This window comes from Pseudomonas sp. NPDC089734, assembly GCF_044748865.1.
Lineage (GTDB): Bacteria > Pseudomonadota > Gammaproteobacteria > Pseudomonadales > Pseudomonadaceae > Aquipseudomonas.
In genome coordinates this window covers 57,672-115,342 of record NZ_JBIVGV010000015.1, presented here as the reverse complement: position 1 = coordinate 115,342, position 57,671 = coordinate 57,672, and the positions used below count along the sequence as shown (strand labels likewise).

Here is a 57,671-nt window from a genome sequence, read left to right as displayed (position 1 = left end):
TTGAATGACGCCATTATCAATACCCAGACGGTCGACCGCTTCCTGATCCGACCACTCATCGAACGTGCCGATACGGTCATCGGCCTTGGCAAAACGCGTGTAGAGCAGGTAATGGGCACCGGCGCTGCGCGCTTCGGTCATGGCCTCATCCAGGCCTATCGGCCCACGGGCGCGACGAACCATGGGGAAGTATTCGACAAAGCCCTTGAAAGCCTCTTCAGCCACCACGTTAGGCCGCGGGTAGGCACGACCCGGCGGGACGAAAGCACCCTGGGCGATGTAGATGTAGGAGTCGGGCTGTACGCGCCAGTTACCAAGGCGTCGGGTTTCGCTGTGGTCGAGCAGCCCCGCGTCGCTGAATTGCTCGCGAACCCCCTCCCCCATATCACTGACCTTCATGCAACCGCTCAACGCCAAAAGCGTCAGCAATAAAACCAGGCTACGCATCATACCCCTCCCAGATACCGGTGACGGAAAACCGGCGAATGGTGGTCGGATGCAGCTTCCGCGCCAAACAGGACGCGAGAGGGTCAATATGGGAGCGAATTCATTGGCGAGAGGCCAGTGCATCCCACACATGTTTATCGTCTGGAATGCTGTCTTCGCGGACAAGTCCGCTCCTACTGGTCCGGTTTTGTGTCCGGCAGGGCATCGCTGTCGCGCTTGCGCTTGTTGCCCATGCGCACGCCAATATCCATCAGGAAGTGGAAAAAGCCTTCCTGATCTTCCAGCACATTGCTCCAGAACGGCGAGTGATAGAGCGCAACGGCGCCATGCACCAGCGCCCAGGCCGCGCAGTAGTGGTAATAGGGAGGGACATCTTCCAGCTTGCCTTCAGTGATCCGCCCCTTGATCAGCAAGGTCAGGTGCTCGAAGTTCGAGGCGCGGATCTTGTGCAGCTCTTCAACCAGTTCGGGAACCTGATTGCCCTTGACGACCTTCTCTTCCAGACGGTCGAAGAGACGATAACGCTGCGGATCACGCATGCGGAATTCAAAGTAGGCACGGGACAGCGCCTCCTTGTCCTTGTCGACATCGGCAGAATGCAGCAGCTCATTCAAGTCACGCTCGTAATCGAGCATCAGCCGCAGATAGATTTCTGCCTTGGACTTGAAGTGCTTGTAGATCGTGCCTTTGCCGATACCCACGGCATCGGCAATCATCTCTACGGTGACACTGTCTTCGCCTTGCTCAAGGAACAGCTTTAGCGCGGTATCGAGAATTTCCTGCTCTCGGCGGCGAAATTCACGGACCTTACGAGGTTCTTTCTGCATAAGAAGGTCTGTAGGGATCGAAATCGAAGCCGCGTATTATGCCCAAACGGTGCCAAATTGCACGATTCATCCGACCATATCGACGGTTTTGGTCGCATTCGGACCGAAACAGGCCTTCTGCCTACTGAAACGCAGGCCGCCCCACGAACTCGATGTAGCCCGTAATCACGACATACAGCGTGAAATAGGCAAAGATCAGCGCCGATGCAATGTATGACCACTTCAGCATCTTCTCGCCCATGATCCTTCCGCCCTGATGCGCCAGCGCGCACAGAACGATGGACCAGACCACGCCAGCCGCAAGGAAACCTGCCAGAAAGGTTGAAGCACTGGACAGATCCGAACCTTGCCGTGCAATCAGCGCACCGCCGACCGCCGCGAACCACAGAATGGCACTGGGCGATGACATGGCCAGGAAGATACCGCGAAAGAACAGCGCCGGAGCCGTCTTGCCCCACTGCCCGTCCCGGCTTTCGATACCGGCATTGACGCCAACCGCGCTCACCACCATCTTGAAGCACAGGTAAGCCAGAATGGCCGTACCGCCGAGCCAGAGCACATAACGAACGGCCTCATACTGCAACAGGACCGCCATCCCCAGCATGGCCAGCACGGCATAGACCAGATCGCCGACACAGGTCCCAAGGCCCAGCCACAACCCTCTGGAAAAACCGCGCTGCATGGACAGCGTGATCATCGCGATATTGGCCAGGCCGATGTCCAGACACAGGGACAGGCTCAGCAGAAAACCATTGGAAAACTCCACTCGAACGACCTCGACAACTCAAGTGCCTTGCAGGGCAAGGGAAACGACAGGAAAAGGGAATGACCGCCTTATCGGCGCATTTCGCGACCAGGCAATGATTTTCACCCACAAGGAAGAACCGCCAGAGACAAATGCCTCTCATCGAGCACTCAATAAGCGGTTTAGTATTCCAAAACTGTTTAAAAAATGAACAGTCGCGACTGGACGCCTCACGATCCTGATCAATACTTAAAGCGTTGGCGTGTCATATCCCCCAAATGATGCGCCAGTAAAGGTACCGAAGGATAGCGTACCTTTGTTTTACTCCTAATGGTCTTAACCCGGTTTCACCCCCCAGAACCCGGGTTTTTTTTGCCTGCGATTTACCCTCTGTCGACGCTTACAGGTTCACCCGCGCCAACGGAAACAGACGGGCAAAGTTCTCAGTGGTCTGCTCGGCAAAGCGCTCGTATGTCTCGCCACGCAACATCGCCAGGAACTCCGCCACTTCACGCACATACTGCGGAAGGTTTGGCTTGCCACGATGAGGGATGGGAGCCAGGTACGGCGAGTCGGTCTCGACCAGCAGGCGATCGGCCGGCACCTGACGCGCCACATCCCGCAGCGCATCGGCGTTGCGGAACGTCACGATCCCGGACAACGAGATATAGAAACCCAGGTCCAGGGCAGCTCTGGCCATTTCCCAGTCCTCGGTAAAACAGTGCAACACACCGGCCTGGGGCAATGCTGCCTCACGCAACAGGTTCAGCGTATCGGCACGCGCCCCTCGGGTATGGACGATAACCGGCTTGCCCGTGGCATTGGCGGCATGCAGGTGCAGACGAAAGGACGCCTGCTGCAGCTCGGCAGCCTCGGGCTCGTAGTGATAGTCGAGACCTGTTTCGCCAATTGCCACCACTCGCGGATGATTCAGCTCCGAAAGCAGCCAGTCCAGAGCCGGCGCCTCACCGGGCTTGAGATCCAGCGGATGAATACCGACCGAACAGTCCACGTCGTCATAACGCTCGGCCAGGGCCTTGACCGCACTGGCGTTGTCGGCACTGACGCCGATGCACAGAAAATGCCCGACGCCCCTGTCCCGAGCCGCAGCAAGCGCCGCATCCAGAGAGCCATCGTGCTGGGTGAGATCGAGACGATCGAGGTGACAATGCGAATCTACAAGCATGGGAAAGAAAACAACTACATCGTATGAGTGGGACGGTCGGACTTGAGAGCACCGACCAGGTAGGTTTCGATCAGGTTGCGGGCGGTATTGTCGCCATCGTTGAATTGCACGCCGACCCCCGCTGCCCGGTTGCCCTGAGCGCCCTTGGGGGTAATCCAGGTCACCTTGCCGGTTACCGGGACCTTCTCCGGCTCATCCATCAGATTGAGCAGCATGAACACTTCATCGCCCAGCTTGTAGCTTTTGCTGGTGGGAATGAACAGACCGCCATTCTTGATGAATGGCATGTACGCCGCATAAAGCACGGATTTGTCCTTGATGGTCAGGGACAGAATACCGTTACGAGGACCCGTACTAGGTGGCAAGCTCATTGCAACTCCTTAATATGTCCGTGCGAGCCTATACAAAGTCTACGCCTGTCCGGGCAACCCTGCCCACTGCACCAGCAAGGCCTCGAGCAACAACACACGATTGAGGTTGGCCTTGGACATGACTTTCTGCCGTTGTGCCAGCACCCAGTCCTGAATGTCCAGCACCTTGGTGCGAGGCGTCTTTTGCGCCATGTACTGCACCACCTTGCGCATGTCGCCCAGACCCAGCCCTTCTTCGTCTTCGGTCAACTGATAACGCAGGATCAGGTGCGCCCAGTCGCAGAACCAGTCGAACAGCAACAGCAACGGAACGTCTTTCCAGCCCTCTGCCAGCTGGGTCGGTGACTGTTGCTGCTTGAGGAGCTTCTTGACGCCTTCCACAACCAGGGCCCGCTGCTCACGGACACCCTGCGCCTGAAGTGCAATCGCCGCCAGCGGAGAACCCGCCGCCAGTGTCAGCAGCTCGAAACGCTCATCCTCCGCGCAATCCGGCAAGGCGTTCTTCAGCCAATCCAGGCTCATCTGTTCGCTGGGCAGCGGACAGGCCTGTTGCACGCAACGGCTCTTGATGGTCGGCAACAAACGGCTGGGCTGGTGGCTGACCAGCAACAGGACCGTATTGCCGGACGGCTCCTCAAGGCTTTTCAGCAAGGCGTTGGCCGCATTGATGTTCATCGCCTCGACCGGCTCGATGAGCACCACCTTGCGCCCGCCCATCTGCGAGGTCTGCACGACAAAGCTCACCAGATCGCGGACCTGATCGACCTTGATCGGCTTGTCCGCCTCCTCCGGCTCCAGCACGTAGTTATCCGGGTGACTGCCGGCCGCCAGCAACAGGCAGGATTTGCACTGCCCGCAGGCATCAAGGCCGGCAGGATGCTGGCAAAGCAGACTGGCCATCAGTCGCTCGGCCAGTGCCCGCTTGCCAATTCCGGCAGGGCCATGCAGCAAGTAGGCATGGGCATGCTGGGAGCGCCCGGCCATTTGCTGCCACAAGGTATCCTGCCACGGGTAGGCCTCAGCCACGGCAGCGCTCCAGCAGATCGGGCAGCCATGCATCCAGAGACGCCTGAACCTGCGCCAATGACTGCGCAGCATCCACCAACCGGTAACGGGCTGGCTCGGCCTTCGCTCGCGCCAGATAAGTGCTGCGCACCGCATCGAAAAACGCGCGTCCTTCCTGCTCGAAACGGTCCAGTCGGCCACGGGCCGCGGCACGCGCCAGCCCCACCTCTACCGGCAAGTCGAATACCAGCGTCAGATCGGGACGCAAGTCGCCCTGGACAAACCGCTCCAGCGTCGCGATACGCTCATGGGACAGGCCACGCCCACCGCCCTGATAGGCATAAGTGGCGTCGGTGAAACGGTCGCACAGAACCACCACCCCACGCGCCAGGGCCGGGCGAATGACCTCGGCCAGGTGCTGTGCCCGCGCCGCGAATACCAGCAGCAGTTCGGTATCGGCACACATGGGCTCATCGCTGGGAGCCAGCAGCAATTCGCGGACCCGTTCGGCCAGGGGCGTACCACCGGGCTCGCGGGTCAGCAGGACCTCTACGCCCTGCGCTCGCAACTGCGCCGCCAGATAATCGCGGTTGGTGCTTTTGCCAGCACCTTCCGGGCCTTCAAGGGTGATAAACAAGCCAGTCACAGGCAGTCCTTAATGATGTTCATTGCGAGGTTGAATCGCTGGGCGGTGTCGCGGCAGGCTCAGGCTCTGTGGAAGTCGGGCCGGATGCAGCCGGCGCCACCGGAACGGGTGCAGGGCTGGACCGATAATCCGCACGTCGCTTGAGCTGATACTCGCGGACGGCAGCATTATGGGCGTCCAGGTCATCGGAAAATACATGACTGCCGTCCCCTTTCGCCACGAAATACAGGCTGCTGCCCGACACGGGATTGAGCGCCGCATGAATGGCTTCACGCCCCGCCAGTGCAATCGGCGTGGGCGGCAAGCCAGCAATGACGTAAGTGTTGTAAGGCGTTGCTTCCTTCAAGTGGGCACGAGTCAGCTTGCCGTTGTAGCGCTCGCCCAGACCATAGATCACGGTCGGATCGGTCTGCAGCAGCATGCCCAGCCCCAGACGACGGACAAACACACCGGCAATCTCACCACGCTCGCGAGGCACACCGGTTTCCTTCTCGACCAGTGATGCCATGATCAACGCCTGATACGGATCGGTATACGGCACATCGGCCGCCCGCTTGCCCCATTCCTCTTCCAGCACATCCTCAAGGCGGTTGTAGGCCTGCTTGAGCAGTTCGGCATCCGTCATGCCACGCACATAGCGATAGGTATCGGGAAAGAAGCGGCCTTCCGGAAAGACATCCGCGTGTCCAAGCCGGGCCATCAGTTCGCTGTCGCTCAGCCCGGCCAACGTCTGTTCTAGCTTGGGCTGTTTGGCCAGTGCAGCGCGAACCTGCCGAAAATTCCAGCCCTCGACCAGCGTCAGGCTGTATTGCACAACTTCCTTGCGCTTCCACACACCAAACAGCGCCTGCACGTCCATGCCGGGCGACATGCGGTATTCGCCGCTGTGCAACGGCTGTTCCGCCAGGTTGAAACGCCAGTAGAGACGCAGCCAGAAGGCGTCCTTGATAACACCGTCAGCCTGCAGACGGTTCAACACCCCGGAAGGCGAAGAGCCGGCAGGTACATCCAGCAGTTGTTCACCGGCGACATTCAAGGGCTGGTTCAGCGCCTCTCTCTGCTTCCACCAGGCAAAGCCCAGCGTCAAACCTGCCAGGACTACAACGATTTCCAGCAATACCACTATTTTTCGGATCACGAATCAGTTATCCAGAAGGGCTCGAGCAATGCCTTGCAGTTTACGGGTGAGCGGACCAACCGGCCAGTTCAGCCTTGAGAAGCCACACACCGGCCACACGCCATAAACGCTATTGCACAGAAACAGCTCATCCGCCTGTTCAAGGTCGGACAAGTGCAGGTCACGGATATCGACAGCAATCCCCAGATTTCGTGCCTGATCCAGCAGTTCGGCACGCATGACGCCCGCCACACCGCAACGGCTCAGGTCGGCGGTCAGCAAGACACCATCACGCACCAGAAACAGGTTGCTGTAGACCCCCTCGATCACACGACCGGAGGTGTCGCACATGAGGCCTTCGGCATGCTCGCCGTCCCGCCACTCGGAACGGGCCAGGACCTGCTCCAGACGGTTCAGATGCTTGATACCGGCCAGCAGAGGCTGCTCGGCCAGGCAGGTGCGGCAAGGAAAAAGACGCACCCCCTGCTCGGCATGAGCGGCGGGATAGGCCGGAGCCGGCGAACCCTGAAGAATGCGACGCGGCTGCGTATCGGGAGCTGGCGCATAGCCACGCAGGCTGTCACCACGGGTCAGAATCAGCTTCATGACCCCTTCGCCCAGTTGCTCGGCGAAACGGGCCATTTCAGCCCGAAGCAATGAACGCTCGACCGGAATGGCCAAACGCTCACAAGATGTTTCAAGTCGCTGCAGATGTCGCTCGAACAGTACCGGCTGCCCTTTTCTGACAGCGATGGTTTCAAACACACCATCACCATAAGCCAGACCTCTGTCCCGAAGGGACAGAGCATCTGCGGGGCAGCCATCAACCCAGTCGAGCATCACTCGGTGAACCGGCGGAACACCAGCGAGCCATTGGTCCCACCAAACCCGAAGGAGTTGGAGATGGCGACATCGATCGGCATCCGGCGCGCCTCATGAGGCACGAAGTCCAGATCACAGCCTTCGCCCGGCTCATCGAGGTTGATGGTCGGCGGAGCAACCTGATCGGTGATCGCCAGCACGCTGAAAATCGCCTCGACAGCCCCTGCCGCACCCAGCAGGTGCCCGGTCATGGACTTGGTCGAACTGACTGCCAGCTTGTAGGCGTGGTCGCCAAAGACCGTCTTGACTGCAGACGCCTCGGCGAGGTCGCCCGCCAGCGTCGAAGTGCCGTGAGCATTGATGTACTGCACCTGCTCGACATTGAGCTTCGCATCACGCAATGCATTGGCGATGCAGCGCGCAGCACCTGCGCCATCTTCGGGCGGCGAAGTCATGTGATAGGCATCGCCGCTCATGCCGAAGCCCACCAGCTCGGCATAGATGGTGGCACCCCGCGCCTTGGCATGCTCGTACTCTTCCAGCACCATGGCACCCGCGCCATCGGAAAGAACGAAGCCGTCGCGCCCCTTGTCCCACGGACGACTGGCCCGTGCAGGATCATCGTTGCGCGTGGACAGGGCCCGTGCAGCGCCGAACCCGCCCATGCCCAGGCCGCAGGCCGCCATTTCGGCACCGCCGGCGATCATGACGTCCGCTTCGCCATAGGCGATATTGCGTGCGGCCATACCGATACAGTGAGTACCCGTGGTACAGGCTGTCGCGATAGAGTAGTTAGGCCCCTGTACGCCCAGATGGATGGACAGGAAACCGGAAATCATGTTGATGATGGAGCCCGGAACAAAGAACGGAGAAATCCGCCCCGGCCCCTGCTCATGCAACAGACGACTGTTGTTTTCGATGTTGGTCAAACCACCGATACCCGAACCCATGGCAACGCCAATGCGCTCGCGGTTGGCATCCGTGACCTCTAGACCGGCATTACGCACAGCCTGGAAACTGGCCGCCAGACCATATTGAATAAAGAGATCGAGCCGACGCGCTTCTTTAGGCGCCAGGTAATCTTCGACATTGAACCCCTTGACCGAACCGCCAAAACGGGTGGTGTAAGCCGAAAGGTCAGTGTGCTCGATAAGGCCAATGCCACTGCGGCCCGCCAGAATGCCCTGCCAGCTACTGGGCACATCATTGCCCAATGGCGAAAGCATCCCCATCCCGGTGACCACGACGCGTCTACGTGACACAGGACTCTCCTTCTCTATTGTTGACGAAACATCACATCGTTTTTAAAGAAAAAACCGCACGCCGGTAAGAGCAGTGCGGTTTTCCCATCACAGCAGCAAAATTACAAAGTCTTAGCCTTGATGGGCGTTGACGTAATCGATAGCTGCTTGAACGGTAGTGATCTTTTCCGCTTCTTCGTCAGGGATTTCGGTCTCGAATTCCTCTTCCAGAGCCATTACCAGCTCAACGGTGTCCAGGGAGTCAGCGCCCAGGTCTTCGACAAAGGAAGCGGCGTTAGTCACTTCTTCTGGCTTGACGCCAAGTTGCTCGGAAACGATTTTCTTGACGCGCTCTTCGATGGTGCTCATACCTAGTTTTAACTCCTAGTGGAAATATTCAGGCATCTGGCCAGTTGGTAAGTGTATAGAAGAGGTTTTGCTCATTTCAAGCTTAACGCTCCTCCACCGAACCCGACCCACCCGACGCCTATTTATAGATTGCAGTTTTACAACGGATTTTAGACAGCTCGCATGACACTTTTTGCAACGAACAGCCACATTCAGCTCATGTACATCCCGCCGTTAACCGGGATTGTAGCCCCGGTAACGTAACCTGCGCCTTCGGACGCAAGAAAAGCGACAACATGTGCGATTTCCTCGGCCTGCCCCAGACGCCCCAGCGGGATCTGAGTGACCAGGGACTGACGCTGAGCCTCTGGCAGCTCACGCGTCATGTCTGTGTCGATAAAACCTGGCGCAACCGAGTTCACGGTCACGGCACGCGAACCGACTTCACGAGCCAGCGCACGGCTGAAGCCTTCCAGCCCTGCCTTCGCGGATGCGTAGTTTACTTGACCGGCGTTACCCATTGCACCGACAACGGAACCGATACTGATAATGCGACCCCAACGCGCCTTGGTCATGCCGCGCAGAACGCCCTTGGACAGGCGGAACAGACTGTTCAGGTTGGTATTGACGACATCGTGCCATTCGTCATCTTTCATGCGCATCATCAGGTTATCGCGGGTGATACCGGCATTGTTGACCAGAATCAGCGGCGCGCCGACGCGCTCCTGGATCGTGGCCAGAACCGAATCGACAGACTCGGCATTGCACACGTCCAGCATCAGGCCGAAGCCTTCGATGCCGTTTTCCTTGAATGCAGCGCTGATGCGCTCGGCACCGGACTCAGAGGTCGCAGTCCCCACGACAACAGCACCATTGCGCCCCAACTCCAGCGCGATGGCTTGACCGATACCACGACTGGCACCTGTCACCAGTGCAACTTTACCTTGCAGGCTCATGCAAGCTTCTCCTAATCAGGCCAGTGCCGCACGCGCGGCGGCAAAGGCGTCTGGGGTATCCAGGTTGTAGGTAGTCACGCCTTCGGCGCAACGCTTGTTAAGACCAGCCAACACCTTGCCCGGCCCACATTCCACCAACTGGGTCGCACCATGGCTCGCCAGGCACTGGATGGACTCCACCCAGCGCACAGGCTTGTACAACTGTTCCAGCAGATCACGCTTGAGCGTCGCCAGATCGTTCACTGCGGAGGCGCTGACATTCTGCACCAGCGGAATGACCGGTGCCTGCCACTCGATCGCCTCGATGGACTCGGCAAAACGCTCGGCCGCCGGACGCATCAGCTCACAGTGGGACGGAACACTGACCGGCAATGGCAATGCACGTTTTGCGCCACGCGCCTTGCACAGTTCCATCGCACGTTTCACCGCCTCGGCGGCACCAGCAATCACGACCTGCCCCGGCGAGTTGAAGTTCACGGCGCTGACCACTTCGCCCTGGGCCGCTTCGGCACAGGCCGCGATGACATCGGCATCTTCCAGACCCAAAATGGCCGCCATGCCACCCTGACCGGCAGGAACAGCTTCCTGCATCAACTGGCCACGGCGCTCGACCAGCTTGACCGCATCGGCCAGACCCAGGCTCTGGGCTGCGACCAGCGCACTGTATTCGCCCAGGCTGTGCCCGGCCACGAACGCAGGTACAGCGCCGCCTTCGGCCAGCCATACATGCCACAGGGCAACGGAAGCCGTCAGAATCGCGGGCTGGGTCTTGTCGGTCTGGTTGAGCAGTTCGGCTGGGCCCTGCTGGGTCAACGCCCAGAGGTCATAGCCGAGGGCATCGGATGCCTGCTCAAAGGTATCGAGGATCAACGGATGCTGTGCGCCCTGATCGGCAAGCATGCCGAGCGATTGCGATCCTTGACCCGGAAAGACGAATGCGAGGGATGCAGACATGTAACAGGCCCCTGAATTGTTGTCGTCGAAAAAATAGGCGCTCGACCATGTCGAACGCAGGAATTCAAATTTGCATGACTGCACGTTTGGATGACTGGCCGGTCAATTGCGTCACATTTTCAGGAACCGCCATCCCGAAGCAGCACTTCAAGCCGCCCGTGCAGACGCTGCGGCAGGTTCTCCCGCACCTCGACCAGGGCACGTTGAATCGCACTCTGGAATCCTTGCGCACTGGCTGAACCATGGCTTTTTACAACAATACCCTGCAAGCCGAGCAGGCTTGCACCGTTATGCCTGGCCGGTGCCAGATCGGTCTGCAGACGTTTCAGCAAAGGCAACGCCAGAGCCCCGACCGTCTTCGCCAGCAGATTCTGCCTGAAGAGTATTTCAATTCGTTCGGCAATCATCGTCGCCAGACCTTCGCTGGACTTGAGCAGGACATTGCCGACAAAACCGTCGCACACCACGACATCCGCTTCGCCACGATACAAGCCATCGCCCTCGACGAAACCGATGTAGTTGATCCCCTTCGCCGCCTGCAGCAAGCCGGCCGCCAGTTTCACCTGCTGATTGCCCTTGATGTCTTCGGTGCCGACATTGAGCAAGGCAACCCTGGGATTCACAACCCCAAGCGCCTCGGCCGTGACCGCCCCCATGACCGCGAACTGATAGAGCGCCTCGGCCGTGCAATCGACATTGGCCCCAAGGTCCAGCAACTGACAATAGCCCTTCCGGGTCGGAATGGCGGCAACCATGGCCGGACGATCGATCCCCGGCAAGGTCTTGAGCACGAACCGCGACAACGCCATCAGCGCACCGGTATTGCCGGCACTGACACACGCCTGCGCCTGCCCGTCCGCCACGAGCCCCAGAGCCACGCGCATCGAGGAATCAGGCTTGCCACGCAAGGCCTGGGATGGGCGCTCATCCATGGTGACCACTTCGCTTGCATGAACGACATGCAGGCGCGAGCGATCCACACCGGAATGGCTGGAGAGCAGTTCTTCAATCAGGGGAGCTTGGCCGACGAGGGCCAGATGAAGCGATGGTGTTGCAGTCAGACACGCAAGGCTTGCCTGAACAATGTTGCGGGGACCGAAGTCCCCGCCCATTGCGTCGATCGCGATGATCGGAGCGGACAAGAAATTACTCGTCAGCGCCCTTGTCGATCACTTTGCGGCCACGATATACGCCTTCTGGCGATACGTGGTGACGCAGGTGAACTTCACCAGTGGTCTTTTCTACGGACAGAGTGCTTGCCTCAAGAGCGTCGTGCGAACGACGCATGTCACGGGCAGAGCGGGATTTTTTGTTCTGCTGACCAGCCATAATTGTTTATCTCCTAAACGTTTGGGTCACGCTTTAACTGCGCCAATACACTGAACGGGTTGGACCGCGTTACCTCGTCCACGCTCGGTTCGGGCTCATCGAGACCCGCCGGTTGCTGGCATTCTTCCGGATGATGAGCAGGCACAATCGGCAAGGCGAGCAAAAGCTCCTCCTCGATCAATGCCAGCAGATCCAATGGATCCTCGCCCAGTTCCAGCACGTCATAACCTTTCGGTAACGACTGGGTATTCGCACCCTCCTTCACCACCGCGTAACTGCATTCGCTATGGATCGGCAGGGTGACCAGCTCAAGACAACGCTGGCAAACCATCTTGACCGGGACATCGATGGAACTGTGGATAACCACAGCCCGGCGCTCGTCACGCTCAAAAACGAATTTAGCCTGCACCGTACCGACATTGTCGGCAAGCGGGTCGCAGAGTCTCTCCAAATCGGCCAGCAGCACTTCGCCCTGAAGGGTGGTGCCGCGATCAGCCAATTTGCGCGGGTCAACGTGAGGTGGAATCGGGTCATTCAACATAGGCGCAGCATTCTAGGGATGCCCCCTTGGCATGTCAAAGGAAATTCAGGCCTGTTCGCAACTCCGGCACATCATTAGAATCGCCGCTCAGCCCTTGGAGAACCTCATGCCACCTCTGCTCCTAGCCTCCAGCTCACCTTATCGTCGCGAATTGCTTGAGCGCCTGCGCCTGCCATTCATCTGCAAATCCCCCGATATCGACGAAAGCCGACATGCCGACGAGAGCGCCACAGCGCTTGTGCAACGTCTCGCTCGCGAAAAGGCGCAGGCGCTTGCCAGCGAATATCCGGACCATCTGATCATCGGTTCGGATCAGGTCGCCGTCCTCAACGGGCAAATCCTGGGCAAACCCCACACCTTCGAGCGCGCCCTGGAGCAACTTTCCGCCGCCAGCGGTACGACCGTCACCTTTCTAACCGGTCTCGCCCTGCTCAACAGCAAAACCGGCCACTGCCAGGTCGACCACGTCCCCTTCAGCGTCCACATGCGAGAACTGGACAAGGCAAGCATCGAACGCTACCTGCACGCCGAGCAGCCTTTTGACTGCGCCGGGAGCTTCAAGGCGGAAGGACTTGGCGTAAGCCTGTTTCGCAGCACCGAAGGCAGCGACGCCACCAGCCTGATCGGCCTGCCGCTGATCCGCCTGACAGACATGCTTATAAAGGAAGGCATCCGCATTCCCTGAGGCCAGAAACAAACAACCCGACCAAAGGTCGGGTTGTTTGCCAAAGGTATCGCTTAACGCAATGTCGGTCCGGTAAAGCCAGCCCACATTGCAATTCGCTCCGCAACACTGGCACCCAGTTTCTTGGAGAAACGATCGAACGGCGATTCCTGAATCGTGTAATCGACGATTTCCTTCTCGCCGATCAACTCGCGAGCCACATAACTCGCACTTCCCAGACCATCGACCAGCCCCAGGGATACCGCCTGCTCACCCGTCCAGATCAGGCCCGAGAACAGCTCGGGATGATCCTTGTCCTTCAGGCGATCACCACGTCCCTGCTTGACGCTGGCAATGAACTGACGATGCGTCGTATCCAGAACACTCTGCCAGAAACGGGTTTCATCAGCCTTCTGCGGCTGGAACGGATCAAGGAATGCCTTGTGTTCACCCGAGGTATAGGTCCGACGGTCCACACCCAGCTTTTCCATGATGCCGACAAACCCGAAGCCGGTTGCCGTCACACCGATGGACCCCACCAGACTGGCCTTGTCGGCGTAGATCTGATCGGCCGCACTGGCAATGTAATAGGCGCCCGAAGCACCGAGATCGGTAATGACCGCATACACCTTGATATTTGGTTTTTCGGCACGCAGACGACGGATCTCGTCATAGACATAACCCGACTGGACAGGACTGCCGCCCGGGCTATTGATGCGCAGAATCACGCCCTTGGTCTTGGCATCATCAAAGGCCGCCCGCAGACTTCCGACAATATTGTCGGCACTGGCGGACTCCTTGTCGGCGATCATGCCCTGCACTTCGATCAACGCGGTATGGCTTGCGCTACGGGACGCTCCCTTCTCGAAATCCATCAAGGGCGTGAACAGCAGCAACATGGTGAACAGGTAAGCGAAGGTCAGAAACTTGAAAAAGATCCCCCAGCGCCGCGCACGCCGCTGCTCCTGAACGCCCGCCAGCAGCGTCTTTTCCAGCAATTTCCAGCTTTTTGCATCGTCCCTGCCTTCAACAGCCTCATCTGCTTTTGGCGAGGCAGGCGCTTTCCATTCGTCAGACATATTTCATTTACTCCAACCCCGAAGACTAAACGCCGCGCTCACCCAACCAGGTACGCAACTCAGGAAAACTCTCGATAGCCAACCGCGGCCGAAACTCACGCAACGAATCCAGAGACTGCGCGCCATACCCGACCGCCACCGAATCCATACCGGCGTTACGCGCCATCAACAGATCGAATGACGAATCGCCGACCATCAGGGAACGCTCAGGCGGCACCTCACAGTGCGCCATGATCTCGTGCAACATCAGCGGATCCGGCTTGCTGGCCGTTTCATCGGCGGCACGCGTGATATCGAAGAAGCCCTGCCAGTCATTGGACTTCAGGACCCGATCAAGACCGCGGCGCGCCTTGCCCGTGGCAACCGCAATGCGATATCCCTCATCGCGAAACGCCTGGATGGACTCCCTCACCCCCGAAAACAAAGGGGATGGCGTCTTGTCCATTTCCATATAACAGTCGGCATAACGCTGACGGAACTCGAGCAGTTCGCTCGGAGAAATCCGCGGATAAAGCGTACGAATCGCTTCCGGCAACCCCAATCCGATAATGCCCTTGATCGCTTCGTCATCCAGGGATTCAAACCCTCCCTGCATGGCCGAAACACGCATGGACTGAACGATGCGGCCGACAGAATCGGCCAGCGTACCGTCCCAGTCGAAAATCAGCAGATCATAGTCACGACGCACTCAAACGCTCCACGGTAGCGGCCCACATCTCATCGACCGGGGCCTGCAACTTCAATTCGCCACCATCCGGCAAAGGCACGGTCAGCATATAGGCATGCAGAAAAAGGCGCTTGCCCCCCAGATCGCGAATCTCGCGACTGAAATCCTCATCGCCGTACTTGTTGTCACCGGCAATCGAATGCCCGGCATGCAGCGTATGCACCCGGATCTGATGAGTACGCCCGGTCACAGGCTTGGCCTCGATCATCGTGGCAAAATCACCGAAGCGGCGCAGAACCTTGAAGAGCGTCAAGGCCTCCTTGCCCTCGTCATTGACCTCGACCATGCGCTCGCCGGAACGCAGGTTGCTCTTGAGCAATGGCGCACTCACCTGTTTGCGGGCCGTCGCCCAGTGACCGCGAACCAGCGCCATATAGCGTTTGTCCACACCATCACCGCGCAAGGCGGCATGCAGATGACGCAGCATGCTGCGTTTCTTGGCGATCATGAGGAGACCGGAGGTGTCCCGGTCCAGACGATGCACAAGCTCCAGCTCCTTGGCATCGGGACGCAACTGACGGAAGGCTTCGATGACACCGAAATTCAGACCACTGCCGCCATGCACGGCAATACCGGCCGGCTTGTTGAGCACGATCAGAGCCTTGTCCTCGTAGACAATGGCGGCCTCAAGGCGCTGCAACAACCCCTGGGCGACCGGCACCGGCTCGTCGCGCTCGGGCACACGCACAGGCGGAATGCGCACGATGTCGCCCGCCTGCAACTTGTACTCGGGCTTGATCCGCCCCTTGTTCACACGCACTTCGCCTTTGCGCAAGATGCGATAGACCAAGGTTTTGGGCACACCCTTGAGGTAAGTGATCAGAAAGTTATCGATGCGTTGACCGGCAAGTTCCGGGGCAACCTCTACCAGCTGAACGCCAGGGGTTGGGGGGGCAATATTCGTCATGCGACAAATCATAACAATTTTTTATGGATTTGAAGCACTTAATGATTGCTGCTATAGTCGCGAACACCGCCAAAAGCGGCCGGACAGCGGACAAACGGTTGACAACCGGCCCTGACCAACGCAATTCACGAGGACGGGAGGCCGTCCTACGAGGCTTTCGGTGACAACGGAGCACGCTGGAAACGTAACGAGCGCAGGTGACATGAGGCCTGAAACACGCCGGATCGCAGAGTAACCACTCGCCTTCAGCGCGAACAATTCACGGCCAGTTCACAAAGTGCAGTCGTTTCAAGACGCGACGAGCGAATGTTTCGGGAACAACGCCTCAAGCCATGATGCGCGACCTTTCCTGTGAAAGATCGCGGTAAATGCCAACCCGCTGCGGATTCTGCGCGCGGCAGCACCCGAATTATCAGGGATACGTGTAGGGCGGAGACGCACAACCATCGGACTGTGTAGTACAAGGCTTGTTTCAGACGCTTCATCTCGTCCGCTACCGATGGTTGATTCCTCCTCCTGAGAAAGCTTTTGCTGAAAAGGGTGCCTTTTGTCACCACAGCAAGCAGGAAACGTCGTCGCGACTCTCCACCCCTTCTGGTCGAGAACATCGCTAGACACTGGAGTGCTCAAGCACTCCTGACGCGCCCTGACACCGACCGTGAGAAGTCGTGTGTGCCGAACGCCGTTTCCGGCAGCCCGGAAACCGACGGTACTACATGAAAAGAATGCTGATTAACGCAACTCAACCCGAAGAGTTGCGTGTTGCCCTGGTAGACGGCCAGCGCCTCTACGACCTGGACATCGAGTCCGGTGCACGCGAGCAGAAAAAGGCCAACATCTATAAAGGCCGGATCACTCGTATCGAACCCAGCCTTGAAGCCGCCTTTGTCGACTTCGGCTCCGAGCGCCATGGCTTCCTGCCCCTCAAGGAAATCTCCCGCGAATACTTCAAGAAGGCCCCCGAAGGCCGCGTGAACATCAAGGACGTCCTGAGCGAAGGCCAGGAAGTCATCGTTCAGGTCGAGAAGGAAGAGCGCGGCAACAAGGGCGCAGCCCTGACCACGTTCATCAGTCTGGCCGGCCGCTATCTGGTCCTGATGCCCAACAACCCTCGTGCCGGTGGCATCTCGCGTCGTATCGAAGGCGAAGAGCGCAACGAACTGCGCGAAGCCCTCAACGGCCTGATCGCCCCTGCCGACATGGGCCTGATCGTTCGCACCGCCGGCCTTGGCCGCAGCAGCGAAGAAATGCAGTGGGACCTCGACTACCTGCTGCAACTCTGGACCGCCATCAAGGAAGCGTCCCAGGATCGCGCCGCTCCTTTCCTGATCTACCAGGAAAGCAACGTCATCATCCGCGCCATCCGCGACTACCTGCGCCAGGACATCGGCGAAGTGCTGATCGACAGCGTCGAAGCCCAGGAAGAAGCCCTGACCTTCATCCGTCAGGTGATGCCGCAGTACGCCAGCAAGATCAAGCTGTATGAAGACAGCGTTCCGCTGTTCAACCGCTTCCAGATCGAAAGCCAGATCGAAACCGCCTTCCAGCGCGTTGTCGAACTGCCTTCCGGCGGCTCCATCGTCATCGATCCGACCGAAGCCCTGGTGTCCATCGACATCAACTCGGCGCGCGCCACCAAAGGCAGCGACATCGAAGAAACCGCCCTGCAGACCAACCTCGAAGCAGCCGAAGAAATCGCCCGTCAGTTGCGCCTGCGCGACATCGGCGGCCTGATCGTCATCGACTTCATCGACATGACGCCTGCCAAGAACCAGCGCGCCGTGGAAGAGAAAGTCCGCGAAAGCCTGGAAGCCGACCGTGCCCGCGTCCAGGTGGGTCGTATCTCCCGCTTCGGCCTGCTGGAAATGTCCCGTCAGCGTCTGCGCCCTTCCCTGGGTGAAAGCAGCGGCATCGTCTGCCCGCGCTGCAACGGCACCGGCATCATCCGTGACGTCGAATCCCTGTCGCTGGCCATCCTGCGCCTGATCGAAGAAGAAGCCCTGAAAGACCGTACCGCCGAAGTACGTGCTCAGGTGCCGATCCCGGTTGCCGCGTTCCTGCTCAACGAAAAACGCAACTCGATCACCAAGATCGAACTGCGTACCCGTGCCCGTATCGTGATCCTGCCGAACGATCACCTGGAAACGCCGCACTTTGAAGTCCAGCGCCTGCGCGACGACAGCCCGGAAGCCCACAACAACCAGTCCAGCTACGAAATCGCTGCTGCCGCTGCCGAAGTGGAAGACGTTGCAACGCAAGCTGCGGCCACCCGCACCCTGGTTCGCCAGGAAGCCGCGGTCAAGACTGCACCGCCTCGCGCCAACGCCCCTGTTCCGACACAGGCTGCCGCTCCTGCCGCCGCAACACCTGCCGCTCATGAGCCAAGCCTGTTCAAGGGTCTGGTGAAATCCCTGGTCAGCCTGTTTGCCACCAAGGAAGAGCCTGCCGCACCGGTCGCCGTTGAAAAACCGGCCAGCGAACGCCCTGCCCGCAACGAAGAGCGTCGCAACGGTCGTCAACAGAGCCGTGGCCGCAACAACCGTCGTGACGAAGAACGCAAACCTCGCGAAGAGCGTGCGCCACGTGAAGAGCGTGCAGAACGTGCTCCACGCGAAGAACGCGCCCCTCGTGAAGAACGCGCCCCACGCGAGCCTCGTGAAACCCGTGACGACTCGACGCCACGCGAAGAGCGCCCGGCTCGTGCACCACGCGAAGAACGTGCACCACGTGAACGCAAACCACGTGAAGAGCGTGTACGCGAACTGCGCGAACCTCTGGATGCCGCTCCGGCCAGCACCCGTGAAGAACGCCCTGAGCGCGCTCCACGTGAAGAACGCCAGCCACGTCCGCCTCGCGAAGAGCGTCAGCCACGTGCCGAACAGGCCGCCGCTGCCGCCAGCGAAGAAGAACTGCTGAACAATGAAGAGCTGAACAGCGAAGACAACCAGGAAGGTAACGAAGGCGAACGCCCTCGCCGCCGCTCCCGTGGTCAGCGTCGTCGCAGCAACCGCCGCGAGCGTCAGCGCGATGCCAACGGTAACGTGATCGAAGGCTCCGAAGAGAACGAAGCCAACGGTTCCGAGGTCGCTGCCGGTCTGGCTGTCACGGCCGCCGTCGCCGAAAGCGTCATCAGCGCTCCGGCCGAAGCACAGGCCAACCGTCAGGCAGAGCGCGCCAATGCCGCTGCCGAAGCGCCAGCTGAAGCAACCGCAGAAGAGACGCCGGTCGCCGTCGTCGAGGCTCCAGCTGTCGAAGCACAGCCGGTTGTCGAAGCACCTGCTGCCGAAGCTCCGGTTGTTGAAGCGCCTGTTGCCGAAACCGCTCCAGCCACCGCTCCGGACGTCGAAGTACAACCTGCTGCGGTAGAAGCACCCGTGCGTGCCGCTCAGGCCGAACTGTTCGAAGCGCCTCAGGCTGAAGTTGCGCCGTTCACGCCAACACCAGAGCCAACGCCTGAAGCACCGGTCGAAGTTCCGGTTCCGGCCGAAGTACCTGCGACCGAATCTGCCGAATTGCCAGTGCCTGCACCGGTCGTCGAGCCTGTGATCGTGAAAGAGGAGCCTGCTCCTTATGTCGCGCCACAAGCCGTCGAACCCGCCCCTGCACCACAGGCAGAGCCAGCAGCAGCCGAAACACCAGCACTGCCGGTCAGCAGCAATGGTCGCGCGCCTAACGACCCTCGTGAAGTTCGCCGCCGCAAGCGCGAAGAAGAAGAGCGTCGTCGCCTGGAAGCCGAGCAGGCTGCTGCCAATGTCGCTCCAGCCACCGAAGCCGCACCTGTCGTGGCCGAAGTCGAAGCGGTTCAGCCTGCCCAGGCGACCGAAGAGAAGGCTGAAGACGTGACAGCACACGAGGAAAAGGACGAGACCAAACCTCTCGTCTGATCCACGCCCATGAAAAAGCCCTACCTGTGTGAGCAGGTAGGGCTTTTTTGTACCTTTCGTTTCAGCTTGCCATCGGCCAGTCTGAAAACGGAGCCTCAGTACAGATTGGGCTCCATTTCCAGCGTCACACCAAAACGCTCGGCAATATCGGCCTGAATTCGACGGGCCAGGCTCAACAGTTCCAGCCCCGTGGCCTGCCCATGGTTGACCAGCACCAGCGCCTGAAGCGCATGCACACCGGCATCACCTTCGCGAAACCCCTTCCAGCCCGCCTGCTCGATCAACCAGCCTGCTGCCAGCTTGACCTGACCATCGGCCTGGGGATACCCCACCAGCCCCGGATACCTGAGCTTGATGGCATCGCTCAACTCGGCCGTGACCAACGGGTTCTTGAAGAAGCTACCGGCATTCCCCAGAACGGCAGGGTCCGGCAGCTTTTCACGACGGATCGCACAAATGGCCCGACTGACATCCACCGGAGTCGGCTGCTTGATACCCATGGCATCGAGGCGCTGGCGAACCGGCCCGTATTCCAGATGCAGGGAAGCACTGCGGCTCAAGGCAAAACGCACCCGCAGGATCAGCCAGCGATGGGCCTGTTGCTTGAAGATACTGTCGCGGTAACCGAACTGGCAGTCTTCAAGAGAAAACTCGCGCAGCTCACCGGTCTGGCGATCCAGAGCCGTCAGGCTGTGGAAAACATCCTTGATCTCGACGCCATAGGCACCGATGTTCTGCATGGGTGCCGCACCGACCGTGCCGGGAATCAGGCTCAGGTTTTCCAGCCCGGAAAACCCCAGCTCCAGACAGGACTGCACGAACGGATGCCAGGGCTCCCCGGCCTCCGCTTCGACAAGCCCCTGCCCGCAATCCTCCTTCAGGATGCGGATACCACGGCTGGCCATGCGCAACACCAGCGCCTGGACATCCTCGGTCAGCAACAGGTTGCTGCCACCGCCAATGACCAGCACGGGCAGGTCGTGCTCTGCACCATAAGCCAGGGCCTGACGCACGTCGTCGTCGCCATGGGCCTCGGCAAACAACTGCGCACGCACGTCCACACCAAAGGTATTGAACGCTTTCAGGGAAACCCCGGACTGCACCTGCAAGGAAACAGACATCAAACCTCCAGCAAGCGTCTTACGCGCTCAAGGTCTTCGGGCGTATCGACACCGGCAGGCGGTGCCTCCAGTGCATCGGCCACATGAATGCGCACACCATTCCAGAGCGCACGCAACTGCTCAAGACTTTCGGTGCTTTCCAGCCAGCACGGCCCCCAGCCGACGAAGTCATGCAGGAAACCGGCACGGTAGGCATAAATGCCGATATGGCGACGGTAAGGCACGCCTTCAGGCAGCACGTCCCGATTCGCGGCCAGCGCATCCCGCGCCCAGGGCAAGGGTGCCCGGCTGAAAGTCAGGGCCAGGCCGTTGATATCGGTCACGACCTTGACCACGTTCGGATTGAACAACGCGGTTACATCATCGATCGGCTCGGCCAGAGTGGAAATACCTGCTTCGGGGTGCCCTGCGAGGTTCGCCGCCACCTGATCGATCACGGCAGGCGGAATCATGGGTTCATCACCCTGCACATTGACGACGATGGCATCGGCAGCCAGCCCCAGTTGCCCGGCCACTTCAGCCAGACGGTCGGTACCCGACTCGTGATCGTTGCGGGTCATCAGCACCTGAGCGCCAAATGCCTGGCAGGCCTCGACAATCCGCCCGTCATCCGTGGCAACCACGACACGCTCGGCGCTGCTTTTACAGGCCTGCTCCCAGACATGCTGGATCATCGGCTTGCCCGCAATGGTTTCCAGCGGCTTGCCGGGAAAACGGCTGGAGCCGAAACGTGCCGGAATGACAACAGTGAAAGCAGTTGTCATTTATCCAGACGCTCCTCGGCAGACAAGGTGCGTGCTTCACTTTCCAGCATGACCGGAATGCCATCACGAATCGGGTAAGCAAGACCGGCGCCCTTGCTGATCAGTTCAGTCTTGTCGGCACTGAGCTTCAAAGGGCCTTTGCAGATCGGGCAAGCGAGGATATCGAGCAGTTTGGTGTCCATGGGGAATCCTGAGGCAATCATGAAGAAAGACGTGTCAGTTGCTCATCGAACCAACTGACGAAAGCTGCGCCCGGCACGGCATCCACCGCCAGATACCACCAGTCGTGCGCCGCGAAAGACCGGCATTTCACGGCATCCTTCTCGGTCATGACCAACGGCAGCGATGGCGTGAATGTAAGCGACTGGGGGCTGTAGACGGCATGGTCGGCGAAAGCGTGAGCCACAGGCCGCCAGTGTAGTCCTTCGAGGGTATTGAAGAAACGTTGCGGGTTGCCGATGCCTGCCACGGCATGCAGCGCCTGACCGGCCGGAAAATGGTCCACCGGCTGACGTTCGCCGTTGCGCAGGTTGATCAGCGCCGAGGGCTTGAGCACAAAGCCATAACCGTCGTCGCGATCGGTCAGGGCGCCGTTGTAGAGCAAGGCATCGACACTGTTCAATCGCTCGACCGGCTCGCGCAACGGCCCGGCAGGCAGGCAGCGACGATTGCCCAGGCCTCGCGCCGCATCGATCAGGACCAGCTCGAGGTCACGGGCCAGACGATAATGTTGCAGGCCATCATCGGACAGAATGAGGTCCAGCGGCTCGGCGGCGAGCAAGGCGCGGACGGCGCGGCTGCGATCCGGGTCGATCATCAGCGGTACGCCGCAACGCTGCACGATCAGCAAAGGCTCATCGCCCGCCTCGTCGGCCGTCTGGTCTGGCAGCACTCGCCACGGCAGGCTCGGCGGTTTCGCGCCATACCCGCGACTGACGACACCCACCCGCAAACCACGGCTGCGACAGTGTTCGATCATCCACAGAATCAGGGGCGTCTTGCCTGTGCCGCCGACAGTAATGTTGCCCACCACCACGACCGGAACCGGCGCTCTGTAGATATCGCCCTCACCGGCCAGAAAGCGCTCACGCTTGCCGTTCACGACACGCCGGTAAAGGCTCTCGAGGGGACGCAGCACCATCAGCGCTGGATGGCCGTTGTACCAGGCCTCGAGCAAACGATCAGAAAGTGCCATCAGTTAGCCTGACCAGCCTCGACAGTGGTCATGCGCAAATGGCTGAACCCCAGCTTGCCCGCAGCATCCATGGCCGTGATGACCGATTGGTGAGGTGTCTTGCCGTCGGCACTGATCGAGAGCGGCAAGCTGGTGTCACCCGCCGATTCGCGTTGCAGTGCCTCGATCAGCGTGGCCAGATCGTTTTTCGGCAACAACTGGTTGTTCAGGGAAAAGATGCCGTCGGCATTGATGGCGATATCCAGGTGCTTGAGGTTGGCCTCGGTATCCGGCGTACCGGTCACGGCCTGCGGCAGGTCCACCCGCAACTGGGTTTCGCGGGTGAAGGTCGTGGTGACGATGAAGAACAGCAGCAGGATAAACACCACGTCGATCAACGACACGAGGTTGATGTCGATGTTCTCCCGTGGCTTGCGACGGCGAAATTTCACTTCTTCTTGCCCCCGGTGCGGACCTGGGCTTTCGAGTCGGCCTGTGCATCGACCAGATCGACATCACGGTCGCCCTGCACCACTTCCACCAGACGAATCGCCTGCTGCTCCATGCCGACTACCAGCTCATCGACACGGCTTTGCAGGAAGCGATGGAAGAAAATGGCCGGAATCGCAACGATCAGGCCCGACGCCGTACAGATCAGCGCCTTGGAAATACCGCCCGCCAGAGCACCGGCATTAGCCGTGGCCCCGGAGCTGTTGAACGAGCCGAAGATATCGATCATGCCCAGCACCGTACCCAGCAGCCCCAGCAGGGGTGCCATGGCCGCAATGGAGCCCAGGGCGCTGAGGTAACGTTCCAGATCGTGGATGACCCGTGCAGCCGCCTCCTCGATGCACTCTTTCATGATCTCCCGACCATGCTTGGAGTTGGCCAGCCCGGCCGCGAGGATTTCGCCCAGTGGCGAATCGGCACGCAGCAGCTTGAGCTTTTCGTTGTCCAGTTTCTTTTCCTGAATCCACTGCCAGACCTGCCCCAGCAGGTGCGGCGGCGTGATACGGCTGGCACGCAACGTCCAGAGACGCTCAATAATGATGCCGGCAGCCGCGATGGAACTCAGAATGATCGGCAACATCATCCAGCCGCCGGATTTGACCAGTTCCCACACAATGACCACTCCCTGAAAAATTGGCGCCACTCTAACATAGGCTCACCGGCTGTCCGAAATCCCGGATCAACATCCATTGGTTCATTCACGCCAGAAACGTCGTCTGGCCTGTTCGACCCGAGGTTCCGCGAACGCTCCCAACTGCACGGTGACAGCCCCCGACTCGGCGCTGTCGTAGTGAGCGATACCCAACCATCGATAACGCGACATGACCAGAGGGTGCGGATGCCCGAACGCATTATTGCGCCCACGGGAAATCAATACGCCCACCGGTGCCACGGCATTCAGGAAACGCCGGGAGGACGATGTCCGGCTGCCATGATGCGGCGCCTGCAACCAGTGGGCCCGCACATCGAAGTCACTGTCCAGCACAGCCTGTTCCGCCTCGACACCGATATCGCCTGTCAGCAGCAGTCGCTCACCATTGGCCTCGACACTCAACAGGCAGGACGACTGATTGCCCTCCCCGGCCTGCTCCCAGCGCCAGGTCGCGAAACGCACACCATCCCATTCCCATGTTTCATCATTGCGGCACCGTTGAGCCTTCAATCGAGGGTCCAGCCTGGCCAGTTCACCACTCAGTATCCGGGAAACCGGCAGCGCCTGATAAACCGCCAGCGCGCCTCCCGCATGATCGGCATCGGCGTGGCTGAGCAGCATCAGGTCCAGGCTGCGCACGCCCGCCCGGCGTATGGCAGGCATCACCACTCGCTGACCGATATCGAATTCACCGAAACGCGGCCCGGCGTCATACAGCAAGGTGTGATGACGCGTACGCAGAAGAATCGCCAGCCCCTGCCCTACATCCAGTTGCAGCACCTCGACCTGCCCGTGGGGCACCGGCTTGAGCGGCGGGAACACGCACAGCAACAGCAGCGGCCAACCCAACAGGCGCATGGGCATGCCATGAGGCAACAGCAACAACACCGCTCCCAGCAGGCTCAACGCCCAGGCCCAGCCCGGCACGCTGCTCGGCAACCAGGCGGGCAGTTCTTCGGCTACCACGCCCAGAACGACGAACAACCCGTCCAGCGCGCCACCGGCCAGCCAGAGCAAGCCTTCACCGACACCCGGCACGGGCAGCAATAACGTCCCCGACAAGGCAAGCGGCAATACAATCACGCTGACCCAGGGCACCGCCAGCAAGTTGACCAGAGGACCACTGAGGCTGACCGGCAGGTTCAGGGCCAGCAGAATCGGCAGAAGGCCAATGGCAATCAACCATTGCGCACGTGTCCAGCCTTGCCATCGCCCCCAGGCACCGAGACGTCCGCCAAAGATCAGGATCAGAATCGCCACCGCTGCAAACGATAGCCAGAAGCCCGGTTGCAGGCTGACCAGCGGCTCGAAGATCAGAACCACATTGAGCGACAGAAGCAGCGGCCAGAACAGCCCCAGATGCCGGAAGCGCAAACGCCAGAGCAACACCATACCGACCATGACACAGGCACGACGCACCGGCACATCGAACCCGGCCAACAGGCCATACCCCAACGCCGCGCCGAATGCCAGCACACAGGCCCAGGGCAGCCAGGGCAAGGCTTTCGGCCATGCGCCCCAACGGGCCAGCCCCGCGACGAACAGGTAAACCACGGCCGCCAGCAGTCCGATGTGCTGCCCGGAAATCACCAACAGATGCACAGTGCCGGTGTCCTGCAAGACTTGCCAATCTGAACTCGACAGACCGGATCCGTCACCCAGCACCAGAGCCGCCAGACCGCCTTCACGCCCTTGCGCGTCCACAGCCAGCAAACGCTGACGAATCCCGTCGCGCCAGGCCGAACGGGCTGGCATCAACAGTTGCCCGTCCACCACCGTCCCGGTCGCCCCGATACGCCGGGCCAGCAGCCAGGCCTGATAATCGAAAGCCTCGGGATTGACCAGACCGGCAGGCCGCTTGAGCTTGACGGCCAGCCGCCAGTGCTCGCCACTGCGTACCTCCGGGCCGCCATACCAGGCCACACGAATCAGTTGCGGCAACTTCGCCCGTCTTGAGCGGGCATCCTGCAACTCGAAGCGCACGACGCCGTCGGCCACACTCGGCAAACCGACGACCTGGCCTTGCAGCCATAACGTCTGGCCATCGAGTCGAGGCAAGAGTCGGTCATTCAACGCCCCTTGTGCCAACACACAGGCCCAGGTGAAGCCGAACAGGAAAAACGCCACTGGATAGCTGCGAAACGGCAGCAGCATCAACGCGACCACTGGCATCAGCAGCAATAGCCAGGCAGGTGGCAATACAGGCAGGAAACGCAGAGCCAACAGACCCAGCGCAAGCGCGATCATCCCTGTGCGCATGGGCATTCCTCAAAGCAGTGAGCCTTTAAGGATTAGCGCAGCAGGCAGAATTCGACGGGATGGAGTGTTACCGGCTTTGTGTCCGCAGGAGCGAATTCATTCGCGAGAGGCCTGTACATTGGCAAACCGTCTTCGCGAATGAATTCGCTCCTACAGGTGTTACTGGCGCATGCCGCGACCGCTGACCAGCAAACGGGCGCAACCGATGTACAGCACCACGGTTGCAACGACCATGAAGGCCAGCGCAATGCTGATGCGGATATCGGACACACCCAGAATGCCGAAGCGGAAGGCATTGACCATGTGCAGGACCGGGTTGGCCAGCGATACGGTCTGCCAGAACGGCGGCAGCAGGGTTATGGAATAAAACACCCCGCCCAGGTAGGTCAGAGGCGTCAGGACGAAAGTCGGGATGATCGAGATATCGTCGAAGTTGCGTGCAAAGACCGCGTTGATAAAGCCCAGCAACGAGAAAATGGTCGCTGTCAGCACCACCACCACGATGGTCACGCCCAGGTGATGCACCTGCAGGTCGGTGAAGAACATCGACAGCAGGGTCACGATCAGGCCGACCATCAGGCCACGCAACACACCGCCCAGGGTGTAACCCACCAGAATGGTGTGCGGGGAAACCGGAGAAACCATCAGCTCTTCGATCGAGTGCTGAAACTTGGCACCGAAGAAGCTCGACACCACGTTGCCGTAGGAGTTGGTGATCACCGACATCATGATCAGGCCCGGCACGATGTATTGCATGTAGGTGAAGCCACCCATGTCACCGATCTGCCGACCGATCAGGTTGCCGAAGATCACGAAGTACAGAACCATGGTGATCGCTGGCGGCAGCAAGGTCTGCGGCCAGATCCGCATGAAGCGCCGGACCTCACGGTAGACGATGGTGTTCAGGGCAATCATGTTGGGACGGAATTCACCGCTCTGGCCGGTCATAGAGCCACCTTCGCCAGATTTTTTTCCACCAGGGACACGAACAGCTCCTCAAGTCGGTTGGATTTGTTACGCAGGCTCAGCACTTCAATGTTCTGCAGGGCCAACTGGCTGAACAAGGCCGTGATACCCACGCTCTTGTCGACCTGGACTTCCAGGGTATGGCTGTCCAGCAGCTTGCAGGGGTAGCCGAGCAATTGCGGCGCGCTCTGGTAGGCATTCTTCAGGTCCAGCACGAACGTCTCGACGGTCAGGGTGCTGAGCAGTTGCTTCATGCCCATGTTCTGGACAATCACGCCGTGGTCGATGATGCCGATGTTGCGGCACAACTGCTCGGCCTCTTCCAGGTAGTGAGTGGTCAGGATGATGGTGATGCCTTTCTTGTTCAGGTCGGTCAGAAAGGTCCACATCGAACGACGCAGCTCGATATCCACACCCGCTGTCGGCTCATCGAGGATCAACAGGCGCGGCTCGTGAATCAGCGCACGGGCGATCATCAGGCGACGCTTCATGCCACCGGACAGCGAACGGGAAGGCACATCGCGCTTGTCCCACAACCCCAGCTGGGTCAGGTACTGCTCGGCGCGCTCCTTGGCGACCTTCATCGGGATGCCGTAGTAACCGGCCTGGGTCACGACGATATCGAAGGTCTTCTCGAACTGGTTGAAGTTGAACTCCTGAGGCACCACGCCAATGGAGCGCTTGAGTGCCGCCGGTTCGCGATCCAGGTCGTGGCCGAAGATATTCACCGTTCCGCCGGTCTTGTTGACCAGGGTCGAGATGATGCCGATGGTTGTGGATTTGCCGGCACCGTTGGGGCCGAGCAAGGCGAAGAAATCACCTTCGGCGACGTCCAGATCAATACCACTCAGGGCCTGGAAACCGTTGCCGTAGGTTTTGGTTAGCTGCCGGATGGACAGAGCGGAACTCATATTGAAAAACACACCAGTCAAAAGAAAAAAAGAAATGACTCTTGGATGAAATAACTGCTTACAAGTCGTTGCAGCGTGGCAATGGTGCTTGGCCACGCCGCACAAGTACAGATACATCCATTGATAGTAAGTATTAACAGCAGCGCAAAGTCTCGGCTGAGCACTTTCCGCGATTCACGTCAGAGGTGTCATGACCGCCTTCTGATAGGCCGGGCGCGTCTTCAGACGCTCATACCAGGCTTGGAGGTGAGGCAACGGAGGACGTTCAATCGGCATCTCGAACCAGCCATAGGCAAAGCAGCCCAGCGGGATATCCCCCATACCGAACCGCTCACCAGACAGATAAGGCTGCCGGGACAGCGCTTCGTCGGCTACGCGTAACAGGCCGTGCAGGGTCTGGATACCTTCGTTGATCTTGCCCCAGTCCTGTTTTTCGGCTGGCGTGCGAACCACACCCCAGAACACCGTGCTGAACGGGGCGGCGATGGTCGACGTGGTCCAGTCCATCCACTTGTCCGCCTGAGCACGGGCTTTCAGGTCGCTCGGGTACAAATCGGTGTCAGGAGCATGGCGTGCTGCCAGATAACGCACGATGGCGTTGGATTCCCAAAGCACGAAATCGCCGTCCTCGATCATGGGAATACGGCCATTGGGGTTCTTGGCCCGGTACTCGGCCCCGTCGACCAGCCCGAATGCACCACCGGCATCCCGGGTTTCGTACGGAACGCCGACTTCTTCGGCAATCCACAGCGCCTTACGCACGTTACTGGAATTCTTGCGGCCCCAGATCTTGAGCATTGCATTCTCCCTGACAGCGTTCTGAAAAAAATTCGCTCACCAGTCTACCCTGAGAACACCGCAACTTCCTTGACCATGAAGGGTCACTAACGATGTCGGCACTGACCTGCCAGGCGAACAGCCCTTGTCAGAGGCCTGTGTCATCACGGGGGAATACTTATGCTGTTGCTGTGGATTGTTGTTCTGGTGGTCGGGATTGCCTGGCTGGCCCATCGACGTACCGAACCGCTGCCTGCATTGGGCATTGTTGCGGTTTATCTCTTGGCGATGGGCATCTTCAGCCACGCTCCGGGCTGGCTGCTGACCGTTTTCTGGGTGCTCTGGCTGGCCGTTCTCCTGCCCCTGGCCTTGCCGGACCTGCGACGCAAGTTTTTCACCGCCCCGATGTTCGCCTGGTTCCAGAAAGTGTTGCCGCCCATGTCCGATACCGAGCGCGACGCCATCGACGCCGGGACGGTCTGGTGGGACGGCGAACTGTTCAGCGGTCGCCCGGACTGGAACAAGCTGCTGGCCTACCCCAAGGCCAGCCTGACCGAAGAAGAGCAGGCCTTTCTCGATGGCCCGACCGAAGAACTGTGCGCCATGGTCAGTGACTGGGAAATCGGCCAGGCCATGGACCTGCCGCCCGAAGCCTGGGCCCATATCAAGGAGCACGGTTTCTTCGCGCTGATCATTCCCAAGGAGTTCGGTGGCAAAGGGTTTTCGGCCTACGCCCACTCCCAGGTCGCGATGAAACTGGCCACCCGCAGCGGCGACCTGGCCTCCACGGTCATGGTGCCCAACTCACTTGGCCCGGCCGAACTGCTGCTGCATTACGGCACCGACGAGCAACGCAATCATTACCTGCCTCGTCTGGCCCGTGGCGACGATATCCCCTGTTTCGCCCTCACCGGCCCGCTGGCGGGCTCCGATGCTGGCGCCATGCCCGACACCGGCATCATCTGCAAGGGCCAGTGGCAGGGTGAAGACGTCATCGGCCTGCGCCTGAACTGGGAAAAGCGCTACATCACCCTCGGCCCGGTGGCGACACTGCTGGGTCTGGCCTTCAAGGCTTATGACCCCGATCACCTGTTGGGCGACGAAGAGGATCTGGGCATCAGCCTGGCCCTGATCCCCACCGATACGCCCGGCGTGGACATCGGTCGTCGCCACTTGCCGCTGGGCGCGGCTTTCATGAACGGCCCCAATTCCGGCAAGGATGTGTTCATACCCCTGAACTACCTGATCGGTGGTCAGGAAATGCTCGGCAAAGGCTGGATGATGCTGATGAACTGCCTCTCGGTGGGGCGTTCGATCTCGTTGCCTGCCGTTGGCACCGGTGCCGCCAAGTACACCAGCCTGGTAACCGGCCAGTACGCTCAGGTTCGCGAGCAGTTCAACGTTCCGCTGTCGGCTTTCGAGGGCATTCAGGAGGCGCTGGCGCGGATCGGCGGCAATGCCTGGCTGATGGACAGCGCAAGGATCCTGACAGCCAACGCCGTGGACCTGGGAGAGAAACCCTCGGTATTGTCCGCGATCCTCAAATACCACCTGACCGAACGCGGCCGCGAATGCATCAGCCACGCAATGGATGTCCATGGCGGCAAAGGTATCATCATGGGCCCGAACAACTACCTGGGGCGCAACTGGCAAGGCGCACCGATCTTCATCACGGTGGAAGGCGCCAACATCCTTTCCCGTAACCTGATGATCTTCGGCCAGGGCGCCATTCGCTGCCATCCGTTCGTTCTCAAGGAAATGGCCCTGGCAGGACGCGAAGACAAGGACCAGGCACTGGTCGAGTTCGATGCCCTGCTGCTCAGGCACATCGGTTTTGCCGTGAGCAATGCGGCCAGCACGCTGATGCTCAACCTGGGTTTCGGCCATTTCGAGAAGACGCCGGGCGACAGCCTGAGCCAGGGTTACTTCCGGGCGCTGAACCGTCAGGCAGCGGCATTCGCCCTGCTGGCCGACCTGAGCATGATGCTGCTGGGCGGCGAGCTGAAACGCAGAGAGCGCCTGTCGGCCCGGCTGGGGGATATTCTGAGCCATATGTACCTGGCCTCGGCCGCGCTCAAGCGCTATCACGACCTCGACTCACCCGACGCTCTGCGACCGCTGCTGCGCTGGGCCATGGAGGAAAGCCTGGGGCAATCCGAGCGGGCGCTGGACGAATTGCTGAGCAACTTCCCGAGCCGTGTGCTGGGCTGCGCACTGCGTGTGCTGGTCTTCCCGCTCGGCCGTCGCCACAAGGGTCCGTCGGACAAACTGGGTGCCGATGTGGCGCAGATACTGGGGCGCGCCAAGGGCGATCCGGCGTTGGAGGCCGTTCTGGCCGGCTGCTATCGTCCGCAAGCGGAAGGTGACCCGGTTGCGGCCTTGCAACAGGCCAGCGACCTGCTCAAGACCGCCCATCCCCTGCAAAGAAAACTGCAGCAGGCGATCAAGAGCGGACAACTCCAGCCCGCTCCCGGCGAGCACGCCATCGATGCCGCACTGCATGCCGGTGTCTTGATGCCGACAGAGGTGCAAACCCTGAAAACGGCTGAAGCCGCACGCCGCAAGGTGATTGACGTGGATGATTTCGACAAGGAGCAACTGGCGCCGACACCCGGCAAGATCAGATAACCCCAAGCTTGTCCCCACAGCGAGCGCGCAGAGCCTTATACTCTCGCGCTCGTTTTTGTCTTTGAGGATCACACCATGGCCGATGCCATTCTCGACCACCATCTCAGCCTGCTGACGCATCTGCGCAGTATTCTGGTCGCGCTGGGCGAGGCCGATCAGGTTCCGGAGGAAAGCCATGCACTGTTCATGGAGCGCTTCGACGAACTGATCACGCTTCTGCCGCAGGATCCTATCGAAAGTCAGTACCTGGGCCAGGACATCATCTGCCAGGTCATTCAACGCTACCCGCAAATCGCGCATCTGGTGCCTCGCGACCTGCTCTGGTTCTTTGCCGGTGACTGCCTGCACTTCATGCCGGATGAAGAAATCGACCTGTATCAGGCGCTTGAAGAACGTCGTTACGAAGCCGAGCAGAATGATGAACCGTTCGACTGGAACCAGGAGAAACAACTGCTGGCCATGTCAGAGCAAAGCAGCAAACATTGATTCGTTGGCACCATCGCGAATGAATTCGCTCCATCTGTAGGAGCGGATTTATCCGCGAAAGGCCGGGACATCCGGCGCATATCTGCGATCTTCGCGAATGAATTCGCTCCTACCGGGGGCAATCTGTAGGAGCGGATTTATCCGCGAAAGGCCGGGACACCCGACACATATCTGCGATCTTCGCGAATGAATTCGCTCCTACCGGGGACAACCTGTAGGAGCGGATTTATCCGCGAAGGGCCGGGACTCCGGCACATGCCTGTCGATCTTCGCGAATGAATTCGCTCCTACCGGGGGCAATCTGTAGGAGCGGATTTATCCGCGAAGGGCCGGGACATCCGATACATTTCTGCCGATTGTCGCGAATGAATTCGCTCCTACAGTAGGCTGTTCAGCATCTCACGCGCCATCTGGCGGTGTTGCTCATCGGACTCTTCGATCACCTGCCGCAATATTTCCCGCGCTTCTTCGATCTCGCCGTCATCGATCAGCATCTGCGCCTGATTGATGCGGGTCAGTGGGGCTTCGTCCAGGTCCAGCAGGTCGAACTCCGAATCGTCATCCATGAAACTGTCGAGAAACTCGTCGCTCAGTGAGTCGCTGTCCGCGGGCTCAACGACTTCAACCGTTTCAATGGTTTCCGGCTCGGAAAAGTCGCTGAGGAACTGATCGTCAGGCAGCTCGAACACTTCCGGTAGCTGGGTGAGGTTCGAGGAAAAGGCCGGATCCACTTCCGGCGCAGCGGGTGCCGCTGGGGCAGCGGTTTTGTTGCGCGTCGGCGGATTGTCGAACGGGTCGACCAGATCCCAGTTGGCATCCATCGACAGGTCATCCAGGTTCAACTGAAACTCATCTTCGGGATTGAGCGCCGCCGCAGCGGTTTCATCGAGCTGTGCTGCAGGCTCAGGCTCAGGTTTCTGTGCCGGAGGTTGCGGCTGGCCTTTCTCGAGAACCACCGGAGCCACGACAGGAGCCGCAACAACAGCCGGAGGGGCCTGCTCGGGGGCTTTCATCTGTGGGTAACGTGCGCGGACGTCCTCGATCAGTTGCGGGTCGACACCCTGCTCCAACGCTGACGCTTCTTCCTGGGCGAACCCGGCAACATCGCCCTGCTCGGCCAGCAATTCAAGCATCCGGATACGGATGTCCTCACGCTCCGGCTGTTTTTCCAGTGCATCGCGCAAGATGCCCAAGGCCTCGCTGAAACGGCCATAAGCGATATAGATGCTCACACCATCGAGTGCGTCCGGAGCCGTACCGGCCATGCGCGGCGCGACAGGAGCCTTGGCCGGTATCGGTGTCGGCGCGGCGGGTTGTGGCTCGGCAACGGCCGGCACTTCAAATACTGGAAGAATGGTCGACTGGGCAGGCTTGATCAACGGCTCGTCCGGCACCACGACCGGCGTCACTTCCTGCCTTTTCCCCTGACGGTGCCGTACATAGACAAGCGCCATCAGAAGCAGAGCGGCCATCACGCCGCCCAACCAGACGATCCAGTTGGAGAAGGAGTCCTCCACAACCGGAGCCTTGGGCTGTTCAACAACCGGGGCCGGTGGAGGTACGACTGCGGCGGGTTTGGCGGCGACCTGTGCAAGCGCGGTTTGCAAGGCAATAATCTGTTTTTCCTTGCCGGCCACCAGCTCTTGCAGCGCCAGTTCCCTGGCCTTGCCGTCTTCCACCACTTTCTCTAATTGCTGGCTTTCGATCTCTGCGGCGGCCAGCCGGTCCGCTGCCTGCCGGGCTTCGGTGGCCTGGGTATCGGCCGGAGTGCTCGCAGCCGGTGCAGCGCTGGGCAATACCGCGGCATCGGGCAGCAGCAACCCCTGGCCGACTTTCAGGCTGGAGTTCGCCCCCCCGGTAAAGACCTGCGGATTGAGCGCCTGGATACCCTCGGCCAACTGGCTGGACGAAACCTTGCTTCCCGGACCTTGCAGTCGCCTGGCAATGCTGTTGAGCGTATCGCCTTCGGCCACCGTATAACGCTTGCCTTCCTGGGCTGGCGGCGGAGCGACCGGCATGCGCGATTCAGGTGCCGTCTGAGCCACACGCTGCTGTTTTCTGCCGCTCGTCGCGGCCCGTCCCTCGGGAGAGGTGGCGGGATCGAGCAGCAAGGTATAGGCATGCAGCAGATCGCCATTAGGCCTGACCAGTTGCACCATGAACCCCAGATAAGGCTCCGTGACCGCCTTGCTCGATACCACGTGAATCACGCCGCGGTTGCCACGGATGATCGGGGTAAAACGCAAGTCATTGAGGAAGAACGCCCGTTCCATCCCGGCCTTGGCAAAAGCCTCGGGAGAAGCCAGCTTCGCGATGATGTCATCGGCATCCAGGCCGCCCGTCTCCAGCAACTCGATCTCGGCATCCAGCGGCTGGTTCAAGGCCGAATGCAAGGTGATGTCACCCAGCCCCAGGGCCGATGCCAGTGTTGAGTAAAACAATGACGAGAAGACAAAAGACGCAGCCATCAGGCGCTTGTGAACACGGGTTCCAACGTTGCGCCCTGTGCGACCGGCACTCTCGAAAGCGGCCTGAGAACTCTTCAGCATGCGAACCCTTATGGAAATCTTGGTGTAATCAGTGACGGACTTCACTGTCCATCGGCCAGTATGAGCGAGAATCCGGCAACCTGCCTCAGGATCTTTCCAGATTGGCCAGTATGCGCGAGTGAACACTCATGCACACCCGAAGCTCCTCCTCGTCCACCCCCTCGAACAGCTCGACGCGCAATGCATTGGCGATGGTTTCGATCTTCTGGATCAAAGGACGCGCCGTTTCACTGAGGACGATCTTCTTGGCTCGTCGATCTTCGGCCACCGCCTGGCGCTGAACCAGTTGCTGCCCCTCGAGGCTATCGAGCAGACGTGCCAGGGTCGGGCCTTCGACGCCAATGCTTTGTGCCAGTTCGCGCTGGGTAGGCGGAACCTTGTGACGAGCCAGATGCAACAGTACCAGCCAACGCGCCTGGGAAAGCCCCAGATCGGCCAGCCTGCGATCAAGCTCGGCGCGCCACCCTCGGGAAATATGGGCCAGTTGCATCCCGAAACGGTGTTCATCAGTCAATGGCATAGAAAACTCATGTTCAAAACTAATTGTTAGCGAGCTAAGCATGCTCCCTGTATTCAGGCAAGCACGACACCGTGACGTTTCGTCGCACGATGTTACATCTCGAATTCCGATTGCAGCGCTGCCCGCACGCAATACAGCACGCCTTCCGGCACTCGCCCGGTGAACTGTTCGGCCACGGCCGCGACTGAAGGCAACTCGCCTTCGCCGTCCAGGAAGGCATCCTGCACTTCACCCAGCAGGTCTTCGGGAAGATCCAGCGCCTGCTCGATGGACAACTGCTGTTTGCCGATCGCCTCGGCAAGCATGGTGTAGACATTCTTTTCAGAGCACTGCAATTGCCCGGCGATCTGCAAGGGTGTCATGCCGGCACGGGCCAGGCTGATCAGTTCATGGCGTACATCGGCCACCACGCGAGGCGCTTCTGCCGCGCCTCCCAGCACTTCCAGGAAGGCTTCGCCGTAACGCTCCAGCTTGCGGGCACCGACACCGCTGACCCTGGCCATCTGAGCCATGGACTCAGGCTTGCTGCGCAGCATTTCCAGCAGGGTCGAGTCGGGGAAAATGACATAAGGCGGAACGCCATGTTCTTCGGCCAGTTTGCGACGCAAGGCGCGCAGGGCTTCCCACTGTTCGCGCTCCTCGCCACGCACCAGTTGGCTGGCCGGGCTGCCGGAGCTGCTTTTGGACGTGGTCTGCGGTTTCAGGTCGCGACGCAGCTCCAGCGTGACTTCACCGCGCAACAACGGGCGACAGGTGTCGCTCAGGCGCAGGCCGCCGTAACCTTCAAGGTCGATATCCGCCAGCCCCCGCGCCACCAGTTGCCGGAACAGCGAACGCCACTCACCTTCGGTACGCGCCTTGCCGACCCCGAATACCGACAGGTTCTGATGACCGAAACTCTCGACCTTGTCGTTGGACTTGCCCAGCAGGACATCCACCAGATGGCCCACGCCATAACGCTGGCCGGTCCGGTAGATGGCGGACAAGGCCTGACGCGCAGGCTCGGTGGCGTCCCAGGTCTGCACGCCGTCGACACAGTTGTCGCAATGGCCGCACGGCTCGGGCATGTCTTCGTCGAAATAGGCCAGCAGGGTCTGACGGCGGCAGCGGGTTTCTTCGCACAGTGCCAGCATGGCATCGAGCTTGTGATGTTCCAGACGCTTGTGACGCTCGTCGCCTTCGGAGTTCTGCAACATCTGCTTGAGCATCAAGACGTCTTGCAGGCCGTAGGCCATCCAGGCATCGGCAGGCAGACCGTCGCGCCCTGCCCGACCGGTTTCCTGGTAATACGCCTCAAGGGATTTGGGCAGGTCCATGTGCGCGACAAATCGCACGTTGGGTTTGTCGATGCCCATGCCGAAGGCAATGGTGGCCACCATGATCAGGCCTTCCTCATTAAGGAAGCGCTTCTGGTTGTGGGCACGGGTTTCGGCGGGCAGACCGGCATGGTACGGCAGCGCCGGATAACCGTTGTCACTGAGAAAGACCGCCACTTCGTCGACCTTCTTGCGTGACAGGCAATACACGATGCCCGCATCGCTGCGCCGCTCGGAGAGAAACGCCAGCAACTGCTTGCGTGGCTGCTCCTTGGGCACGATGCGGTAGAAAATGTTCGGCCGGTCGAAGCTGGACAGAAACCGCTCGGCGTTCTGCAGGTGCAGCCGGGTCACGATTTCTTCCCGGGTCCGCTTGTCGGCGGTGGCGGTCAGTGCGATGCGCGGTACATCCGGGAACAGCTCGGCCAGTTGCCCCAGTTGCAGGTATTCGGGCCGGAAATCATGCCCCCATTGCGAAACGCAGTGCGCCTCGTCGATGGCGAACAGGGCAATCTTCAGGCTCTGCAAGAAAGCCAGCATGCGCGGCTGAACCAGACGCTCAGGCGCGAGATAGAGCATCTTGATCTCGCCCTGGCGAAGCCGGTGAGCCAGCTCGCGCTGTTGATCCGGGCTGAGGGTCGAGTTCAACGAAGCCGCCGGAACCCCCAGTTCGTCCAGTGTCGCCACCTGATCTTCCATCAGGGCGATCAGCGGTGAAACCACCACGCACAGGCCATCGCGCAACAGGCCGGGCACCTGAAAGCACAGGGACTTGCCGCCACCGGTCGGCATCAGCACCAATGCATCGCCCCCGCTGGCTACGCGCTCAATAATGGCACCCTGACGACCACGAAAACTGTCGTAGCCGAAGATGTCTTTAAGTACGCGTTGTGCCTGTTCAAGCATAAAAACCCCGGATTGTCCTGCTGCACTGCAAAGCGCGGCAGTATACCCGAGCGTTCAATCGCAGAGGGTGCCCGGGACATGAGTGGTCAAAATTAACGGCGATCCACCTCCGCGCTGGCGCCACGGGCGCGCAAGGCCTAGAATTCAGCATTGTTTTCTTCCCAAGGTAGTCCGTCCATGTCCTTCGCTGAGCAACTAACCCGCCTGCAAGTCTTCCTCGATGCAGATGAACTGCACGAAGAAGCGCTGGACTACGTGGCCGCTCATGGCTACCTGACCGCCATTTCCATCTGCGCCGAACAAGTCCCGGAACGCGAATGGATCGATGCCCTGTTCTCCGAGCCACCGCACTACACCGACGACGCCCAGCGCACCGAAATCGAAACCACCCTGAGCCTGTTGCAGGCCCACATCGCCCGCCAGCTGGCCTCCGACGAAGAGTTCGAGCTGCCTTGCGACCTGGACCTGGGCGACGACCCGGACGACTCTGACCTGCGCGGCTGGTGCATCGGTTTCATGGAAGGTGTCTTCCTGCGTGAAAACGCCTGGTTCGAGAGCGCCGAGGAAGAAGTCAGCGAAATGCTGCTGCCGATCATGGTCGGTTCGGGCCTGTTCGACGAACAGCCGGAATTCTCCGACATCGCTTCCGACGCCAACCTCATGGACGACATGATCGTTCAGATCCCTGAGGCCCTCACCGCCCTGTACCTGCTGTGTCAGGCTCCGGACGAAAAACCGGCGATCCTCAAACCTCGTCACCACTGAGTCAGCGCCTATGGCGCAGGACCTTCCGCGCACCAGCCGTCACCGGTCGGTGCGCTATCTGCTGGTGGCTGTCGGCTGGACAAGCGTAGTGCTGGGCGTCATCGGGATTTTCCTCCCGGTGCTGCCCACCACGCCTTTTCTGTTGTTGGCAGCGGCCTGCTTCGCCCGCAGCTCTCCCCGCTTCTATCGCTGGCTGGTCAATCACAAACGGCTCGGGCCGTGGATTCGTGATTACCTGGACGGTCACGGCATTCCCCTCAAGGGCAAGATCTACGCCATTGCCCTGATGTGGGCCAGCATCGGCCTGTCCTGCTATCTGGTGCCGCTGCCCTGGGCACGAGGCTTCATGCTGGCCAGTGCCGTGCTGGTGACGATTTACATTCTTCGGCAGAAAACCCTGCACAAGCCTTGAGCGTCAGACCGTATCGACCTTCAGGGAATGATCCCCCAGCATCCCGTTGATGATCGACGCGGTGTCCGCCCCGTTCGCGACCCAGCCGCCCGCTCCGGTTGCCACCCCGTAATGCCCGGCCAGATCGATCCCCGCGAGGTCGATGGTCTGGCTGGCCGAGGTGTCAGTGCCCCCGACTTCAATGCTGGACACCCGATTCACGCCACTGCCCGAGACTTTGAAGTGCAGGTAATCGTCCAGCGATTCGGCTTGCGCACCGAGCCCCTGCAATAACTGCGACAGGTCCAGTGTGTCGGCCCCAAAGGTGAAATCGACGACCCGGTCATGCCCGCTGTCTCCCGCCAGCCACATGAAGGTGTCATGACCTGCGCCACCGACCAGCGTGTCATTGCCCGCCCCTCCGATCAGCAGGTCGTTGCCGTCGCCGCCATACAGGCAATCATTGCCACCTGCGGCCAGCAACACGTCGTCGCCTTCGGTGCCGATCAGCGTATGCCCCTGCTGATAACTGATGCTGACCTCTGCCGTATCGCTGCCGCCATGGGCGTCCTGGGCAGTGTAGGTGCCCTGATAGGTCGGCGTGGTGTCCACGGCGCTGTAATCGATGGACAGGCCAATCTGATAAGTGAGCCCTTCGTTGCACACGCCAGGATCAGGCTGATGAATCAGAATCAGGCGATAGATATTGTCCTCGGTGGCGGTGATCGTGCCGTTCTCGGCCAGCATCTGGAATTCGCCGTTGTCCATCTGCCAGGCCAGCCCCACCTGATCGGACAGGTAGCGTGTATCGACCGTCAGGGTTTCACCGGCCTTCAGGTCGATGCTGTACAGGTCCTGATGATTGTAGGTATCGATCTGCCAGGCCCCCAGATAGCCATTGAGCACCAGCATCGCGGTGGCGGCACTGTTGACGTAGAAGTCGCTGCGTTGCAGGTCCTTGACCTGATTCTCGACCTTGTCCCGCGTACCGCAGAAGTCGATCGTCCGGGGCATGCAGGCCGTGAAGTCCGCGCCGGGCGCACGCCAGCCCGTCTGAAAGACCGTCGGCGTTGCGCTCAAGGCATCGCCATTGGGCGAACGGTCATTGGCCAGCAACACCGCACCGGGCACCTCGATGCAGGGAGCCAGTATGTTCGTGATGATGTGATCGGCCACCGCCTCAGGCCCAGGCAGCACAGGGACATGAATCGACAGATCGGCCCCGGACAGGTCGCCATCGTTGTCGCTGAGCACAAAACCGATCTGCTCGGTCATCGACGCCCCGTCAGCGCCCGGCGTGTAGCTGAAGGCACCGCTGTCCATGTTCACGGACAACGTCCCGCCCGTGCTGCTGACCAGTGTGAGTTCGTGGGTCACCGGGTCGAAACCGACCAGGGTCGAACCGCCGCAACCAGTGCCGTCCACGACACGAATGCCACCGCATTCATAGAGATAGGTCACCCCTTCCAGCGTGATGGACTGGACGAACCCGCCATCCGCGCCAAACGTGCCGCCCGTCAACAGGCTGCCATGGACCACGCGGGCGTCCACGCCATCACAGGGGGATGGCGGGCACACTGTCAGTTCGATATCGGAGGCCAGCGGCACATCATCGATGATGGAGATATCCAGGCTGGCCGAACCCGAATCGCCGTCCAGATCGGTAGCAACCACCTCGATCTGCTCACCGGCATTGTTTGCGCCCCCGCCCGCCGGATGTTCAAGCGGATTGAGCAGGGTGTAGCTGTAACTGACTTCGCCGCTCAGCGGGTCATATCCGGTAATGGTCAACGTGTTGCCCAGCGCGGTGAGTGCCGACAGGGGAAACCCCGCCACGACACCGCCTACGATCACCGGGATGCCGCCCACCGTGAGGGATTGCAGCCCGTCAGGCGCACTGACCGTGAACGTGCCGTACTGCGTGACTTTGCCGGGATCGGGTTGCGAACCACCGCACAGATTGGCCTCATTGAGCGTCAGCGCGCTGCAAGACACCCTGACGCCGTGATCGACGGGAGGCTCGACAGGTGGATCAATGATGGGAGGCTCCACTACGGGCGGTATCACAACGGTATCCGGCGTCTGGCTCGTCAGGCCACGCCCGTATTCGGCCTGTCCTTCGGGAAACAGCGGGACCATGACCAGCCCTTGAGTCGCGAAGCCTATGACCGGCGTCACCTCGGCCCCCGTTTCGCTCAGGATCACGACGGTATGTCCACCGCCCTCTCCGGTAAGCGCTTCATCGCCGCTCTGTGCAGGCTCCGTATTCAACACAGTGACCGGCTCGACATCCGTCAGCAGCCCGAGTGTCGGGGTCAGCGGGTCGAGTGTTTCCACATGGGCGGGCTGGCCGTTCAGAATCGACGTATCCAGCAATAAGCGACTGTCGCGCCCCAGTGTCAGATTCCCCCCGCCTTCAAGCGCAACGGCCACTGCGCCTGTGCTCCCTGTTTGCAGTTGCTCGCCCGCAAACACACGATCACCTTCCATCAGCACCCGCTGAGTACCGTTGCTCGACACTGCTACAACATCGCCGACCGCCTGTCGTACCGTACCGATCACCCTGGCCATATTCACTCCGTCTGTCTAAATGATCGCCCCCCGGACACGGAGGGCCTGTTCTTGATTCCGCTCACCGGCGTAACACCCAAGCCTTGAAAAAAACTCTAACGACAAAATACCGTCATCCCCTTGGCCGGCTGTATTCACGATCTCTTTCGTGTCTTTACAGGCCGACATGATTCCGGCGAAAACCAATAACCACCCAAAAACTTCACTCAAGTAGCTGAATAAAAAGCGCGACAAAAAAACAACCATCGCCTGTATTCCGAAAATGGCATAAGTTTTTTTGGGCATAAGCCCTATGAAAAAAACGTCTGAGTTTTCCCGAAAGTTGTTCTTAGCTGTGTTGTTACAAGCCTGACACGGCTGACCGCACAAAAAAGTCATTTTATTGACCAGCAGAATAACTTTACGAAGGGAGACGTACTCATGCGCGATTTGACACCGCTCTATGGCGCGGTTGTGCTTGCGGTGGCCTGTGCACAAGCGCAAGCCATGACATTGACCGAAGCGATCCAGAACACCCTCGATCACCATCCCGAAATCCAGGCCAGCAAGAACGAAAGGCTGTCGGCCGGAGAGGAATTGAACGTTGCCAGAGGCGGCTATCTGCCAACGGTCGATCTGGTCGCCGCCTACGGTCGGCAAAAGACCGACAGCCCCAGCACCCGCGCCCTCTACGGCCATGACGCGCAGATCCTGAATTACACCCAGTCCGAACTGCGCCTGCGCCAGTTGCTGTTCGATGGTTTCAATACGCCCAACGAAGTGGGCCGCACCAAAGCCGTGGTCAACTCCCGCGCCTATTACGTGCAAGGCACTTCCCAGAGCCTGGCCCTGCGCGCCATCGAGGTGTATCTGGAAGTGCTCAAGTGCCGGGAATTGCTGACCCTGGCCCGAAACAACCTGCAAGCTCACCTGCGCATCAATGATCAGATCACGCTGCGCAGCGAACGCGGCGTGGGCAGTACGGCAGATCGCGACCAGTCACTGGCGCGCCGTGCCCTGGCCCAGAACAACTACCATACCGCACAGGTGGAACTGGAAGATGCCGAAGCCCGTTTCGCTAGTGCCGTGGGCCGCCTGCCGGACGAGCTGGAAACGCCGCCCTCGATCAGGGGCGAGGTTCCGCTGAGCCTGTCCGATGCCCAGCAGAGCATGCTGCTCAACAATCCCTACCTGAAATCGGCCCAGGCCGATGTGCAGGCCGCCGAGAAACAATATGAAAGCGCCAAGGCGCCTTTCTATCCGCGCTTCGATGCCGAACTGGCCGTCGGGGCCAATGACAACCTGCAAGGCGAGGAAGGCCACGACAAGGAATGGCGCGCCGCCGTGGTGATGAATTACAACCTGTTCAACGGCAACCGGGACAAGGCCCGCCTGAGTTCCAACGCCTACAAGACCGGCCAGGCCCTGGACATCCGGAACAACGCCTTGCGCATGCTTAACGAGAACATGTCGCTGGCCTGGAATGCCATGAACAACGCCCGCCAGCAAACCCCGATTGCCCGCGACTACGTGGCCTCGACCACTCGGGTACGCGCCGCGTATCAAGACCAGTTCGGCCTGGGCCAACGCACCCTGCTCGACCTGCTGGACAGCGAAAACGAACTGTACAACGCCAGCCGCCGCTACACCGAAGTGCGCTACACCGAAGAACTGGCCATGTATCGGGTCCTGGCCAGTGAAGGCGAATTGCTGCGCAAACAGCGGGTGGTACTTCCCGCTGAAGCCGTCGCACTGACCGAAGTGGAAAACCAGGCTCGCTTGCCGTCCCTGAAATAACCCCCACACCCGGTAGGAGCGAATTCATTCGCGAAAAGGCGATGCACCGTCTTTTCGCGAATGAATTCGCTCCTACGATGTGTTCCTCTTCAGGAAACCTGCCTGTGAACCGAATGAAACTGTCTGCCGCCCTCGACCCCGTGCCGGATGACGACGATCCCTTGCTCGACGGCCTGTTGATCCTGTGCAACCTGCACGGCTGCACCACCAGCCGCGCCAGCCTGTGCGCGGGGCTACCCATAGCCCGACAGCGCCTGAGCACTGCGCTGCTGCCACGGGCCGCCGCCAATGCGGGGCTTCATGCCCGCTGGCTGAGCCGCGACCTTGAGGCCATCGACCGCCTGAACCTGCCTGTCTTGCTGTTGCTGGATCAGCAACGCTGTGCCGTTCTGACCCGCTGGGGCGAGGACGGGCAGGCGTTGATCCTGCCCAGTGAAAACGAGGGCGGCGAGCAATGGATCAGCCGGGAAGAACTGGCCCGGCGCTACACCGGCCAGGCCTTGTTCGCCCGCCCGCGTCACGAACTGGAGCAACTGCGCACGCCTTTGCTGCCCAGGGTCAAAAGCTGGTTTCGCGACACCCTGAAACGGTCTCGCGGCCTGTACAGCGATGCCGTCCTGGCCAGCCTGTTGATCAACCTGCTGGGCCTGATGGTGCCGCTGTTCGTCATGCAGACCTACGACCGTGTCGTGCCCAACCAGGCCACGGCGACCTTGTGGGTGCTGGCCATCGGATTGCTGATCGGTACCCTGTTCGAGTTGGGCCTGCGCCTGATTCGTGCCCGCTTGCTGGATCAGGCCGGCAGCAAGACCGACCTGATTCTCTCCGCAACGCTGTTTGAGCGCATCGTCGGCATGCACCTGAAACACCGCCCGGCCACGGTGGGCGGTTTCGCCCAGAGCATTCATGACTTCCAGGGGCTTCGGGAATTTCTCACTGCCGTCACCCTCACCAGCCTGATCGACCTGCCGTTCGCCTTGCTGATGCTCGGCGTGATCGGCCTGTTGGGCGGCTGGCTGGTGCTGATTCCCGTGCTCGCCTTCCCCGTCACCATTGCCTTCGCCTGGGCCATCCAGACGCGATTGCGCGACACGGTGGAAAAAAGCCTGAGCCTGGGTGCAGCGCGACAGGCCTTGATGGTGGAAACCCTCGGCGGCCTGGAAACCCTCAAGGCCTGCAATGCCGAAGGCGAGCGTCAACACCAATGGGAAAGCACCCACGGCGCTCTCACCCGTCTCGACAACCACGCCCGCCATCTGGCGGCACTGGCCAGCAACGGCACGCTGTTCGTCCAGCAATTCTGTGGCATGGCGACGCTCGTTGCCGGGGTCTACAGCATCATCGCGGGCAACCTGAGCGTCGGCGCGCTGGTCGCCACCTACATGCTCGGCAGCCGCGTACTGGCACCGCTGGGGCAGATCGCCGGATTGATCACCCGCTATCAGCAGGCACAACTGACCATGAAAAGCACTGACAGCCTGATGGCTCTGCCTCAGGAACGCGATGCCCATCTACGCCCGCTGCAATGCCCGCCTCTCAAGGGTGCCGTGACCATCAGCCAGGTCAGTTTTGCCTACGACCCACAACAGGCACCGGCACTGAACGGCATCAGCTTCCGTGTCGAAGCGGGCGAGCGGATCGGCATCATTGGCCGCAGCGGCTCAGGCAAAAGCACCCTGGCGCGCCTGTTGATGGGCTTCTACACACCCGATCAGGGCCAACTGCTGCTGGACAACCTCGACCTGCGGCAACTGGAAATCACCGCCCTGCGCCAACAGATCGGCTATGTAGCCCATGACCTGCCGCTGCTGGCCGGCAGCCTGCGCGACAACCTGACCCTTGGTGCCCGCCACACCCACGACGCCCGCCTGCTGGAAGTCGCCCGCCTGACCGGCGTCGATGAACTGGCCCTCAAGCATCCCCAGGGCTTTGATCGCCCTGTAGGCGAGCGCGGCCAATTACTCTCCGGCGGGCAACGTCAGGCCGTGCTGCTGGCACGGGCGCTGCTGCGCGATCCGCCGATCATGCTGCTGGACGAACCCACCAGCCACATGGACAACGCCAGCGAAGAACGCCTGCGCCACCACCTGCACGCGCTGATGCCCGGCAAGACCTTGTTGTTGGTCACCCATCGCCTGTCGATGCTGAGCCTGGTGGACCGCCTGCTGGTTCTGGACAACGGCAAACTCGTGGCCGACGGCCCCAAAGCCGCCGTGATCGAAGCGCTGCGCAAGGGCCAGACCGGCCCGGCACCGATTTGAGGAACATCGCCATGTCAGTCACTTACGGGCTGCGCAACCGCCTGAAACCCGATCCCCGTTTTATGAGCGAACGCGACAGCGCCATGGCCCAGAAATCGCCTTGCTCGATGCGGATTACCGTCTGGATGACCGCAGCCCTGATCCTGACCGGCCTGATCTGGGCCAAATATGCGGTGTTACAGGAAGTCACCACCGGCGAAGGCAAAGCCATTCCGTCGAGCAAGGTCCAGGTGATCCAGAACCTGGAAGGCGGCATCGTCACCGAGATTTTCGTCCGCGAAGGGCAAGTGGTGAACAAGGGCGACACCCTGCTGCGCCTGGACGACACCCGCTTTCTGTCCAACAAGGGCGAAAGCGAAGTCGACCGCCTGACCCTCACCGCTCAGGTCGAACGCCTGGCCGCCGAAGCCGAAGGCCGGCCTCTGGTATTGCCGCAGGAAGTGCTCGACAAAGCCCCGCAAGTCGCCGCCGATGAACGCGCACTCCATGAATCCCGCCAACGCAGACTGGAGGGCGAACAACGCACCCTCAACGAACAATTGCGGCAAAGAACCCAGGAACTGGCCGAGTTTCGCGCCAAACAGGAACAATTCCGCAGCAGCCTGGCCTTGGTGCAGCAGGAACTCGACATGTCCGTGCCGCTGGTGGGCTCAGGCGCCGTGTCCCCCGTGGAAATCCTGCGCCTCAAACGCAACGCCGTGGAAATGCGCGGCTCGATGAACGCCAATATCCTGGCCATCCCAAGGGCCGAAGCCGCCATCAACGAAATCAAGAGCCGCATCCAGGAATCGGAACTCACCTTCCGCAACGAAGCCTCCCGCGAACTCACCGAAAAACGCACCGACCTGGCCAGAATCAGCGCCAACCGCATCGCCATCGACGACCGCATGAGCCGCACCACCGTCACCTCCCCGGTACGCGGCATCGTCAAGACCCTCAAGGTCAACACCATCGGCGGCGTCGTCCAGCCCGGCAACGACCTGCTGGAAATCGTCCCCCTGGAAGACAACCTCCTCATCGAAGCCCGAGTCCGCCCCCAGGACGTCGCCTTCCTGCACCCCGGCCAGAAAGCCATGGTCAAGTTCAGCGCGTACGACTACACGATTTATGGCGGGTTACCGGCAAAGCTGGAGATGATTGGGGCGGATACGGTGACGGATGACAAGGGGAATAGTTTTTACCTGATTCAGGTAAGGACCGACAGAAATCATCTGGGTGGGGATGAGAGACCGCTGCTGATTATTCCGGGAATGGTAGCGACGGTGGATATTATTACCGGGGAGAAAAGCGTGATGGATTATTTGTTGAAGCCGGTGTTGAAGGCTCGGGGGGAGGCGTTGAGGGAGAGATAAAGGGGTAGCCGCCTTCATATGAATGCGGCGAGATGACCCCATCAAAATATGGCTTACCGATCTATCGAAGCGACTTCCAGCCGTGCCTGACGGCGCACGCTTTCAGTATTTTCACGAACGATGCCAGGAATCAAAAATGCATCCACCAGGACCCACACGCCGGTAATGATGAGCGGGAACACAGTAAAACACCCCACGACAGTGATGATGAGCTGGGCAACTGCCGTACCGGTTTTGCCTAAGTAAAATCGGTGACCGCCAAAGCCACCCAGGAAAAACCAAAGCAGATATGCCACTCCAGTCGATTTCTGAGCGTTAGCCACTTTTTGCTCGACGAGCATTTCGGATTGCAGGGAAGACATACTGGTTTCCTTTCCCGAATGGGGTCCATGCGTTGGATTACGCTCTCAGGATTGAAGACTCAACTGTAGCAATTTGCAATCATTTTTCAGCTCTGATAAATGGTTTGCCATGCGCTGGCATCAAATCTACCTCTTCGCCGTCACTCACTTCCAAGGCCACCATGCCCGTAAATCTTGATGAACTGCTGAAAACTGTAAACGATGAACAATCATTTATCGGATTTATTGAGGCTCTAGGTTCTGTACGAAAAGTCGGCGAGCGAAGGTCAGGCAAGGCAAAAAACGGCGAGGAAGCGGAGTTGACTGGTTGTCAATGAGCATTCTGAGCCGGTTTTTAACGCCGCCTGACCGAGCGCAGCCACTTTACGTACAAAACCTAGGCAGGGACTTCTCTGAGGAGCGCTTACTGGAAGAAACATCCCCGTCATCGCCCTATGAGCGTGGAGTTTTGGGATGGGAAAACGGGGCTATTGATACTTTCTTTGATGCTGCTGCCGCTTGGGCGACTGCCAGTTCACAGAACTCCCCTGTAAGCACTTGTAGATCAAACGCATGGCAACGTTGTGCGGCTATTTTGCTGGCGGGTAAATTTTATGAGTGAGTTAGAAGTGATGATGACATTGAATTGATCGTGGGCAGGCTCTTGAAGATGAGGCAACCAGGGTCGCCGCTAAACGAAATAAAAATGGCAGCTTTGACGTGGGTTAGCAGACCGGTAGCAGTCGGTTAGAAAACTTTATATTAGCCATCATCAGGCTTGCGGCTGGTCAGCTTGATTTTGAACCGCTGAATGGCTGCTTTCGGCCAAAAGCGGACAGTCAAGATCAAAGCTAGGAGGAGCCCAGAGCAGATTCTGGGCTCCTGTTTCTCCCTCTCCTTAGCAAGTAAAAGATAAACTGCTAGAAGAAGGCGAAGGTTGTTAGTTTCATCTATGGGAAAGGCTGCTTATATTTAGCGAGACGCACCAGCCTCCTCAGTAAAAGGATTAATTATGGAAAGGCGACTTGGCAGAACGTGCGCTGACACCCAAATGCCTTCAGCGACGGGCGTTTCATCATTGCTTTGCTCTATCGCAAGAACAACCGGAGCGCCCTTGCGTTCGCCTACCGCGATGGCCTCCTCAGCGACATTTGTCAAATGTACCATACGCCGCGCCATCGGTATTACTCCGTCCCTCACGATCCTATCGAGTACGGACCAGCTAGACCCGTGATACAAAGCAGTTGGTGCTCCCAACTTGATACCGGCATCGATAACGACTTCCAGTGTATGCCCGTAAAGAGCTCTAATTCGGCCGTCTCTTACCTCGAATCTTGGCTCGCCGGGATGTTCTGCAATAGCGAGTAAATGACTCGAATCCACTTCGAGTAAGCGAGCTAAATCCTCCATGCTCGCAAACCCTGTGTTATCCAGAGGTATTCCGTTGCTCGGGCCGTAATGGCGGAGTTGATAGGCCATTGCCTTACTCAATCGCCTATGGTCATGGCTAGGCGCGGATTCAGTTACTTCATTCTGTTCTATGCGGGAGAGAGCCTGAAGCAGTTCCCGCGCCAAATTTTGGATTAAGTCAGTGCAGCATTCTGAGATCAGACCACAGAGCTCCCGCGCATGACGTCTCAGGTGCTTCCCTGCCTCTTTTTCCGTTCCTAGTCGTAGGGCCCGAGTAATAGCGAACCACCCGTATGCGACAATTAAGTCTGATTCACTAAGTGCATGGCACATTCGGCCGAGATATCTTTTCATAAGCGCAATTCGCATGCGCCAGCCGTCCAGGTTCGCTTGTATAAGCGCATTATCTTCTATGAGTTGGACAACATCGTATCCAATCGGTATGAACTCACTAGACTCAAGATCAATGGCTACGATACGCCCAGCCGGGTCAACTATCCAGTTTGATGCATGACCGTCTCGTTTTCTAACCAGCGGTAGCTCTCCAGGAAAAAGTGTATGCAGGGAGTCTACAAAACGGTCAGCTTGTTCTTGCTCGAAGAGGCTCCTCGACCACATTTTGAGGTAGTCTTTTAATGGTCGCCATGCTGATTTACCCTCCGGAGGTCTTCCTGCAACGCTATGATAGATAGCGAGCAAGTCTGTGATCGGCTCTAGTACGGCTAAAGCCTCTTCCGCAGAAAGCTCGCTCACCAATCGTCCCGCTGCTCGCTGAGATACGTGTACCCATCGCCGCTCATCTTCAGACGGAACTTCAACAATCGCGAGCGAACGAGGCACTTCAAACAGACTCGTATCTCCCCGAGAAGCGATCACCTTGCGTAACGAGGTCAACATCCCCGCCTCGTGCTCTGCCTTTTCTTTAGTGGTACGCTTGAAGACGAACGTTTCAGAAAGAAATCCGCGAGCGTCAGCAACAGCGAACACCTCGTTACGCCCACCCAAATTTGATCTTGCGTAAATTGGGGAATTTAAGGCTAGGATAGCTGCCTCACGCCAACTGCCTGAGGTATATGACGTTTCACCACCTGAAAGCCCATCTAGGTAGTCCTTCACTCGCGCTATACCGATTCTCGGAAGCGGCCAAGTGGGATGTTGATTGCAAAGTTCAGAGAATATATCTTGAGCACGATGGGCCAAGTTTAAATCGTTAGTTCGCTTAGCTACTGAAAGTGCCGCAGCCCCTGCCTCCCATTGAACGTGCCGGTTAGACCGAACCATTGCAGATAGTGACCTTGTTACATTTACGTACCTAGATAGATCATTAGGCTTAAGTAGATCTGATGGACCATCTACCATTTGACGTAGAAACTGTGCACTCAACACGGCAGCTGGTACAGACCCTCTATCTGTCAGCAGGTATTCTAAATTATTGATTACACATCTAATAATTCCCCACAATTTAGGAGAAGGTTGTGTAGCCATTAATGCAAGCAGTCCCCTTGGTATTGCCATCGACCTTGCTGGCAGGCTCAACTGCGTTTGTTTGGCCGCTTCAACTATGGTGGATAGAACGCGGCAACGCGCTTCATCAACTGATCCCCTAGGACGAGAGTAGGCCAGCTTACGTTTCGCTATTTTTAGCTGTTGGAGTCTAACGCTTCCAATGCCGGAGCCTGAGAGCAACGCTAGACGGAGGCGGGCCTCAGCCTCTGCAAGTTCTGATCCCTCAACGATATTTGGATTCTCTGAAAGTAGCTTTAGCGCATCTTGCAGAAGGTTTTCGTCACCAGTTTGGTCAAATTGTTGAACCAAGAGCTCAAGTCGGTAAGTAAGTGTTTCAGGTTTCAGATTCCCAAGAGTCATAGACTCTTTAGAATAAGATAATGCTCTTGACACAGTGGCAGGCGAAACTTGAACCCATCGCCCGATCATTGCGACAGCAGTTGCATACTTACCGGTAGCTATTCGCCTAGCAGCCTCACGTAACTCTTGACTTTCGATGGAGAACCTAAACTCGGAAAGGGCAACCCGGTACCGTGCAATGGCTACGTCAATCTCATGACTTGCGAAACTCCCCTTAGCATCTTCATATAATGCGTCAGCGGTTCGATGTGCAATATTGGCTAACGACTTTGAAAAAAAGTCTATACTAACAGACCTTAATGAATTATTCATATCAATAGGGTTTCGTCGCATATGTTCAAGTATCAACATAAACACTGGCGATGGAGCTATCTCTTTAGCTTTCAGGATTTTTCGCCACATCTCTGATGCTGCAGCATGTCCGTCTGCGTTGAAAAGTAAGAGTAAATCCGAATGCATTGGGCTTGAGGTGAGCCAAACTGTTGAGGAGGGTGAGCCAAGGTAGCCAAGAGTACTAAGGACTTCTCCTAAATTTGGCGCCCAAGCGTTCAATGCATTTAAATATTCGTCATTTGGCGTCATGATCAATCCATTTTCCACGAGCTGTTGAGGTTCTTTCGATCACAAAAAACAAAATTTTCTGTTAGTTCTGAGCTACATAATGCTTAGCTTCAATGCTCAGGGTAAAAGACTATTTGAACATTGAATGCGACCAACGGTATCTAGGTGTTCGGAACCGATTGGGATCGTAGAAGCGCAACGCTACTATGGCTCAATCCTCCTCGGTTACTGGCATTCCATCCACGCTGGATGTTTGGACAGCTAAATGGTATTTGGGCAACTGCTGTTGCGCTCAGCAACGCCTTTGATCCGAGCACATTCAAAAGACTACTTTTGGCCGATTGCTGCTCTTCGCCAGAGACCGCTCTGGGTCGACTCCTGCCGGTCAAGGACATACGGCACTCTGGTCAAATGGAATGCAACTCTCCACGTATGAACAACCGACGAGAAATAGAAAAACCAAAACAGACCTCATGCGAACTGCAACTTCTTAACCTCCCCCGCCAGACGCGAAACATCATCCTTCAACCCTTCCAGCCTTTTATTCAAATCTCCATACCCCGCCTTCCAGCATAAAACCCCATTCTTATAACTCCGCCCAAGAGTCAGATCATTGAAAGACCCCATCCCACCAAAAGCTGACAACACAGACGCTATTCCTGCGTAATCCGAGTCAAGCAACTGTGCCCGAGCATTTCGGAACCATGCACTCCAATGCTCCTCATCGTCGCTTTCAAGAACGGCAATCAACTCATCAAGAACTCGGATCAACTCTTCGGTTTTTGCACCCATATTTAAATACCGCCTGGACGTTGCACGAAAAGCAATATTGCCAATGGCCAGCGTGCAAGCAAGTAAAACCATTTATTCAAGATTTCACCCGCCTGCATGTGCGTCCCTAATCAGCCACTCTCATTCAGCCACCCTGCTCACCTCATCAATCCCAAGCCGCCTGCGTCGGGCAATCAGTGCTCGACGAAATGACAGGTCGGCATAATCCAGAAAAAGCCGCGCCATGTGGTTGAGGGCCTTTTCCTCGCCTTCACTGCCCACCATGAAATCAAAGCCCAAGGCCCGCTTGTTCTCGTCGGGTAACGCTTCCCAACTCGTCATCAGGTAGGCGTACATGGCGCTGACAATTTGCAGTTGGGTCGTGGATGCCTTCAGGCTGCGTTTAGAGGAGCGAGCGCACGCACTGCTACGGGATGATTGCCTGGGTTTACGGAGGAAGGTGCGTGTTTTCATCGATTGTGTCCTTTCAGATAGGGCTTCCAGATTTCTCGGCACTCGGGCAAACCAAAAGCTCTGCCCGGAATCAAAATCAAGAATATCTGAAAATCAGATATCTGGAAATCAGTTATAGCTTGTGAGGCTGTTCAAAGAGAACGGCACCATGACAAAAGCACTTTATCGACGAGAACATCTGGTCCTGATCAAGCTACTGCGGACGATCAGAGAAAATGCCGACCTCACGCAGTTAGAGTGCTCACGGGCGCTTGGCCGACCGCAGTCATTCATGAGCGATGTAGAAAAGGGAGTCCGACGTCTGGATATCGTCCAGTTGCGAGACTTGTGCGCCGTGCTGGGCTACGCGCTGCCGCAATTCATCAGCGAATATGAAGAGGCGTTGGCGTCTGGAGAGTGAATCTCACCCACTTTGAAAATGGGCGGAACGAAAGGGCCTCATCGTTCAGCAGAGATAGTTTCAGTCCCCCTACTTCAAAGGCCAACGACTCAACCCCTCCTCTCCATACTCCCTCAGGTAGGGATCATCACTGCCCGTCATCAACTCCAGGACCGCACGTGACTCCGCCGTTCCGATGCGTGCAAGCGCGTAAGCGCACTTGCGCTGGAATTCGTGGAGGTTGTCCCATTGAACCAGGCTGGGAAATGGAATAGTGACCGCCTTCGCAATCGCCGGTACGGCTGACGCATCGCCCAGAAGACCGAGTTCAAACACGAAGTCTTCGTGATGGTCATGCCTGTCATCGAGCAGCAGCCGAGTGAGCAACGGTACGCGCTCACGGCCTGTAGGAAGAACGTCCAGTTCTTCAAGGAGCGCCGCAATGTCGCCAGATTCTTTCGTGCTGGTCATTAAATGAATCGGTCCTGACTTTATCGGTATCTGATATTCGCGATCGGTCTCTCTCGACACGATCGAATCTCCATTCAGGCTTTTGCAATGAACAAAAGCCAGCCATCGCTCCTGCTACTGGCCCGTTCGACGGTGGTAGGCGGCTATGTAGTTATCCCGCGATGGCTTGAGGTGATCACTGCAAAGCCGGGCAAGCTTCTCCACATCGCCGTCCTGCAGTGCCTCGATAATCAACCAATGCTCACGACGGGCTCGTTCAAGTTGATCCGCCACGACCAGGGACGATGAGCGAACCGAGTGTGCGCGTTGCGCATGATCTTGAATGGCCGCCACCAGTACCGGGTTGTCAGACAGCCCGAACAGCAGCTCGTGAAAGCGCATGTTGGCCCTGAAGGCTCCCCGCAGGTTTTCGGACTGGACCATTTCATCATGCAGCCTCTGTACGGCCATCAAGGCATCCAGCGCATTTTGCGGTACCGGAAACTTGATCAGGCGCACGCATTGGCATTCCAGTAGCTCGCGAACGGCATACAGGTCTTCAACGTCTTTGGCGGTGTATGCCTTGACCAGTGCCCCCACATTTCGCTTGCGCTCGACCAGCCCCATCCGCTCCAGCTCAACCAGAACCTGCCGCACCACATGCCGCTTCAGCCCGAAGCGCTCAAGCAGGTCGTCCTCGACCAGACGCTCACGGGGATGAAGAAAACCCAGGACGATCTCTTCCTCAAGGGTACGAACGGCCTCTTCCAGGCTCAGGGGGCTAACGGTTTCAACGAGTTGCATGGGGTTGATGCCTTGGCGCTGCATGTTTGATGAACGCTGAGACTGCCACAAAACCCGGACGTCCGCAGCAGGAGGATCACGACCGGGCATGAGCGATGAAGGGGCTTGCGGAGCATCGCGGATCATGTTTTTATCGGCATCACTGGATTATCAATAATCCTATCGACTATAAAACCAATAATTAATCCATAGGTGATCTCATGCCTGACGAATCCCCTCTCATCAAGCCAACCGGCATCCGCAAAGGCCTGACCAATTACGGCGATACCGGTTTTGCGCTGTTCCTTCGCAAGGCGTTCATCAAGGGTGCCGGTTACAGTGACGATGCGCTGGATCGCACCATCATCGGCATCGCAAACACGGGAAGCGGCTATAACCCCTGCCACGGGAACGCTCCGCAACTGATCGAAGCGGTCAAGCGTGGAGTCATGATGGAGGGCGGGCTGGCCATCGACTTCCCGACCATTTCCATCGCCGAAAGCTTCTCCCAACCCACCAGCATGTACTTGCGCAACTTGATGGCCATCGACACGGAAGAAATGATCCGTGCCCAACCGATGGATGCAGTGGTGCTCATCGGCGGCTGCGACAAGACGGTGCCTGCCCAGCTCATGGGAGCGGCTTCCGCCAATGTGCCCATGATTCAACTGGTCACCGGTTCCATGCTGACGGGCGGCCACCGTGGCGAGCGGGTGGGAGCCTGCACCGACTGCCGTCGTTTCTGGGGCCGTTACCGGGCCGAGGAAATCGACGAGCAAGAGATCAGCGAAGTGAACAACAAGCTGGTGGCCAGCATCGGCACCTGCTCCGTGATGGGGACGGCGAGCACGATGGCTTGCATCGGTGAGGCCCTGGGTATCGTGCTGCCCGGAGGTGCGACGCCTCCGGCCGTGACCAGTGATCGTATTCGTATTGCCGAAGAAAGTGGGCGACGTGCAGTGATCATGGCCCGCACCGGCCTGACCCCGGACAAGATCCTCACCGAAAAAGCGTTCGAGAACGCCTTGCGCGTGCTGCTTGCGATTGGCGGTTCCACCAACGGCATCATTCACCTCACGGCGATTGCAGGTCGCATGGGTTATGAAATTGACCTTGAGGCGTTCGACCGGATGAGTCGGGAAACGCCTGTGCTGGTGGATCTAAAGCCGTCGGGACAGCACTACATGGAAGACTTGCACCGCGCAGGTGGATTGCAGTCCGTATTGCGCGAGCTCAAACCCCAACTGCATCTGGACACCCTGACGGTCAGCGGCCGTACGCTCGGGGAAGAACTCGACGACTTCCCTGAATACAAGCAGGACGTGGTGCGGAGCTTTTCCAACCCGATCTACCCGGCCGGTGGCATCGCGTTCCTGAAAGGCAATCTTGCTCCGGACGGCGCGATCATCAAGCAATCGGCTGCGGACCCGCGCTTGATGGAGCATGAGGGTCGCGCAGTGGTGTTCGAGAACTCCGAAGACATGGCCAAGCGCATTGATGACCCGGAACTGGACGTCAATGCCGATGATGTTCTGGTGTTGAAAAATATCGGCCCCATCGGTGCTCCAGGCATGCCAGAGGCGGGATACCTGCCTATTCCGAAGAAGCTCGCCAAGGCCGGGGTCAAGGATATGGTCCGCATTTCCGACGGGCGCATGAGCGGCACCGCGGCGGGCACCATCGTCCTGCACGTCACCCCCGAAGCCGCGCTCGGTGGGCCTTTGGCCCTGGTACGCAGCGGCGACCGGATTCGTCTGAGCGTCGCAAATCGAAGCATCGAACTGCTGGTGAAGGATGAAGAGCTGCAATCACGCCGACGTGATCTGAAGTTACCCCAACCCGTGGATGCCGAACGTGGTTACCGCAAGCTCTTCTATGAGCAGATGACCCAGGCCGACAAGGGTTGCGACTTCGAATTCTTGCGTCCCCCTCGGATGATCGCCCGTGTTCCCGTGAAGTAAAAACATGACTCGACCTGCTGGCCGCGGCGCCCCGCTGCCAGCCATACAATAACAAGAGGTCCTCGCTATGACTGCGCAACCCACCCGTATCCGGTATGTCATCCTCCTATTGCTGTTTCTGGTCACAACGATCAACTACGCCGACAGGGCAATCCTTTCGATTGTGGGCTCCTCGATGCAAAAGGAGCTTGGCATCACGCCCGTCCAGATGGGCCTGCTGTTCTCGGCGTTTGCCTGGGCTTATGTATTGGGCCAGATTCCAGGAGGCTGGTTGCTCGACCGCTTCGGCACAAAACGGGTGTATGCCTGGAGCATCTTCCTCTGGTCAACCTTTACGATCCTCCAGGCCTCCGTCGGCTGGTACAGCGTATCCGTCGCCGTCATCGTCATGTTTGTCCTGCGCTTCATGGTGGGGCTCGCCGAATCGCCCTCCTTCCCCGGCAATAGCCGAATGGCGGCGGCCTGGTTCCCTTCGGCAGAGCGTGGCACCGCTGCCGGTATATTCACCTCCGCACAATACTTCGCCACGGTACTGTTCGCGCCGTTCATGGGCTGGATCGTTTACACGTTCGGCTGGCACTACGTCTTCGTGGTCATGGGCGGCCTGGGCATCATCATGACCGGCGTCTGGCTGAAAACAGTCCATGTGCCTAAACAACACCCTCGAATCAACGACGCTGAGTTGCGGCACATCTCAGAGGGTGGAGGTCTGATCGATATGGATCAGACGGGCGTTAAAAACGACGCCCCGAAACCGAATTGGGCGAATTTCAAACAGCTGCTGACCCATCGCATGATGATGGGCGTCTTCATCGGCCAGTACTGCATCAACACGCTGTCCTACTTCTTCTTGACCTGGTTCCCCGTCTACCTCGTTCAGGACCGTGGCATGTCGATCCTCAAGGCTGGGTTCATCGCCTCCATCCCGGCGATATGTGGATTCCTTGGCGGCGTATTGGGAGGGGTTATCTCTGATGCTCTGATACGAAGCGGCAAGTCCCTCACCTTCGCACGGAAAACACCGCTGGTGCTGGGCATGCTGATGTCCACAACCATGGTGGCCTGTAACTATGTCGAGGCCGAGTGGATGATCGTGGCAATCATGGCTTTGGCCTACTTCGGCAAAGGTTTTGGCGCGATTGGCTGGGCTGTAGTGGCAGACACTGCACCCAAGCCGATTGCGGGCCTGTGCGGGGGCGTCTTCAATGCCTTCGGCAATACGGCTGGCATTACCACTCCCATCATCATCGGCCTGATTCTCCAGGCCACAGGCTCATTTGAAATTGCCTTGGTTTTTGTCGCCGCCAACGCTGTGGTTGCCATGTTCTGCTATCTGGTGATCGTTGGGAAAATCCAGCGGATGGACCTCAAGCAGGACAGTCACCATTCGCCACTGTCCAGCAGCGTATCGAGTTAGGCCCTGCCGCGACCACCGCCGCTCCGCCAGATTTTTCGCGCTCCGGTCGTGAAAAACGGGTGGAGCGGCACTGCATTTCAACGGCTAAACACCCGGATTTCAATGAACGCCCAAGAAGGTAACAAAAGACTTACAACTTCTTACCCATTCCAGATTTGACAACAACCGGTCTCTGTACCACTCTGACTCAGCCGAATAATGGCAAATACACATCACTCAAATGAGTGTATGAAACCATATATTCTCGGTAACTGTTCAAAGTGACAGTTTCATGAAATTCGATTACACATCTGTCCATCTATTGATAAATTTCAGGGATACGAAATGGCATACGCTCAATGGGGTACGTTTGTAATTCACGCCGTAAACTTTGATGTCACGATTAAAAATGTCGCTCATTCATGGGGCAAGTTCTACGACTCGAAACAGATCGGTGTCGCAGGCGGCAACAAGGACAACGAATACGAGCCGAGCGCCATCGAAGGCAAGGTCATCGAATCCGGCACGGCGTTCGCTATCAACGCCTGTGGACGCTCAGATGCCTCTTCTGGAACGGAAGGTTCCTTCGATCTCTATGACGGTAAAACCTACATCGGCACCTACACCTGGGATTGCCCGTGGGGCAGCAAGACAAACTCTTCGACGTGGACGGCAGCAGGTTCCCAGCCACCGCACAACTCTTATATCACCCAGCAAAGCGGAGCGAACCTGAATGGCGGCGCACTTGGCACCGTGACCATTCAGACTGCAAAGATTCCTGCTTTGAAACAGCTGTAAGTCCTATTCCGGATTTATAAAATAGTCGCC

Annotated in this window: 53 protein-coding genes (1 of these 53 only partly in view); 14 read left to right on the top strand and 39 right to left on the bottom strand. The window is 58.8% G+C overall.

Going from position 1 to position 57,671, the window contains the following annotated elements; genetic code table 11:
* From ACIPY9_RS18705 to ACIPY9_RS18630, 16 genes are all read right to left on the bottom strand, one after another.
* Positions 1-447, bottom strand: partial view of a DUF4823 domain-containing protein gene (locus tag ACIPY9_RS18705; RefSeq protein ID WP_400704612.1) — the 5' portion only. It extends 156 nt beyond the left edge of the window; only the first 447 of its 603 coding nucleotides appear in the window; it begins with the start codon at positions 445-447; its stop codon lies beyond the left edge, outside the window.
* 173 nt (positions 448-620) lie between these two features.
* On the bottom strand, positions 621-1,274 hold the full coding sequence (locus ACIPY9_RS18700) for a TetR/AcrR family transcriptional regulator (protein ID WP_400704609.1): 654 nt from the start codon (positions 1,272-1,274) through the stop codon (positions 621-623).
* Between the two features lie 121 nt (positions 1,275-1,395).
* Positions 1,396-2,040 (bottom strand): LysE family translocator, encoded by a 645-nt coding sequence (locus ACIPY9_RS18695; protein ID WP_400704606.1) that lies wholly within the window; start codon positions 2,038-2,040, stop codon positions 1,396-1,398.
* Between the two features lie 379 nt (positions 2,041-2,419).
* Positions 2,420-3,205 carry a TatD family hydrolase gene (locus ACIPY9_RS18690; RefSeq protein ID WP_400704603.1) on the bottom strand — a complete coding sequence of 262 codons (786 nt, stop codon included), beginning with the start codon at positions 3,203-3,205 and terminating at the stop codon, positions 2,420-2,422.
* A gap of 14 nt (positions 3,206-3,219) precedes the next feature.
* On the bottom strand, positions 3,220-3,576 hold the full coding sequence (locus tag ACIPY9_RS18685; protein WP_122317574.1) for a PilZ domain-containing protein: 357 nt from the start codon (positions 3,574-3,576) through the stop codon (positions 3,220-3,222).
* Between the two features lie 39 nt (positions 3,577-3,615).
* Entirely contained in the window at positions 3,616-4,602 is a 987-nt protein-coding gene (locus ACIPY9_RS18680; RefSeq protein ID WP_400704599.1) for a DNA polymerase III subunit delta', read from the bottom strand.
* Positions 4,595-5,227 (bottom strand): dTMP kinase, encoded by a 633-nt coding sequence (tmk, locus tag ACIPY9_RS18675; RefSeq protein ID WP_400704596.1) that lies wholly within the window; start codon positions 5,225-5,227, stop codon positions 4,595-4,597. Before tmk ends, ACIPY9_RS18680 begins: the two co-directional genes overlap by 8 nt.
* Before the next feature lie 19 nt (positions 5,228-5,246).
* Entirely contained in the window at positions 5,247-6,365 is a 1,119-nt protein-coding gene (mltG, locus tag ACIPY9_RS18670; protein WP_400704593.1) for an endolytic transglycosylase MltG, read from the bottom strand.
* 3 nt (positions 6,366-6,368) lie between these two features.
* A complete protein-coding gene (pabC, locus tag ACIPY9_RS18665) occupies positions 6,369-7,184 on the bottom strand; it encodes an aminodeoxychorismate lyase (protein WP_400704590.1) in 816 nt (271 codons plus the stop codon).
* Positions 7,184-8,428 (bottom strand): beta-ketoacyl-ACP synthase II, encoded by a 1,245-nt coding sequence (gene fabF, locus ACIPY9_RS18660; protein WP_400704587.1) that lies wholly within the window; start codon positions 8,426-8,428, stop codon positions 7,184-7,186. Before fabF ends, pabC begins: the two co-directional genes overlap by 1 nt.
* 111 nt (positions 8,429-8,539) lie before the next feature.
* Entirely contained in the window at positions 8,540-8,776 is a 237-nt protein-coding gene (acpP, locus tag ACIPY9_RS18655; RefSeq protein ID WP_400704584.1) for an acyl carrier protein, read from the bottom strand.
* Positions 8,777-8,967: 191 nt separating this feature from the next.
* A complete protein-coding gene (fabG, locus tag ACIPY9_RS18650; RefSeq protein WP_400704581.1) occupies positions 8,968-9,711 on the bottom strand; it encodes a 3-oxoacyl-ACP reductase FabG in 744 nt (247 codons plus the stop codon).
* Positions 9,712-9,726: 15 nt separating this feature from the next.
* On the bottom strand, positions 9,727-10,665 hold the full coding sequence (gene fabD / locus ACIPY9_RS18645; protein WP_400704578.1) for an ACP S-malonyltransferase: 939 nt from the start codon (positions 10,663-10,665) through the stop codon (positions 9,727-9,729).
* Positions 10,666-10,784: 119 nt separating this feature from the next.
* Positions 10,785-11,807 carry a phosphate acyltransferase PlsX gene (gene plsX / locus ACIPY9_RS18640; protein WP_400704575.1) on the bottom strand — a complete coding sequence of 341 codons (1,023 nt, stop codon included), beginning with the start codon at positions 11,805-11,807 and terminating at the stop codon, positions 10,785-10,787.
* Positions 11,808-11,811: 4 nt separating this feature from the next.
* The gene (gene rpmF, locus ACIPY9_RS18635) at positions 11,812-11,994 is read right to left on the bottom strand and encodes a 50S ribosomal protein L32 (protein WP_400704572.1); all 183 of its coding nucleotides are present in this window, start codon (positions 11,992-11,994) and stop codon (positions 11,812-11,814) included.
* Positions 11,995-12,007: 13 nt separating this feature from the next.
* Entirely contained in the window at positions 12,008-12,535 is a 528-nt protein-coding gene (locus tag ACIPY9_RS18630) for a YceD family protein (protein WP_400704569.1), read from the bottom strand.
* 106 nt (positions 12,536-12,641) lie between these two features.
* On the opposite strand from ACIPY9_RS18630, the gene ACIPY9_RS18625 reads away from it, so the two are divergent.
* Positions 12,642-13,220, top strand: a complete 579-nt coding sequence (locus ACIPY9_RS18625; RefSeq protein ID WP_400704567.1) for a Maf family protein — start codon at positions 12,642-12,644, stop codon at positions 13,218-13,220.
* 53 nt (positions 13,221-13,273) lie between these two features.
* On the opposite strand, the gene sppA is transcribed toward ACIPY9_RS18625, so the two are convergent.
* From sppA to rluC, 3 genes are read right to left on the bottom strand one after another with little or no spacing between them, the layout of a single operon-like run.
* A complete protein-coding gene (sppA, locus tag ACIPY9_RS18620) occupies positions 13,274-14,278 on the bottom strand; it encodes a signal peptide peptidase SppA (protein ID WP_400704564.1) in 1,005 nt (334 codons plus the stop codon).
* 25 nt (positions 14,279-14,303) lie between these two features.
* Entirely contained in the window at positions 14,304-14,966 is a 663-nt protein-coding gene (locus ACIPY9_RS18615; RefSeq protein ID WP_400704561.1) for an HAD-IIIA family hydrolase, read from the bottom strand.
* Entirely contained in the window at positions 14,956-15,912 is a 957-nt protein-coding gene (rluC, locus tag ACIPY9_RS18610) for a 23S rRNA pseudouridine(955/2504/2580) synthase RluC (RefSeq protein WP_400704558.1), read from the bottom strand. Before rluC ends, ACIPY9_RS18615 begins: the two co-directional genes overlap by 11 nt.
* Positions 15,913-16,637: 725 nt before the next feature.
* Between rluC and rne the strand changes: the two genes are divergently transcribed.
* On the top strand, positions 16,638-19,796 hold the full coding sequence (gene rne / locus ACIPY9_RS18605) for a ribonuclease E (RefSeq protein ID WP_400704555.1): 3,159 nt from the start codon (positions 16,638-16,640) through the stop codon (positions 19,794-19,796).
* Positions 19,797-19,891: 95 nt separating this feature from the next.
* On the opposite strand, the gene murB is transcribed toward rne, so the two are convergent.
* From murB to ACIPY9_RS18555, 10 genes are all read right to left on the bottom strand, one after another.
* Positions 19,892-20,917 carry a UDP-N-acetylmuramate dehydrogenase gene (gene murB, locus ACIPY9_RS18600; protein WP_400704552.1) on the bottom strand — a complete coding sequence of 342 codons (1,026 nt, stop codon included), beginning with the start codon at positions 20,915-20,917 and terminating at the stop codon, positions 19,892-19,894.
* On the bottom strand, positions 20,917-21,681 hold the full coding sequence (gene kdsB, locus ACIPY9_RS18595; protein ID WP_400704549.1) for a 3-deoxy-manno-octulosonate cytidylyltransferase: 765 nt from the start codon (positions 21,679-21,681) through the stop codon (positions 20,917-20,919). The genes murB and kdsB overlap by 1 nt, the downstream gene beginning before the upstream one ends.
* Complete coding sequence (locus tag ACIPY9_RS18590; protein WP_400704546.1) at positions 21,678-21,863, bottom strand: Trm112 family protein; 186 nt, start codon at positions 21,861-21,863, stop codon at positions 21,678-21,680. Before ACIPY9_RS18590 ends, kdsB begins: the two co-directional genes overlap by 4 nt.
* A 17-nt stretch (positions 21,864-21,880) precedes the next feature.
* The gene (gene lpxK / locus ACIPY9_RS18585) at positions 21,881-22,876 is read right to left on the bottom strand and encodes a tetraacyldisaccharide 4'-kinase (RefSeq protein WP_400704543.1); all 996 of its coding nucleotides are present in this window, start codon (positions 22,874-22,876) and stop codon (positions 21,881-21,883) included.
* A complete protein-coding gene (locus ACIPY9_RS18580; protein WP_400704540.1) occupies positions 22,876-23,307 on the bottom strand; it encodes an ExbD/TolR family protein in 432 nt (143 codons plus the stop codon). Before ACIPY9_RS18580 ends, lpxK begins: the two co-directional genes overlap by 1 nt.
* The gene (locus ACIPY9_RS18575; protein ID WP_400704660.1) at positions 23,304-23,978 is read right to left on the bottom strand and encodes a MotA/TolQ/ExbB proton channel family protein; all 675 of its coding nucleotides are present in this window, start codon (positions 23,976-23,978) and stop codon (positions 23,304-23,306) included. Before ACIPY9_RS18575 ends, ACIPY9_RS18580 begins: the two co-directional genes overlap by 4 nt.
* Before the next feature lie 81 nt (positions 23,979-24,059).
* Positions 24,060-26,276: a DNA internalization-related competence protein ComEC/Rec2 gene (locus tag ACIPY9_RS18570; protein WP_400704537.1), complete on the bottom strand. Its 2,217-nt coding sequence runs from the start codon at positions 26,274-26,276 to the stop codon at positions 24,060-24,062.
* Positions 26,277-26,435: 159 nt separating this feature from the next.
* The gene (locus ACIPY9_RS18565; protein WP_400704534.1) at positions 26,436-27,224 is read right to left on the bottom strand and encodes an ABC transporter permease; all 789 of its coding nucleotides are present in this window, start codon (positions 27,222-27,224) and stop codon (positions 26,436-26,438) included.
* On the bottom strand, positions 27,221-28,153 hold the full coding sequence (locus ACIPY9_RS18560; RefSeq protein WP_400704531.1) for an ABC transporter ATP-binding protein: 933 nt from the start codon (positions 28,151-28,153) through the stop codon (positions 27,221-27,223). The genes ACIPY9_RS18565 and ACIPY9_RS18560 overlap by 4 nt, the downstream gene beginning before the upstream one ends.
* 174 nt (positions 28,154-28,327) lie before the next feature.
* Positions 28,328-28,951, bottom strand: a complete 624-nt coding sequence (locus ACIPY9_RS18555; RefSeq protein WP_400704528.1) for a glutathione S-transferase family protein — start codon at positions 28,949-28,951, stop codon at positions 28,328-28,330.
* A 159-nt stretch (positions 28,952-29,110) separates the two neighbouring features.
* Between ACIPY9_RS18555 and ACIPY9_RS18550 the strand changes: the two genes are divergently transcribed.
* Both ACIPY9_RS18550 and ACIPY9_RS18545 read left to right on the top strand, forming a co-directional pair.
* A complete protein-coding gene (locus ACIPY9_RS18550; RefSeq protein WP_400704525.1) occupies positions 29,111-31,558 on the top strand; it encodes an acyl-CoA dehydrogenase in 2,448 nt (815 codons plus the stop codon).
* Positions 31,559-31,633: 75 nt separating this feature from the next.
* On the top strand, positions 31,634-32,044 hold the full coding sequence (locus tag ACIPY9_RS18545) for a PA2817 family protein (protein ID WP_400704522.1): 411 nt from the start codon (positions 31,634-31,636) through the stop codon (positions 32,042-32,044).
* Positions 32,045-32,421: 377 nt separating this feature from the next.
* Here the strand turns inward: ACIPY9_RS18545 and ACIPY9_RS18540 are convergent, their stop codons facing one another.
* The 3 genes from ACIPY9_RS18540 to recQ all read right to left on the bottom strand — a co-directional run bounded on the left by ACIPY9_RS18540 (position 32,422) and on the right by recQ (position 37,335).
* Positions 32,422-34,593 (bottom strand): FimV/HubP family polar landmark protein, encoded by a 2,172-nt coding sequence (locus tag ACIPY9_RS18540; protein ID WP_400704519.1) that lies wholly within the window; start codon positions 34,591-34,593, stop codon positions 32,422-32,424.
* Positions 34,594-34,678: 85 nt separating this feature from the next.
* Positions 34,679-35,113 (bottom strand): MarR family transcriptional regulator, encoded by a 435-nt coding sequence (locus ACIPY9_RS18535; protein ID WP_400704516.1) that lies wholly within the window; start codon positions 35,111-35,113, stop codon positions 34,679-34,681.
* A gap of 92 nt (positions 35,114-35,205) precedes the next feature.
* Positions 35,206-37,335 carry a DNA helicase RecQ gene (gene recQ, locus ACIPY9_RS18530; RefSeq protein ID WP_400704513.1) on the bottom strand — a complete coding sequence of 710 codons (2,130 nt, stop codon included), beginning with the start codon at positions 37,333-37,335 and terminating at the stop codon, positions 35,206-35,208.
* A 177-nt stretch (positions 37,336-37,512) separates the two neighbouring features.
* On the opposite strand from recQ, the gene ACIPY9_RS18525 reads away from it, so the two are divergent.
* The gene (locus tag ACIPY9_RS18525; protein WP_400704510.1) at positions 37,513-38,100 is read left to right on the top strand and encodes a UPF0149 family protein; all 588 of its coding nucleotides are present in this window, start codon (positions 37,513-37,515) and stop codon (positions 38,098-38,100) included.
* Positions 38,101-38,110: 10 nt separating this feature from the next.
* Positions 38,111-38,512 carry a YbaN family protein gene (locus tag ACIPY9_RS18520; RefSeq protein ID WP_400704507.1) on the top strand — a complete coding sequence of 134 codons (402 nt, stop codon included), beginning with the start codon at positions 38,111-38,113 and terminating at the stop codon, positions 38,510-38,512.
* 3 nt (positions 38,513-38,515) lie between these two features.
* Here the strand turns inward: ACIPY9_RS18520 and ACIPY9_RS18515 are convergent, their stop codons facing one another.
* The gene (locus ACIPY9_RS18515; RefSeq protein ID WP_400704504.1) at positions 38,516-41,062 is read right to left on the bottom strand and encodes a retention module-containing protein; all 2,547 of its coding nucleotides are present in this window, start codon (positions 41,060-41,062) and stop codon (positions 38,516-38,518) included.
* Between the two features lie 420 nt (positions 41,063-41,482).
* Here ACIPY9_RS18515 and ACIPY9_RS18510 point away from each other — a divergent pair, with 420 nt between their 5' ends.
* The 3 genes from ACIPY9_RS18510 to ACIPY9_RS18500 all read left to right on the top strand — a co-directional run bounded on the left by ACIPY9_RS18510 (position 41,483) and on the right by ACIPY9_RS18500 (position 46,451).
* Positions 41,483-42,838, top strand: a complete 1,356-nt coding sequence (locus ACIPY9_RS18510) for a TolC family outer membrane protein (protein ID WP_400704501.1) — start codon at positions 41,483-41,485, stop codon at positions 42,836-42,838.
* 113 nt (positions 42,839-42,951) lie between these two features.
* Positions 42,952-45,099: a type I secretion system permease/ATPase gene (locus ACIPY9_RS18505; RefSeq protein WP_400704657.1), complete on the top strand. Its 2,148-nt coding sequence runs from the start codon at positions 42,952-42,954 to the stop codon at positions 45,097-45,099.
* An 11-nt stretch (positions 45,100-45,110) separates the two neighbouring features.
* Positions 45,111-46,451 (top strand): HlyD family type I secretion periplasmic adaptor subunit, encoded by a 1,341-nt coding sequence (locus tag ACIPY9_RS18500; RefSeq protein WP_400704498.1) that lies wholly within the window; start codon positions 45,111-45,113, stop codon positions 46,449-46,451.
* 53 nt (positions 46,452-46,504) lie between these two features.
* Here ACIPY9_RS18500 and ACIPY9_RS18495 read toward each other — a convergent pair whose 3' ends face one another.
* On the bottom strand, positions 46,505-46,813 hold the full coding sequence (locus ACIPY9_RS18495) for a TM2 domain-containing protein (RefSeq protein WP_400704495.1): 309 nt from the start codon (positions 46,811-46,813) through the stop codon (positions 46,505-46,507).
* 32 nt (positions 46,814-46,845) lie between these two features.
* Between ACIPY9_RS18495 and ACIPY9_RS18490 the strand changes: the two genes are divergently transcribed.
* Positions 46,846-47,130 (top strand): hypothetical protein, encoded by a 285-nt coding sequence (locus tag ACIPY9_RS18490; protein ID WP_400704492.1) that lies wholly within the window; start codon positions 46,846-46,848, stop codon positions 47,128-47,130.
* 634 nt (positions 47,131-47,764) lie between these two features.
* Here the strand turns inward: ACIPY9_RS18490 and ACIPY9_RS18485 are convergent.
* The 3 genes from ACIPY9_RS18485 to ACIPY9_RS18475 all read right to left on the bottom strand — a co-directional run bounded on the left by ACIPY9_RS18485 (position 47,765) and on the right by ACIPY9_RS18475 (position 51,874).
* Positions 47,765-50,650, bottom strand: coding sequence for an RNA 2'-phosphotransferase (locus tag ACIPY9_RS18485; RefSeq protein ID WP_400704489.1), 2,886 nt, complete (start codon positions 50,648-50,650; stop codon positions 47,765-47,767).
* 450 nt (positions 50,651-51,100) lie between these two features.
* A complete protein-coding gene (locus ACIPY9_RS18480; protein ID WP_400704486.1) occupies positions 51,101-51,493 on the bottom strand; it encodes a DUF6966 domain-containing protein in 393 nt (130 codons plus the stop codon).
* A gap of 48 nt (positions 51,494-51,541) precedes the next feature.
* Positions 51,542-51,874, bottom strand: a complete 333-nt coding sequence (locus ACIPY9_RS18475) for a hypothetical protein (protein ID WP_400704484.1) — start codon at positions 51,872-51,874, stop codon at positions 51,542-51,544.
* 148 nt (positions 51,875-52,022) lie between these two features.
* Between ACIPY9_RS18475 and ACIPY9_RS18470 the strand changes: the two genes are divergently transcribed.
* Entirely contained in the window at positions 52,023-52,274 is a 252-nt protein-coding gene (locus ACIPY9_RS18470; RefSeq protein ID WP_400704481.1) for a helix-turn-helix domain-containing protein, read from the top strand.
* A 69-nt stretch (positions 52,275-52,343) separates the two neighbouring features.
* Here the strand turns inward: ACIPY9_RS18470 and ACIPY9_RS18465 are convergent, their stop codons facing one another.
* Together ACIPY9_RS18465 and ACIPY9_RS18460 are read right to left on the bottom strand one after the other, a co-directional pair.
* The gene (locus tag ACIPY9_RS18465; protein WP_400704478.1) at positions 52,344-52,724 is read right to left on the bottom strand and encodes a HEAT repeat domain-containing protein; all 381 of its coding nucleotides are present in this window, start codon (positions 52,722-52,724) and stop codon (positions 52,344-52,346) included.
* A 114-nt stretch (positions 52,725-52,838) separates the two neighbouring features.
* On the bottom strand, positions 52,839-53,507 hold the full coding sequence (locus ACIPY9_RS18460; protein WP_400704475.1) for a GntR family transcriptional regulator: 669 nt from the start codon (positions 53,505-53,507) through the stop codon (positions 52,839-52,841).
* Between the two features lie 200 nt (positions 53,508-53,707).
* Here ACIPY9_RS18460 and ACIPY9_RS18455 point away from each other — a divergent pair, with 200 nt between their 5' ends.
* The 3 genes from ACIPY9_RS18455 (at position 53,708) to ACIPY9_RS18445 (ending at position 57,641) form a co-directional block, all read left to right on the top strand.
* A complete protein-coding gene (locus ACIPY9_RS18455) occupies positions 53,708-55,447 on the top strand; it encodes an IlvD/Edd family dehydratase (RefSeq protein WP_400704472.1) in 1,740 nt (579 codons plus the stop codon).
* 67 nt (positions 55,448-55,514) lie between these two features.
* Positions 55,515-56,864, top strand: a complete 1,350-nt coding sequence (locus tag ACIPY9_RS18450) for an MFS transporter (protein WP_400704469.1) — start codon at positions 55,515-55,517, stop codon at positions 56,862-56,864.
* 324 nt (positions 56,865-57,188) lie between these two features.
* Positions 57,189-57,641, top strand: coding sequence for an aegerolysin family protein (locus tag ACIPY9_RS18445; protein ID WP_400704466.1), 453 nt, complete (start codon positions 57,189-57,191; stop codon positions 57,639-57,641).
* The last annotated feature ends 30 nt before the right edge of the window (positions 57,642-57,671 follow it).

Coding starts and splice junctions, on each gene's coding strand:
- ACIPY9_RS18700 (WP_400704609.1), bottom strand. CDS start 1,274: ATGCAGAAAGAACCTCGTAAGGTCCGTGAATTTCGCCGCCGAGAGCAG.
- ACIPY9_RS18690 (WP_400704603.1), bottom strand. CDS start 3,205: ATGCTTGTAGATTCGCATTGTCACCTCGATCGTCTCGATCTCACCCAG.
- ACIPY9_RS18685 (WP_122317574.1), bottom strand. CDS start 3,576: ATGAGCTTGCCACCTAGTACGGGTCCTCGTAACGGTATTCTGTCCCTG.
- pabC (WP_400704590.1), bottom strand. CDS start 7,184: ATGCTCGACTGGGTTGATGGCTGCCCCGCAGATGCTCTGTCCCTTCGG.
- acpP (WP_400704584.1), bottom strand. CDS start 8,776: ATGAGCACCATCGAAGAGCGCGTCAAGAAAATCGTTTCCGAGCAACTT.
- fabG (WP_400704581.1), bottom strand. CDS start 9,711: ATGAGCCTGCAAGGTAAAGTTGCACTGGTGACAGGTGCCAGTCGTGGT.
- fabD (WP_400704578.1), bottom strand. CDS start 10,665: ATGTCTGCATCCCTCGCATTCGTCTTTCCGGGTCAAGGATCGCAATCG.
- rpmF (WP_400704572.1), bottom strand. CDS start 11,994: ATGGCTGGTCAGCAGAACAAAAAATCCCGCTCTGCCCGTGACATGCGT.
- ACIPY9_RS18630 (WP_400704569.1), bottom strand. CDS start 12,535: ATGTTGAATGACCCGATTCCACCTCACGTTGACCCGCGCAAATTGGCT.
- ACIPY9_RS18625 (WP_400704567.1), top strand. CDS start 12,642: ATGCCACCTCTGCTCCTAGCCTCCAGCTCACCTTATCGTCGCGAATTG.
- sppA (WP_400704564.1), bottom strand. CDS start 14,278: ATGTCTGACGAATGGAAAGCGCCTGCCTCGCCAAAAGCAGATGAGGCT.
- rluC (WP_400704558.1), bottom strand. CDS start 15,912: ATGACGAATATTGCCCCCCCAACCCCTGGCGTTCAGCTGGTAGAGGTT.
- rne (WP_400704555.1), top strand. CDS start 16,638: ATGCTGATTAACGCAACTCAACCCGAAGAGTTGCGTGTTGCCCTGGTA.
- murB (WP_400704552.1), bottom strand. CDS start 20,917: ATGTCTGTTTCCTTGCAGGTGCAGTCCGGGGTTTCCCTGAAAGCGTTC.
- kdsB (WP_400704549.1), bottom strand. CDS start 21,681: ATGACAACTGCTTTCACTGTTGTCATTCCGGCACGTTTCGGCTCCAGC.
- ACIPY9_RS18590 (WP_400704546.1), bottom strand. CDS start 21,863: ATGGACACCAAACTGCTCGATATCCTCGCTTGCCCGATCTGCAAAGGC.
- lpxK (WP_400704543.1), bottom strand. CDS start 22,876: ATGGCACTTTCTGATCGTTTGCTCGAGGCCTGGTACAACGGCCATCCA.
- ACIPY9_RS18570 (WP_400704537.1), bottom strand. CDS start 26,276: ATGCGCACAGGGATGATCGCGCTTGCGCTGGGTCTGTTGGCTCTGCGT.
- ACIPY9_RS18565 (WP_400704534.1), bottom strand. CDS start 27,224: ATGACCGGCCAGAGCGGTGAATTCCGTCCCAACATGATTGCCCTGAAC.
- ACIPY9_RS18560 (WP_400704531.1), bottom strand. CDS start 28,153: ATGAGTTCCGCTCTGTCCATCCGGCAGCTAACCAAAACCTACGGCAAC.
- ACIPY9_RS18555 (WP_400704528.1), bottom strand. CDS start 28,951: ATGCTCAAGATCTGGGGCCGCAAGAATTCCAGTAACGTGCGTAAGGCG.
- ACIPY9_RS18550 (WP_400704525.1), top strand. CDS start 29,111: ATGCTGTTGCTGTGGATTGTTGTTCTGGTGGTCGGGATTGCCTGGCTG.
- ACIPY9_RS18545 (WP_400704522.1), top strand. CDS start 31,634: ATGGCCGATGCCATTCTCGACCACCATCTCAGCCTGCTGACGCATCTG.
- ACIPY9_RS18540 (WP_400704519.1), bottom strand. CDS start 34,593: ATGCTGAAGAGTTCTCAGGCCGCTTTCGAGAGTGCCGGTCGCACAGGG.
- ACIPY9_RS18535 (WP_400704516.1), bottom strand. CDS start 35,113: ATGCCATTGACTGATGAACACCGTTTCGGGATGCAACTGGCCCATATT.
- recQ (WP_400704513.1), bottom strand. CDS start 37,335: ATGCTTGAACAGGCACAACGCGTACTTAAAGACATCTTCGGCTACGAC.
- ACIPY9_RS18525 (WP_400704510.1), top strand. CDS start 37,513: ATGTCCTTCGCTGAGCAACTAACCCGCCTGCAAGTCTTCCTCGATGCA.
- ACIPY9_RS18520 (WP_400704507.1), top strand. CDS start 38,111: ATGGCGCAGGACCTTCCGCGCACCAGCCGTCACCGGTCGGTGCGCTAT.
- ACIPY9_RS18515 (WP_400704504.1), bottom strand. CDS start 41,062: ATGGCCAGGGTGATCGGTACGGTACGACAGGCGGTCGGCGATGTTGTA.
- ACIPY9_RS18510 (WP_400704501.1), top strand. CDS start 41,483: ATGCGCGATTTGACACCGCTCTATGGCGCGGTTGTGCTTGCGGTGGCC.
- ACIPY9_RS18505 (WP_400704657.1), top strand. CDS start 42,952: ATGAAACTGTCTGCCGCCCTCGACCCCGTGCCGGATGACGACGATCCC.
- ACIPY9_RS18500 (WP_400704498.1), top strand. CDS start 45,111: ATGTCAGTCACTTACGGGCTGCGCAACCGCCTGAAACCCGATCCCCGT.
- ACIPY9_RS18495 (WP_400704495.1), bottom strand. CDS start 46,813: ATGTCTTCCCTGCAATCCGAAATGCTCGTCGAGCAAAAAGTGGCTAAC.
- ACIPY9_RS18485 (WP_400704489.1), bottom strand. CDS start 50,650: ATGACGCCAAATGACGAATATTTAAATGCATTGAACGCTTGGGCGCCA.
- ACIPY9_RS18480 (WP_400704486.1), bottom strand. CDS start 51,493: ATGGTTTTACTTGCTTGCACGCTGGCCATTGGCAATATTGCTTTTCGT.
- ACIPY9_RS18475 (WP_400704484.1), bottom strand. CDS start 51,874: ATGAAAACACGCACCTTCCTCCGTAAACCCAGGCAATCATCCCGTAGC.
- ACIPY9_RS18470 (WP_400704481.1), top strand. CDS start 52,023: ATGACAAAAGCACTTTATCGACGAGAACATCTGGTCCTGATCAAGCTA.
- ACIPY9_RS18465 (WP_400704478.1), bottom strand. CDS start 52,724: ATGACCAGCACGAAAGAATCTGGCGACATTGCGGCGCTCCTTGAAGAA.
- ACIPY9_RS18460 (WP_400704475.1), bottom strand. CDS start 53,507: ATGCAACTCGTTGAAACCGTTAGCCCCCTGAGCCTGGAAGAGGCCGTT.
- ACIPY9_RS18455 (WP_400704472.1), top strand. CDS start 53,708: ATGCCTGACGAATCCCCTCTCATCAAGCCAACCGGCATCCGCAAAGGC.
- ACIPY9_RS18450 (WP_400704469.1), top strand. CDS start 55,515: ATGACTGCGCAACCCACCCGTATCCGGTATGTCATCCTCCTATTGCTG.
- ACIPY9_RS18445 (WP_400704466.1), top strand. CDS start 57,189: ATGGCATACGCTCAATGGGGTACGTTTGTAATTCACGCCGTAAACTTT.